This is a genomic window from Streptomyces sp. NPDC060049 (assembly GCF_042736715.1).
Lineage (GTDB): Bacteria > Actinomycetota > Actinomycetes > Streptomycetales > Streptomycetaceae > Streptomyces.
Genome location: NZ_JBHWVV010000001.1, coordinates 490520 through 545869, shown reverse-complemented (window position 1 = coordinate 545869; position 55350 = coordinate 490520). Strand labels below are relative to the sequence as shown.

At 71.4% G+C, this 55350-nt stretch carries 55 protein-coding genes and 2 pseudogenes (2 of these 57 only partly in view); 33 read left to right on the top strand and 24 right to left on the bottom strand.

What is annotated here, in order from left to right:
* Together ACFWBY_RS02550 and ACFWBY_RS02545 are read left to right on the top strand one after the other, a co-directional pair.
* A protein-coding gene (locus tag ACFWBY_RS02550) for a DUF47 domain-containing protein (protein ID WP_214952272.1) crosses the window boundary here: on the top strand, window positions 1-444 show its 3' portion. It extends 177 nt beyond the left edge of the window; 444 of the gene's 621 nt are visible here — the last part of the coding sequence; its start codon lies beyond the left edge, outside the window; the stop codon is at window positions 442-444.
* A 5-nt stretch (window positions 445-449) separates the two neighbouring features.
* Window positions 450-1451: an anion permease gene (locus ACFWBY_RS02545; RefSeq protein WP_385330358.1), complete on the top strand. Its 1002-nt coding sequence runs from the start codon at window positions 450-452 to the stop codon at window positions 1449-1451.
* Window positions 1452-1578: 127 nt separating this feature from the next.
* Here the strand turns inward: ACFWBY_RS02545 and pstB are convergent, their stop codons facing one another.
* From pstB to mshD, 7 genes are all read right to left on the bottom strand, one after another.
* A complete protein-coding gene (gene pstB, locus ACFWBY_RS02540) occupies window positions 1579-2355 on the bottom strand; it encodes a phosphate ABC transporter ATP-binding protein PstB (protein WP_385330361.1) in 777 nt (258 codons plus the stop codon).
* A gap of 29 nt (window positions 2356-2384) precedes the next feature.
* Window positions 2385-3467 (bottom strand): phosphate ABC transporter permease PstA, encoded by a 1083-nt coding sequence (gene pstA, locus ACFWBY_RS02535; protein ID WP_385330364.1) that lies wholly within the window; start codon window positions 3465-3467, stop codon window positions 2385-2387.
* Window positions 3467-4456, bottom strand: coding sequence for a phosphate ABC transporter permease subunit PstC (pstC, locus tag ACFWBY_RS02530; protein WP_385330367.1), 990 nt, complete (start codon window positions 4454-4456; stop codon window positions 3467-3469). Before pstC ends, pstA begins: the two co-directional genes overlap by 1 nt.
* Window positions 4457-4589: 133 nt before the next feature.
* On the bottom strand, window positions 4590-5726 hold the full coding sequence (gene pstS / locus ACFWBY_RS02525) for a phosphate ABC transporter substrate-binding protein PstS (RefSeq protein ID WP_385330370.1): 1137 nt from the start codon (window positions 5724-5726) through the stop codon (window positions 4590-4592).
* A gap of 346 nt (window positions 5727-6072) precedes the next feature.
* Entirely contained in the window at window positions 6073-7017 is a 945-nt protein-coding gene (locus ACFWBY_RS02520) for a CHAD domain-containing protein (protein ID WP_385330855.1), read from the bottom strand.
* 4 nt (window positions 7018-7021) lie between these two features.
* Window positions 7022-9295 (bottom strand): RNA degradosome polyphosphate kinase, encoded by a 2274-nt coding sequence (locus ACFWBY_RS02515; RefSeq protein WP_385330373.1) that lies wholly within the window; start codon window positions 9293-9295, stop codon window positions 7022-7024.
* Window positions 9296-9717: 422 nt separating this feature from the next.
* Window positions 9718-10650 carry a mycothiol synthase gene (gene mshD / locus ACFWBY_RS02510; RefSeq protein ID WP_385330376.1) on the bottom strand — a complete coding sequence of 311 codons (933 nt, stop codon included), beginning with the start codon at window positions 10648-10650 and terminating at the stop codon, window positions 9718-9720.
* 192 nt (window positions 10651-10842) lie between these two features.
* Here mshD and ACFWBY_RS02505 point away from each other — a divergent pair, with 192 nt between their 5' ends.
* Window positions 10843-12666, top strand: coding sequence for a bifunctional metallophosphatase/5'-nucleotidase (locus ACFWBY_RS02505; protein WP_385330379.1), 1824 nt, complete (start codon window positions 10843-10845; stop codon window positions 12664-12666).
* A gap of 52 nt (window positions 12667-12718) precedes the next feature.
* Here the strand turns inward: ACFWBY_RS02505 and ACFWBY_RS02500 are convergent, their stop codons facing one another.
* Window positions 12719-13513, bottom strand: coding sequence for an alpha/beta fold hydrolase (locus ACFWBY_RS02500; RefSeq protein WP_385330382.1), 795 nt, complete (start codon window positions 13511-13513; stop codon window positions 12719-12721).
* 207 nt (window positions 13514-13720) lie between these two features.
* Here ACFWBY_RS02500 and ACFWBY_RS02495 point away from each other — a divergent pair, with 207 nt between their 5' ends.
* Together ACFWBY_RS02495 and ACFWBY_RS02490 are read left to right on the top strand one after the other, a co-directional pair.
* Window positions 13721-14290, top strand: coding sequence for a TetR/AcrR family transcriptional regulator (locus ACFWBY_RS02495; protein ID WP_385330385.1), 570 nt, complete (start codon window positions 13721-13723; stop codon window positions 14288-14290).
* A 75-nt stretch (window positions 14291-14365) separates the two neighbouring features.
* Window positions 14366-15277, top strand: a complete 912-nt coding sequence (locus tag ACFWBY_RS02490; protein ID WP_385330388.1) for a phosphatidylinositol-specific phospholipase C — start codon at window positions 14366-14368, stop codon at window positions 15275-15277.
* Here the strand turns inward: ACFWBY_RS02490 and ACFWBY_RS02485 are convergent.
* The 5 genes from ACFWBY_RS02485 to ACFWBY_RS02465 all read right to left on the bottom strand — a co-directional run bounded on the left by ACFWBY_RS02485 (window position 15257) and on the right by ACFWBY_RS02465 (window position 20803).
* Window positions 15257-16699, bottom strand: a complete 1443-nt coding sequence (locus ACFWBY_RS02485) for a sensor histidine kinase (protein WP_385330391.1) — start codon at window positions 16697-16699, stop codon at window positions 15257-15259. The genes ACFWBY_RS02490 and ACFWBY_RS02485 overlap by 21 nt on opposite strands.
* Window positions 16696-17433: a response regulator transcription factor gene (locus ACFWBY_RS02480; protein WP_385330394.1), complete on the bottom strand. Its 738-nt coding sequence runs from the start codon at window positions 17431-17433 to the stop codon at window positions 16696-16698. The genes ACFWBY_RS02485 and ACFWBY_RS02480 overlap by 4 nt, the downstream gene beginning before the upstream one ends.
* Before the next feature lie 111 nt (window positions 17434-17544).
* Entirely contained in the window at window positions 17545-18771 is a 1227-nt protein-coding gene (locus ACFWBY_RS02475) for a S1C family serine protease (RefSeq protein ID WP_385409615.1), read from the bottom strand.
* Between the two features lie 168 nt (window positions 18772-18939).
* Window positions 18940-19962 carry a LacI family DNA-binding transcriptional regulator gene (locus tag ACFWBY_RS02470; RefSeq protein ID WP_385330399.1) on the bottom strand — a complete coding sequence of 341 codons (1023 nt, stop codon included), beginning with the start codon at window positions 19960-19962 and terminating at the stop codon, window positions 18940-18942.
* A 70-nt stretch (window positions 19963-20032) separates the two neighbouring features.
* Window positions 20033-20803 (bottom strand): response regulator transcription factor, encoded by a 771-nt coding sequence (locus ACFWBY_RS02465; RefSeq protein ID WP_385330402.1) that lies wholly within the window; start codon window positions 20801-20803, stop codon window positions 20033-20035.
* A 467-nt stretch (window positions 20804-21270) separates the two neighbouring features.
* On the opposite strand from ACFWBY_RS02465, the gene ACFWBY_RS02460 reads away from it, so the two are divergent.
* The 13 genes from ACFWBY_RS02460 (at window position 21271) to ACFWBY_RS02400 (ending at window position 31459) form a co-directional block, all read left to right on the top strand.
* Window positions 21271-21525: a MoaD/ThiS family protein gene (locus ACFWBY_RS02460; protein WP_214952240.1), complete on the top strand. Its 255-nt coding sequence runs from the start codon at window positions 21271-21273 to the stop codon at window positions 21523-21525.
* 10 nt (window positions 21526-21535) lie between these two features.
* A complete protein-coding gene (locus tag ACFWBY_RS02455) occupies window positions 21536-23128 on the top strand; it encodes a hypothetical protein (protein ID WP_385330405.1) in 1593 nt (530 codons plus the stop codon).
* A 137-nt stretch (window positions 23129-23265) separates the two neighbouring features.
* On the top strand, window positions 23266-23982 hold the full coding sequence (locus ACFWBY_RS02450; protein WP_385330407.1) for a DUF2993 domain-containing protein: 717 nt from the start codon (window positions 23266-23268) through the stop codon (window positions 23980-23982).
* A gap of 159 nt (window positions 23983-24141) precedes the next feature.
* A complete protein-coding gene (locus ACFWBY_RS02445) occupies window positions 24142-24231 on the top strand; it encodes an Ms5788A family Cys-rich leader peptide (protein WP_350875872.1) in 90 nt (29 codons plus the stop codon).
* Window positions 24232-24433: 202 nt separating this feature from the next.
* Window positions 24434-25279 (top strand): sulfurtransferase, encoded by an 846-nt coding sequence (locus ACFWBY_RS02440; protein WP_385330410.1) that lies wholly within the window; start codon window positions 24434-24436, stop codon window positions 25277-25279.
* Between the two features lie 53 nt (window positions 25280-25332).
* Entirely contained in the window at window positions 25333-25623 is a 291-nt protein-coding gene (locus ACFWBY_RS02435; protein ID WP_385330412.1) for a DUF1416 domain-containing protein, read from the top strand.
* A gap of 153 nt (window positions 25624-25776) precedes the next feature.
* Window positions 25777-26040: a DUF3099 domain-containing protein gene (locus ACFWBY_RS02430; RefSeq protein ID WP_385330415.1), complete on the top strand. Its 264-nt coding sequence runs from the start codon at window positions 25777-25779 to the stop codon at window positions 26038-26040.
* A 114-nt stretch (window positions 26041-26154) separates the two neighbouring features.
* Window positions 26155-27096, top strand: coding sequence for a hypothetical protein (locus tag ACFWBY_RS02425; protein ID WP_385330418.1), 942 nt, complete (start codon window positions 26155-26157; stop codon window positions 27094-27096).
* Complete coding sequence (locus ACFWBY_RS02420; RefSeq protein WP_385330420.1) at window positions 27093-27896, top strand: hypothetical protein; 804 nt, start codon at window positions 27093-27095, stop codon at window positions 27894-27896. Before ACFWBY_RS02425 ends, ACFWBY_RS02420 begins: the two co-directional genes overlap by 4 nt.
* On the top strand, window positions 27893-28933 hold the full coding sequence (locus ACFWBY_RS02415) for a hypothetical protein (protein WP_385330423.1): 1041 nt from the start codon (window positions 27893-27895) through the stop codon (window positions 28931-28933). Before ACFWBY_RS02420 ends, ACFWBY_RS02415 begins: the two co-directional genes overlap by 4 nt.
* A 284-nt stretch (window positions 28934-29217) precedes the next feature.
* Complete coding sequence (locus ACFWBY_RS02410; protein WP_385330426.1) at window positions 29218-29790, top strand: FABP family protein; 573 nt, start codon at window positions 29218-29220, stop codon at window positions 29788-29790.
* Window positions 29791-29961: 171 nt separating this feature from the next.
* Window positions 29962-30429, top strand: a complete 468-nt coding sequence (locus tag ACFWBY_RS02405) for a Fur family transcriptional regulator (protein ID WP_385330429.1) — start codon at window positions 29962-29964, stop codon at window positions 30427-30429.
* Between the two features lie 61 nt (window positions 30430-30490).
* Window positions 30491-31459 (top strand): YgfZ/GcvT domain-containing protein, encoded by a 969-nt coding sequence (locus ACFWBY_RS02400; RefSeq protein ID WP_385330432.1) that lies wholly within the window; start codon window positions 30491-30493, stop codon window positions 31457-31459.
* 26 nt (window positions 31460-31485) lie between these two features.
* Here ACFWBY_RS02400 and dtd read toward each other — a convergent pair whose 3' ends face one another.
* On the bottom strand, window positions 31486-31911 hold the full coding sequence (dtd, locus tag ACFWBY_RS02395; RefSeq protein WP_385330435.1) for a D-aminoacyl-tRNA deacylase: 426 nt from the start codon (window positions 31909-31911) through the stop codon (window positions 31486-31488).
* Window positions 31912-31992: 81 nt separating this feature from the next.
* Between dtd and ACFWBY_RS02390 the strand changes: the two genes are divergently transcribed.
* From ACFWBY_RS02390 to ACFWBY_RS02380, 3 genes are all read left to right on the top strand, one after another.
* Window positions 31993-32640: an AmfC protein gene (locus tag ACFWBY_RS02390; protein WP_385330438.1), complete on the top strand. Its 648-nt coding sequence runs from the start codon at window positions 31993-31995 to the stop codon at window positions 32638-32640.
* Window positions 32641-32727: 87 nt separating this feature from the next.
* Window positions 32728-33972 (top strand): GNAT family N-acetyltransferase, encoded by a 1245-nt coding sequence (locus ACFWBY_RS02385; RefSeq protein WP_385330441.1) that lies wholly within the window; start codon window positions 32728-32730, stop codon window positions 33970-33972.
* A 133-nt stretch (window positions 33973-34105) separates the two neighbouring features.
* Window positions 34106-34867, top strand: coding sequence for a putative protein N(5)-glutamine methyltransferase (locus ACFWBY_RS02380; RefSeq protein ID WP_385330443.1), 762 nt, complete (start codon window positions 34106-34108; stop codon window positions 34865-34867).
* 15 nt (window positions 34868-34882) lie between these two features.
* Here ACFWBY_RS02380 and ACFWBY_RS02375 read toward each other — a convergent pair whose 3' ends face one another.
* Window positions 34883-35254: a hypothetical protein gene (locus ACFWBY_RS02375; RefSeq protein ID WP_385330445.1), complete on the bottom strand. Its 372-nt coding sequence runs from the start codon at window positions 35252-35254 to the stop codon at window positions 34883-34885.
* Window positions 35251-36069, bottom strand: coding sequence for a hypothetical protein (locus ACFWBY_RS02370; RefSeq protein ID WP_385330447.1), 819 nt, complete (start codon window positions 36067-36069; stop codon window positions 35251-35253). Before ACFWBY_RS02370 ends, ACFWBY_RS02375 begins: the two co-directional genes overlap by 4 nt.
* 132 nt (window positions 36070-36201) lie before the next feature.
* On the opposite strand from ACFWBY_RS02370, the gene ACFWBY_RS02365 reads away from it, so the two are divergent.
* From ACFWBY_RS02365 to ACFWBY_RS02355, 3 genes are all read left to right on the top strand, one after another.
* The gene (locus tag ACFWBY_RS02365; protein ID WP_385330450.1) at window positions 36202-36645 is read left to right on the top strand and encodes a helix-turn-helix domain-containing protein; all 444 of its coding nucleotides are present in this window, start codon (window positions 36202-36204) and stop codon (window positions 36643-36645) included.
* Window positions 36646-36670: 25 nt separating this feature from the next.
* The gene (locus ACFWBY_RS02360; protein WP_385330452.1) at window positions 36671-37249 is read left to right on the top strand and encodes a hypothetical protein; all 579 of its coding nucleotides are present in this window, start codon (window positions 36671-36673) and stop codon (window positions 37247-37249) included.
* A gap of 124 nt (window positions 37250-37373) precedes the next feature.
* A complete protein-coding gene (locus tag ACFWBY_RS02355; protein WP_385330454.1) occupies window positions 37374-37718 on the top strand; it encodes a DUF2516 family protein in 345 nt (114 codons plus the stop codon).
* Between the two features lie 90 nt (window positions 37719-37808).
* On the opposite strand, the gene ACFWBY_RS02350 is transcribed toward ACFWBY_RS02355, so the two are convergent.
* The 3 genes from ACFWBY_RS02350 to ACFWBY_RS02340 all read right to left on the bottom strand — a co-directional run bounded on the left by ACFWBY_RS02350 (window position 37809) and on the right by ACFWBY_RS02340 (window position 41566).
* Window positions 37809-39050 carry a PP2C family protein-serine/threonine phosphatase gene (locus ACFWBY_RS02350; protein WP_385330457.1) on the bottom strand — a complete coding sequence of 414 codons (1242 nt, stop codon included), beginning with the start codon at window positions 39048-39050 and terminating at the stop codon, window positions 37809-37811.
* A 503-nt stretch (window positions 39051-39553) separates the two neighbouring features.
* Window positions 39554-40603: an NlpC/P60 family protein gene (locus ACFWBY_RS02345; RefSeq protein ID WP_385330459.1), complete on the bottom strand. Its 1050-nt coding sequence runs from the start codon at window positions 40601-40603 to the stop codon at window positions 39554-39556.
* Window positions 40604-40756: 153 nt separating this feature from the next.
* Complete coding sequence (locus ACFWBY_RS02340) at window positions 40757-41566, bottom strand: class I SAM-dependent methyltransferase (protein WP_385330462.1); 810 nt, start codon at window positions 41564-41566, stop codon at window positions 40757-40759.
* Window positions 41567-41731: 165 nt separating this feature from the next.
* Between ACFWBY_RS02340 and mshA the strand changes: the two genes are divergently transcribed.
* Both mshA and ACFWBY_RS02330 read left to right on the top strand, forming a co-directional pair.
* On the top strand, window positions 41732-43120 hold the full coding sequence (mshA, locus tag ACFWBY_RS02335) for a D-inositol-3-phosphate glycosyltransferase (protein ID WP_385330464.1): 1389 nt from the start codon (window positions 41732-41734) through the stop codon (window positions 43118-43120).
* Window positions 43113-43607 carry a YbjN domain-containing protein gene (locus ACFWBY_RS02330; protein ID WP_385330467.1) on the top strand — a complete coding sequence of 165 codons (495 nt, stop codon included), beginning with the start codon at window positions 43113-43115 and terminating at the stop codon, window positions 43605-43607. The genes mshA and ACFWBY_RS02330 overlap by 8 nt, the downstream gene beginning before the upstream one ends.
* 58 nt (window positions 43608-43665) lie before the next feature.
* Here ACFWBY_RS02330 and ACFWBY_RS02325 read toward each other — a convergent pair whose 3' ends face one another.
* Window positions 43666-44961: an MDR family MFS transporter gene (locus ACFWBY_RS02325; RefSeq protein WP_385330469.1), complete on the bottom strand. Its 1296-nt coding sequence runs from the start codon at window positions 44959-44961 to the stop codon at window positions 43666-43668.
* A 163-nt stretch (window positions 44962-45124) separates the two neighbouring features.
* Between ACFWBY_RS02325 and ACFWBY_RS02320 the strand changes: the two genes are divergently transcribed.
* The 3 genes and pseudogenes from ACFWBY_RS02320 to ACFWBY_RS02310 all read left to right on the top strand — a co-directional run.
* Window positions 45125-45886 carry a phosphoglyceromutase gene (locus tag ACFWBY_RS02320; protein WP_385330471.1) on the top strand — a complete coding sequence of 254 codons (762 nt, stop codon included), beginning with the start codon at window positions 45125-45127 and terminating at the stop codon, window positions 45884-45886.
* 83 nt (window positions 45887-45969) lie between these two features.
* Window positions 45970-46632 (top strand): GntR family transcriptional regulator, encoded by a 663-nt coding sequence (locus ACFWBY_RS02315; RefSeq protein ID WP_385330474.1) that lies wholly within the window; start codon window positions 45970-45972, stop codon window positions 46630-46632.
* Window positions 46633-46670: 38 nt separating this feature from the next.
* Window positions 46671-46784 (top strand): annotated as a pseudogene (locus tag ACFWBY_RS02310) (AAA family ATPase); the annotation flags it as partial.
* Window positions 46785-47175: 391 nt separating this feature from the next.
* On the opposite strand, the gene ACFWBY_RS02305 reads toward ACFWBY_RS02310, so the two are convergent.
* The 3 genes from ACFWBY_RS02305 to phoU all read right to left on the bottom strand — a co-directional run bounded on the left by ACFWBY_RS02305 (window position 47176) and on the right by phoU (window position 50982).
* A complete protein-coding gene (locus ACFWBY_RS02305) occupies window positions 47176-47565 on the bottom strand; it encodes a hypothetical protein (protein ID WP_385330477.1) in 390 nt (129 codons plus the stop codon).
* Between the two features lie 2463 nt (window positions 47566-50028).
* On the bottom strand, window positions 50029-50175 hold the full coding sequence (locus ACFWBY_RS02300) for a hypothetical protein (protein WP_356657664.1): 147 nt from the start codon (window positions 50173-50175) through the stop codon (window positions 50029-50031).
* 129 nt (window positions 50176-50304) lie between these two features.
* Window positions 50305-50982: a phosphate signaling complex protein PhoU gene (gene phoU, locus ACFWBY_RS02295; protein WP_112449136.1), complete on the bottom strand. Its 678-nt coding sequence runs from the start codon at window positions 50980-50982 to the stop codon at window positions 50305-50307.
* Between the two features lie 218 nt (window positions 50983-51200).
* Here phoU and ACFWBY_RS02290 point away from each other — a divergent pair.
* A pseudogene (locus tag ACFWBY_RS02290) lies at window positions 51201-52446 on the top strand (sensor histidine kinase).
* A complete protein-coding gene (locus ACFWBY_RS02285) occupies window positions 52443-53123 on the top strand; it encodes a response regulator transcription factor (RefSeq protein ID WP_030387286.1) in 681 nt (226 codons plus the stop codon). The pseudogene ACFWBY_RS02290 and the gene ACFWBY_RS02285 overlap by 4 nt, the downstream one beginning before the upstream one ends.
* Before the next feature lie 133 nt (window positions 53124-53256).
* Here the strand turns inward: ACFWBY_RS02285 and ACFWBY_RS02280 are convergent, their stop codons facing one another.
* The gene (locus ACFWBY_RS02280) at window positions 53257-53919 is read right to left on the bottom strand and encodes a DUF461 domain-containing protein (RefSeq protein WP_385330481.1); all 663 of its coding nucleotides are present in this window, start codon (window positions 53917-53919) and stop codon (window positions 53257-53259) included.
* A gap of 604 nt (window positions 53920-54523) precedes the next feature.
* Here ACFWBY_RS02280 and ACFWBY_RS02275 point away from each other — a divergent pair.
* Both ACFWBY_RS02275 and ispD read left to right on the top strand, forming a co-directional pair.
* On the top strand, window positions 54524-55006 hold the full coding sequence (locus ACFWBY_RS02275; protein ID WP_003953493.1) for a CarD family transcriptional regulator: 483 nt from the start codon (window positions 54524-54526) through the stop codon (window positions 55004-55006).
* A 324-nt stretch (window positions 55007-55330) separates the two neighbouring features.
* A protein-coding gene (gene ispD, locus ACFWBY_RS02270; RefSeq protein ID WP_385330483.1) for a 2-C-methyl-D-erythritol 4-phosphate cytidylyltransferase crosses the window boundary here: on the top strand, window positions 55331-55350 show its start. It continues 736 nt past the right edge of the window; the window shows 20 of its 756 coding nt (coding positions 1-20); its start codon is at window positions 55331-55333; its stop codon lies off the right edge, out of view.

The window sequence follows — 55350 nt, the reverse complement described above, 5'->3', positions numbered from 1 at the left end:
CACGCGATCTTCCACCAGCTCAACTCTTCCTTCATCACGCCGTTCGACCGCGAGGACATCTACAACCTGGCGTCCTGCCTCGACGACATCATGGACTTCATGGAAGAGGCCGTCGACCTGGTCGTCCTCTACAACGTGGAGGAGCTCCCCAAGGGCGTCGAGCAGCAGATCGAGGTACTGGCGCGCGCGGCCGAACTGACCGCCGAGGCCATGCCGCACCTGCGCACCATGGAGAACCTGACCGAGTACTGGATCGAGGTCAACCGCCTCGAGAACCAGGCCGACCAGATCCACCGCAAGCTGCTCGCCCAGCTCTTCAACGGCAAGTACGACGCCATGGAGGTACTGAAGCTCAAGCAGATCGTCGACGTGCTCGAAGAGGCGGCCGACGCGTTCGAGCACGTCGCGAACACGGTGGAGACCATCGCGGTCAAGGAGTCCTGAACCTCGTGGACACCTTTGCCCTGATCGTGACCATCGGTGTCGCGCTCGGTTTCACGTACACCAACGGTTTCCACGACTCGGCGAACGCGATCGCGACCTCGGTCTCGACCCGTGCGCTGACCCCGCGCGCCGCGCTCGCGATGGCCGCGGTGATGAACCTCGCCGGCGCCTTCCTCGGCAGCGGGGTCGCCAAGACGGTCAGCGAGGGCCTGATCGAGACGCCCCACGGGAACCGGGGCATGTGGATCCTCTTCGCGGCGCTGGTCGGCGCGATCGTGTGGAACCTGGTCACCTGGTACTTCGGCCTGCCCTCGTCCTCCTCGCACGCCCTGTTCGGCGGCATGGTGGGCGCGGCGCTGGCGGGCGGCACCGAGGTGATCTGGTCGGGTGTGATCGACAAGGTCGTCATCCCGATGTTCGTCTCGCCGGTCGTCGGCCTCATCGTCGGTTACCTGGTGATGGTCGCCATCCTGTGGATGTTCCGCCGTGCCAACCCGCACAAGGCCAAGCGCGGATTCCGCATCGCGCAGACGGTCTCCGCGGCCGGCATGGCCCTCGGCCACGGTCTGCAGGACGCGCAGAAGACCATGGGCATCGTGATGATGGCCCTGGTCATCGCCGACGTGCAGAGCGAGGGCGCCGCGATCCCGGTCTGGGTCAAGATCGCGTGTGCCGTGATGCTCTCGCTGGGCACGTACGCGGGCGGCTGGCGCATCATGCGCACCCTCGGCCGCAAGATCATCGAGCTGGACCCCCCGCAGGGCTTCGCGGCGGAGACCACCGGTGCCTCGATCATGTTCGGTTCGGCGTTCCTCTTCCACGCGCCGATCTCCACCACGCACGTGATCACCTCGGCGATCATGGGTGTGGGCGCCACGAAGCGGGTGAACGCGGTCCGCTGGGGCGTCGCCAAGAACATCATCTTGGGCTGGTTCATCACCATGCCGGCCGCCGCCCTCGTGGCCGCGCTGAGCTTCTGGATCGTGAACCTCGCCTTCGTGAAGTAGCCGTACGGCCGCCCGAGCGGCGGCGGACGAAAGCGGGCCGGCTCCCCCCACCCAGGGGGAGCCGGCCCTTTCGCCTTGCGGTGGCACCGCCATGCAGCACCGCAGGACGTGGGTGTCCGCGGTCGGCTCAGCCGAAGCGGCCCGAGATGTAGTCCTCGGTCGCCTGGACGGACGGGTTGGAGAAGATCCGGTCCGTGTCGTCGATCTCGATGAGCTTGCCGGGCTGGCCGACCGCGGAGAGGTTGAAGAAGGCGGTGCGGTCGGAGACGCGGGCCGCCTGCTGCATGTTGTGCGTCACGATGACGATCGTGAAGCGCTCCTTGAGCTCGCCGATCAGGTCCTCGATGGCAAGGGTGGAGATCGGGTCGAGGGCCGAGCAGGGCTCGTCCATCAGGAGGACCTGCGGTTCGACCGCGATGGCACGGGCGATGCACAGGCGCTGCTGCTGGCCGCCGGAGAGTCCGGAACCGGGCTTGTTCAGGCGGTCCTTGACCTCGTTCCACAGGTTGGCGCCCTGCAGGGACTTCTCGACGATCTCGGACAGCTCGGACTTCCGGAAGGATCCGTTGAGCCGCAGGCCCGCCGCCACGTTGTCGAAGATCGACATGGTGGGGAAGGGGTTCGGGCGCTGGAAGACCATGCCGACCGTGCGGCGGACCGCGACCGGGTCCACGCCGGCGCCGTAGAGGTTCTCGTCGTCCAGGAGGACCTTGCCCTCGACGCGGCCACCGGGGGTGACCTCGTGCATGCGGTTCAAAGTGCGCAGGAAGGTGGACTTGCCGCAGCCGGACGGGCCGATGAAGGCGGTCACGGAGCGGGGCTCCACAGTCATCGAGATGTCGTCGATGGCCTTGTGGGTGCCGTAGAAGGCGGACAGTCCGCTGACGTCGATTCGCTTCGCCATGGTGGTCACTTCGCTTTCGTACAGTCGCGTCAGCGACCGGTCTTCGGGGCCTTCCAGCGGGCGATGCCGCGGGCCACCAGATTGAGGATCATGACGAAGGCGATCAGGACGAGCGCTGCGCCCCATGCCCGGTCGTAGGACGCGTCACTGCCGACCTTGTACTGCTCCCAGATGTACAGGGGGAGCGAGGACTGGGCACCTTCGAAGGGGTTGTTGTTGATCAGCTGGGAGCCGAAGACCAGCAGCATGATCGGAGCGGTCTCACCGGCGATGCGGGCCACTGCCAGCATGACACCGGTCGAGATCCCGCCGATGGCGGTCGGGAGCACGACCTTCAGGATCATGCGCCACTTCGGCACGCCGAGGGCCAGGGCGGCCTCGCGCAGCTCGTTCGGGACGAGCTTGAGCATCTCCTCGGTGGAGCGGACCACGACGGGCATCATCAGGATCGACAGCGCCATGGAGCCCGCGAAACCGGAGGGGCCGAAGCCGAGCATCAGGTTCCAGGTCGTCAGGATGAACAGACCCGCGACGATGGAGGGGATGCCGGTCATGACGTCGACGAAGAAGGTCACGGCCTTGGCCAGCGCGCCCCGGCCGTACTCGACCAGGTAGACGGCGGTCAGCAGGCCGATCGGCGCGGAGATCGCGGTGGCCAGGGCGACCTGCTCGATGGTGCCGAGGAGGGCGTGGTAGACGCCGCCGCCCGGCTCGAAGCTGGTCACGCCGTTCATCGAGTGGCCGAGGAAGTCCCCGTCGAGGACCTTCATGCCGCGGCTGATGGTGGTCCACAGCAGCGAGAGCAGTGGGACGACGGCGAGGACGAAGCAGACCCAGACCACGGAGGTCGCGACCCGGTCCTTGGCCTGACGGCGGTTCTCGATCACCGAGCTGGCCGTGTACGTGACGACCACGAAGAGGATGGCCGCGAGCAGACCCCACTGGATCTTGCTGTGGAGGCCGGCGACGGCGCCGATGCCGCAGCCGAGGGCGATCGAGAGGACCGCGATGGCGGCCGGGGCCCAGCGGGGCAGGCTGCCCTGCGTCAGGCTGGTGGGGGCGACGGACTTGCGGGCCCCAGAGGGGCGCGGGTCCTGGAGTGCGTGGCTCATCAGGCGTTCGCCCCCGAGAAGTCCTTGCGACGGGCGATGATCAGCCGGGCGGCGCCGTTGACCAGCAGGGTGAGCAGGAAGAGCACGAGACCGGAGGCGATCAGGGCGTCGCGGCCGAACTCGTTGGCCTCGTCGAACTTCGCGGCGATGTTCTGCGCGAACGTGCCGCCGCCCGGGTCCAGGATGTGGCCGGAGATCAGGAAGCTGGGGGAGAGGACGGTCGCGACGGCCATGGTCTCGCCCAGCGCGCGGCCGAGGCCGAGCATCGAGGCGGAGATCACTCCGGAGCGGCCGAAGGGCAGTACCGATATGCGGATGACTTCCCAGCGGGTCGCGCCGAGGGCCAGGGCGGCCTCCTCGTTCATGCGCGGGACCTGCAGGAAGACCTCGCGGCTGACGCTGGTCACGATCGGGAGGATCATGATCGCGAGCAGGATGCCGACGGTGAAGAGCGAGCGCGCGACACCGACCTGGGTCTTGTCGAAGACGTAGGTCCAGCCCATGTACTCGTCGAGCCACAGGTTCAGGCCGGCCAGCTGCGGGACCAGGAAGAGGGCGCCCCAGATGCCGTAGATGATCGACGGCACGGCGGCCAGCAGGTCGACCACGTAGGCGAGGGGGGAGGCCAGCTTGCGCGGCGCGTAGTGCGAGATGAAGAGGGCGATGCCGACGGCGATCGGAACCGCGATGGCCATCGCGATGATCGAGCTGACGACGGTGCCGAAGAGCAGGACGGCGATGCCGAAGACGGGGGGCTTGGCCGACGCGTTCCAGTCGAACGTGGTGAGGAAGTTGCCCTCGTTGTCGGCCAGGGCGATCGAAGCGCGGTAGGTGAGAAAGACGGCGATCGACGCCATGATCACCAGGAGCAGGATGCCGGATCCCTTGGAGAGGCCGGCGAAGATCTTGTCACCGGCGCGGCCGGTGGACCTTCCGCTCTTGGAGACCGGCGGAGCCGGGTCTATCTGGGTGGGTGTGGTGGTAGCCATGATCTTTCCGGTCTGGATGGGGGGCAGGCCCCCTGGCGGCGGTGCACCGGATCCCCTGGGTGGAGGGGAGGGTCCCCGGGGCCGGTCCGCCCCCCGGACGGGGGGAGCGGACCGGTGGTCCCGGGGGTCAGGATCAGCCGAGCGTCGCGATGACTTCGCGGACCTTGGCGTTGATCTCGGCCGGGATCGGGGCGTAGCCGTTCTCGGCCAGGACCTTCTGGCCCGCGTCGGACGCGGCGTAGTTCAGGAAGGACTTCACGGTCGGGAGCGTCTCGGCCTTGTTGCCCTTGTCGCAGACGACCTCGTAGGTCACCAGGACGATCGGGTAGGCGCCCTCGGCCTTGGTGGCGTAGTCGAGCTTGAGCGCCAGGTCGGAGCCGGTGCCGGAGATCTTGGCGGCGGCGATGGCCTTGGAGGCGTTCTCGCCGGTGGCCTTCACCGCAGTGGCGGCGCCCGTGTTCACGTCCACGGTCTTGATGCTCTGCGAGGAGGCGTAGGAGAGCTCGAAGTAGCCGATCGCGCCGTCGACGGCCTTGACCTGGGAGGCGACACCGGAGGAGCCGGAGGCGGCCTGGCCACCGGGGGCCGGCCACTTCTTCGCGGCCTCGTACGTCCAGGCCTCGGGAGCGGCGGCCTTGAGGTACTTGCCCAGGTTCTCGGTGGTGCCCGAGTCCTCGGAGCGGTGGAACGCCTGGATCGCGGTGGAGGGGAGCGTGACGCCGGGGTTCAGCTTCTTGATCGCCTCGTCGTCCCACTTCTTGATCTTGTCGTTGAAGATGTTGGCGATCGTGGTGGCGTCGAGGGTCAGCTTGTCCACGCCGGCGACGTTGAAGCCGAGGGCGATCGGGCCGCCGACCATCGGCAGGTCGATGCCCTGGCCGCCGGTGCAGATCTTCTTCGACTCCTCGACGGCGTCGGGCTTCAGCGCGGAGTCCGAACCGGCGAAGCCGACGGTGCCCTGGTTGAAGGCGACGATGCCCTCACCGGAGGAGGACGACTTGTAGTTCACCTCGACGCCGGAGCAGGCCGCCATGTAGTTCTTGATCCACAGGTCGACCGCGTTCTTCTGCGCGGAGGAGCCGGAGGCGAGGAGCTTGCCCTTGGCGCCCTCGCACTTGATGTCGCTCGGGGCGGCGGACGGCTTGCCGGAGGCGGTCCCGTCGGTCTTCGTGTTGTCGTCCGAGCCGCACGCCGTGAGGACCAGGGCACCGGACACGACGAGGGCCCCGAGGGCGGAGGCGCGGAGCCGGGTCTTGCGCTGAAGCTTCACTTTCGGGTGTTTCCTTCCAGAAGCCGCCGGCCGCTTTCGGTCATCGGGGCGGCGTGCGAAGAGGACTACGTCGGTTGCCCGGAGGAGCCGCTCGCCTCGGCGGCGACTCGCCCTTGCGTCTATGAAGTTAGGCAGATCAGGTGAAGCGGCCGACCGGGGTAAGTGAACGGATGGTGAACCGTGGCGGGCGGGGTGGTGAGGTGCCGCGGGGCGCGCGGTGGGCGTCATCTTCCGTTATCCCGCCGTTACCGTCGCGTGACAGCCGCCGCCGTCGGTGCGGGGCCGTCGCCGGGGGCCTGCCCCCGGGCCCCCGCACCTCAAACGCCGGAGGGGCGGGAGGGTCGCCTCACACGCCGGCGGGGCGGGGTGCGGCCGGGTGGGAATCGGCCAGTCTCCAGATGTGGTGGAACGTGGCGCGGGAGGCTTCGACCTCGTGGCGCTGGTCCGCGTGCAGGACGCCCAGGGCGTAGGCCGTGGCGGGTGCGATGCGCGGGGTGCGGGCAGCCGTGGACGAGGCGGCGGCGGCCTCGGCGGCGTCCCGGTGGCGGTCCAGGGCCTCGCCCGCGGCGGCCAGCCGGGCGACGTCCTCGCCCAGCGCCTCGCGTGCGTAGCGGTGGACCCGCAGGAGGCGGCGCACCTCGTTCCACGGTCCGTCGTGGTCCGCGTTGTACGGGTGGGAGGGGCGCGGGGACGGGAGCGAGGCCACGGCCGTGGACAGGCGGGATTCGGCCACCGCCGCCAGCGGGCTCAGGACGTCGCCCGCCGGGCCCCGGGCCGCGATCGGCTCCAGCGGGACCTCGGAGGCCAGTACCGCCACCGCGTCGGCGACCGCGTGGAAGCGGGAGGAGCCCAGCGCGTGGAGGGTCGCCGAGTGGGCCCGGGTGCGCGAGAGGGTCAGCTGGCGCTCCAGCAGGGCGCCCGCGCGCGCCGAACCCACGGCCAAGGAGCCGGCGCCGGCGCGCGGGGCCGGGGCCGGGGGTTCGGGGGTTCCGGTGAGCCGGTGCAGGGCGTCCATCAGCCGGGCCAGCCGGGCGGCGTACGCGTGCTCGTCGGCCAGCGTCGAGGAGAGCCAGAGCAGCTCGGTGCGCAGCGAGTCCGCCCAGGAGGAGTCGGCGACCGGGCGGAAGGTGGCCAGCGAGGCGGAGATCCGGCGCGCGGCCCCCCGCAGGGCGCGCGCCGCCTCGCCGCCTCCGGCGGGCCCGGCGGGGGCGCCCTCGTCGTGCAGGCGCAGCGCGCGCAGGAAGGCGGTGGCCTGCGCGCGCAGGTACGTACCGAGTACGTCGCCCGCCATCAGGTCATGGTTTGGCTGCACGCCGGCGCCTCCGGGCGTCTATGAGCATTTCCTGTACGTGCCGCAGCGGCTGGCCCTCGCCGTCCGTGCTGTGCCGGGTCCATTCGCCGTCCGGGCCCAGGTGCCAGGAGGAGGTGGCGTCGGACATCCCGGTTTCCAGCAGTCGGTCCAGTGCGGCGCGGTGGGCGGGGTCGGCGACCCTGACCAGTGCCTCGATACGGCGGTCGAGGTTGCGGTGCATCATGTCGGCGCTGCCGATGTACACCTCGGGTTCGCCGCCGTTGCCGAAGGCGAAGACCCGGGAGTGCTCCAGGAAGCGGCCGAGGATCGAGCGGACCCGGATGTTGTCCGAGAGCCCGGTGACTCCGGGGCGGATCGCGCAGATGCCGCGGACCCAGATGTCGATGGGCACGCCCGCCTGCGAGGCCCGGTAGAGGGAGTCGATGAGCGCCTCGTCGACGATCGAGTTCATCTTCAGGCGCACGTACGCGGGGCGGCCGGCCCTGTGGTGGGCGGCCTCCTTGTCGATCCGGGAGATCAGGCCGTCGCGCAGCGAGCGCGGGGCGACCAGCAGCCGGCGGTAGGTCTCGCGGCGCGAGTAGCCGGACAGCCGGTTGAAGAGGTCGGAGAGGTCCGCGCCGACCTGGGAGTCGGCGGTGAGCAGGCCGAGGTCCTCGTAGAGCCGTGCCGTCTTGGGGTGGTAGTTGCCGGTGCCGACGTGGGAGTAGCGGCGCAGCGTGTCGCCCTCCTGGCGGACGACGAGCGACAGCTTGCAGTGGGTCTTCAGGCCCACGAGGCCGTAGACGACGTGGCAGCCGGACTCCTCCAGCTTGCGCGCCCACTTGATGTTGGCCTGCTCGTCGAAGCGGGCCTTGATCTCGACGAGTACGAGGACCTGCTTGCCGGATTCCGCGGCGTCGATCAGGGCGTCCACGATCGGGGAGTCGCCGGAGGTCCGGTACAGCGTCTGCTTGATCGCCAGGACGTCCGGGTCCGCGGCGGCCTGCTCCAGGAAGGCCTGTACGGAGGTGGAGAAGGAGTCGTAGGGGTGGTGCAGCAGCACGTCCCGTTCGCGCAGCGCGGCGAAGATGTCCGGCGCGGACGCGGACTCGACCTCGGCGAGGTCGCGGTGCGTGCCGGCGACGAACTTCGGGAACTTCAGCTCGGGCCGGTCCAGCGAGGCGATCCCGAAGAGCGCGGTCAGGTCCAGGGGACCGGGCAGCGGGTACACCTCGGAGGGGTTGACCTTCAGCTCCTGTACGAGGAGGTCCAGGACGCCGGGGTCGATGGACTCTTCGACCTCCAAGCGCACCGGCGGGCCGAAGCGGCGCCGCATGAGCTCCTTCTCCAGGGCCTGGAGGAGGTTCTCGGCGTCGTCCTCCTCGACCTCCAGGTCCTCGTTGCGCGTCACGCGGAACATGTGGTGCGCGAGCACCTCCATGCCGGGGAACAGCTCCTCCAGGTGCGCGGCGATGACGTCCTCCAGCGGGACGTAGCGCTGCGGGGAGGCCTCCAGGAAGCGGGAGAGGAGCGGCGGGACCTTGACGCGGGCGAAGTGGCGGTGGCCGCTCACGGGATTGCGCACGACCACGGCCAGGTTCAGGGACAGCCCGGAGATGTACGGGAACGGGTGCGCGGGGTCCACGGCCAGCGGGGTGAGCACGGGGAAGATCTGGTTGCGGAACAGGGTGAAGAGTCGAGCCTGCTCCTTCTCGGTGAGGTCGGGCCACCGGATGAGGTGGACGCCCTCCTCGGCGAGCTGGGGGGAGATGTCCTGCTGGAAGCAGGCGGCGTGGCGGGCCATGAGCTCGCGCGAGCGGGTCCAGATCAGGTCGAGGACCTCGCGGGGCTGGAGGCCTGAGGCCGAACGGGTGGCGACGCCGGTCGCGATGCGGCGCTTGAGGCCGGCGACGCGGACCATGAAGAACTCGTCGAGGTTGCTCGCGAAGATCGCCAGGAAGTTCGCCCGCTCCAGGAGCGGGGTGGCCGGATCCTCGGCGAGCTCGAGCACCCGCTCGTTGAAGGCGAGCCAGCTGCGCTCCCGGTCGAGGAAGCGGCCCGCGGGCAGTTCCCCGGCGTCCCCGTCCTCGTAGGCGTCCAGGTCCGCGTCGATGTCCGGTTCCAGATCGACGTGAGGGCGGTGGGCCGCTATGGAGCCGAGGCGAGCGTGCGCACCGCTGGCGGCGCGCGAGGCGACGGCTTCCGCGGACGCCGCGGACGCGTGGGACGGCTGCTGCGCGGGGACCTCGGTGGGGCCGGCGCCGGGCTTGTGGCTCATGACTCCATTCTTCCGCGCACGGGGCAGGACCGGCGCGTCGGAAGTGTCGGCGGTCAATCGGAGGCGGGGCTGCATGCGATCAGCTTCGCGAGCGGGCGTTAATGCCCGGTGAATGGCGTGTGGCTTCCCGGATGTGGCTGGTGCACGATCCGTCCCGGGCGGGGCGATCCGTCCCGGGCGGGGGCGGATCCGTCGGGCGGGGCGCGGGGGCCGGGCCCGGCGCGGGGGGCGCCGGGCCGGTGCGACGCCGTCGCGGGGGCGCTGTCCCCGGGTCCCCGCGCCTCGGACGCCGGCGGGGCTGGAATCGGCCGGGGTGCTGCGCCCCGGCTCCCGCGCCTCAGACGCCGGCGGGCGGATTCGGCCGGGGTGCTGCCCCGGGCTGCGCTCCCCAGACGCCGGCGGGCTGGATTCGGCCGGGGGCGTCAGCTTTCCGTGCGGTACATCAGGTCGATCTCGTGGGTGGTGAAGCCGAGGCCCTCGTAGACGGCGAGGGCCGCCGGGTTGTCGGCGTCCACGTAGAGCATGGCGGTGGGCAGGCCGCTCTCCGCCAGGTGGCGCAGGCCGATCGCGGTGAGGGCCTTGCCGAGGCCGCCGCCCTGGGCTCCGGGGCGGACGCCGACGACGTAGACCTCGCCGAGTCGCTGTTCGGCGTGCACCTTCGTCCAGTGGAAGCCGACGAGTTCGCCGTCGCGCTCGGCGAGGAAGAAGCCCTTGGCGTCGAACCAGGGCTGCGCGAGGCGGTCGTCGAGGTCCCGCTGGGTGAGCGAGCCCTGCTCGGGGTGGTGGGCGAACGCGGCGGCGTTGGCGGCCAGCCAGGCGGTGTCGTCGGCGCCGGGCACGAAGGTCCGTACGGTGACGCCGGGCGGCAGGACCGGCTCGGGCAGCGGGGCGGAGTCCGCGCCGAGCGGGCGGCGCAGCTGGCGCAGTTCGCGGAACAGGGTCAGGCCGAGGACCTGCGCGAGGTGGCGGGCCGCGGACTTGCCGCCGTGCGCCCACACCCGGATCCGCTTGCCGGAGGCGGCCAGCAGGGCGCTGCCCAGCGCCCGGCCGTGTCCGCGCCCGCGCATCGAGGGGTGTACGACGAGTTCGGCGGCGGGGGCCTCCACCGGGTCGGTGTCCTCCAGTTGACCGTATCCGGCGAGGCGGCCCTTCTCGGTGAGCAGGAAGTGGCGGATCCCCTCGCGCGGGCCGCCGCGCAGCTGGAGGCGGCCCTGCTCGGACACGGCGGTGGTGCCGTCGCTGCGGGCCGCTTCGCCGATCAGGGCGAGGACGGAGTCGGCCTGTTCCTGCGTCAGTTCGTCGAGGGTCTCGATCCGGCGTCCCGGCTCCAGGGCCGCTGCTGCGTCGTCAGTCATGGGTCGAGCCTACGACCACGGCGGGGGCCTGTCCGGGTACGGGCGCGGCGGCATCGCGCGAGCGGCCGCGACGGGCTCCGGTCGCTCGCGTGTAACCAGCTCGATACCCGGTACCCCCTGTCGCGCTACGCGCGTTGACTCTAGGCTTCGGCAGACCTCCCAAGATGTATCGCTGTCCGCAAAGGGGACTAAATGTCAGCGACGCCACAACGGCACCGCCGAGCCCGCCGGTTGACCCTCACCGCCCTCGCCGTCACGACGGCGGCCGGTGCGGTGGTCGCCGCCGCCCTTCCGGCCGGAGCCGCGAGTGGTGGCGGTGGCGGCCGGGACCACGGCCGCACCGTCGACGTACAGATGCTGTCGTTCAACGACCTGCACGGCACGCTGGAGCCCCCGCAGGGCTCCTCGGGCACCGTGAGCGAGCGTCAGGCCGACGGCACCACCAAAGCCATACCCGCGGGCGGGGTCGAGTACCTGGCGACCGGCCTGCGCGAGGCCCGCAAGGGCCACCCGTACTCCGTCACCGCGGCGGCCGGCGACATGATCGGCGCCAGTCCGATGGTGTCCGGCCTGTTCCACGACGAGCCGACCGTCGAGGCGCTCAACGACCTCGGGCTGGACGTCAGCAGCGTCGGCAACCACGAGTTCGACGAGGGCAAGGCCGAGCTGCGCCGCATGCAGTACGGCGGCTGCCACGAGGTCGAGGGCTGCTTCGAGTACGGCAAGACCTTCGAGGGCGCGGACTTCAAGTACCTCGCGGCGAACGTCGTCGAGGACAAGACGAAGCGTCCGATGATGAGCCCCACCTTCGTGTGGAAGAAGGGGGACGTGAAGATCGGCTTCATCGGCGTCACCCTGGAGGGCACTCCCGACGTCGTGACCGCCGAGGGCGTCAAGGGCCTCAGCTTCGGCGACGAGGTCGAGACGATCAACAAGTACGCCGAGCAGCTGAACAAGCAGGGCGTGAAGTCGATCGTGGCCCTGGTCCACGAGGGCGGCCTGCCCGCGAGCGGCGCGTACAACTACGACTGTGACGTGCCCGGCGCCGGCGCCGGCGTCTCCGGTGCCATCGTCGACATCGCGAAGAACGTCTCGCCGAAGGTCGACGCCCTGGTCACCGGCCACACGCACCAGGCGTACGCCTGCAACATCCCCGACCCCGCGGGCAACCCGCGCACGGTCACCTCGGCCGCCTCCTACGGCCGGCTGTTCACGGACACCACCCTCACGTACGACCGCAAGACCAAGGACATCGTCCGTACGCCGGTCCGCTCGCCGAAGCCGGTCCAGAAGGTCGTCAACCGGGACCAGCCCAAGGCCCCGGACCTGACGGCGCTGATCCAGCGCTGGAACGCGCTGGCCGCGCCGATCGCGAGCCGTCCGATGGGCTACATCTCCGGGGACATCCCGGGCCGCGGCTCGGCCGAGTACGAGAAGCCGCTCGGCGACGTGATCGCCGACGCGCAGCTGGAGGCGCTGGCCCCGGCCGCGAAGGGCGGCGCGCAGATCGCCATCATGAACCCGGGCGGCATCCGCGCCGACCTGGCCTTCAAGGCGGCGGGCGCCGAGGGCGACGGTGTGGTGACCTACGGGGAGTCGTACACGGTCCAGCCGTTCACCAACATGATGAACGTCGTCGACCTGACCGGCGCCCAGTTGGTCACCGCGCTCCAGCAGCAGGTCAGCGGTCCGGTCAACGGCCCGAGCCCGAAGATCCTGCAGATCTCCAAGGGCCTGACCTACACCCTGGACACCACCAAGGCGGGCGCCGAGCGCATCGTCGTGGACTCGGTGAAGCTGAACGGTGCGGCGATCGACCCCGCCAAGACCTACCGGGTCGCGATGAACGAGTTCCTCGCGGGCGGCGGTGACGGCTTCACCGTGCTGAAGGAGCACAAGAACAAGCTGGTCGGCGCGTCCGACCTGGACTGCTTCAACGCCTACCTGACCGCGCACTCCTCGGCGGCCGCGCCGCTGGCGCCGCCGGCGGCGGACCGGATCACGGTCGTCAAGTAACACCCTTTTCCCCTGGGGGCGGCGGGCCATCGGCCCGCCGCCCCTTCGGCGTTCACACGAGGGTGGTCAGGAAGGCGCGGACCGCCCGGGCGAAGCCCTCCGGGTCCTGGGAGGGCACGAAGTGCTCGGTGTCGAGGGCGGCGTACGAGGTCCCGGGGCGGCGGGCGACCATCGCCTCGGCCTGCTCCCGGGGGAGGACCTCGCTGCGCAGCCCGTGGATGAGGAGAGCCGGGCAGTCGCTGGCGAGCCAGACGTCCCAGCGCGAGCCTTCGCCCGCGGCGAGGGTGGCCAGGGTGGCCTGCGGGTCGAAGGGGAGGCGCCAGCCGTGCCCGCCGGGCAGCGGGCGCAGGCTCTGGGCGTAGGCGGGGCCCAGCGTGGGGCCGAGGGCGGCGAGCAGCTCCTCGCGGGTGGGCGCGGTGTACGGCAGGCCGTGCAGGAAGTCCCACGGGCCCGGGCTCGCGAGGGCCTGGGGCGGGGATTCCACGGGGGCGTCGACGTTGACCAGGGCGCCGACCAGGTCGGGCCGGGCGGCGGCGAGGTGGTAGGCGTTGATCCCGCCGAGGGAGAAGCCGAGGACGGGCACCGGGCCGCCGGGGGCGAGGTGTTCCAGGAGGGCGGCGGCGTCGCGGACGTAGCCCTCGCGGCCGTACTCGGGGGCGGGGTCGGAGTCGCCGTGGCCGCGCTGGTCGGGGGCGACGACCCGCCACGCGTCGCCGAGGGCGGTGGCCAGGCCGATGAAGTGCGCGCCCTCGGAGAGGCCGCCGTGGAGGGCGAGGAGCGGGCGGCCGGGGCCGCCGAAGTCCAGGTAGGACAGGGTGCGGTCGTCGATCTTCAGCTCGTGGCGCATGGCGGTGCTCTCCCCTGGGTGCGGTCGTGAGTGCGGTCGTCGGTGCGGTCGGTGGGCCGGTCATCAGCCTGCCACCGGTTGGGCAACCGCGCAATACGTTTGTGTAGGGCGCTTGCCCAAAAGGCTGCGCACGGCCCGCCCGCTCCACCACTGCCCGTCCCTCGCCCGCATCCCTCGCCCGCACCGGGGCGCGGATACGATCCGGACATGGGAAATCGCGAGGACCTGCTGGCCGGAGCCCGGCGCTGCCTGGAGGAGAAGGGCTACCTGCGGACCACCGTGCGCGACATCGCGACGGCGTCGAACGTGAGCATGGCCGCGATCGGCTACCACTTCGGCTCGCGTGACGCGCTGCTCAACCAGGCGCTGTTCGCGGCCATGGACGAGTGGGCCGCCGGTTCCGGCCGGCTGGCGGGGCCGGGCGACACGGCGCGGGAGCGCTACGCCGCCACCTGGGACCGCAAGATCCGCGACTTCGCCGACACGCGCTGGCTGTGGACCGCCTCCGTCGAGGCCTTCGTGCACGCGCAGTCCTCGCCGGAGCTGCTCGCGATCCTGGCCGAGGGCCAGCGTCAGAGCCGGCGCATGGTGGCCGCGCACCTGCGGGGGGTGCCCGAGGACGCGGTCGCGGAGGAGGACGTACGGTCCCTCGGGTCGGTGCACCTCGCACTGCTCACCGGCGTGATGGTGCAGTGCCTGACCGACCCGGAGCACGCGCCCGACGGCAGGGAGATCGCCCAAGGACTGCGCGCCCTGGCGGAGTTGCTCGAAAGCTGAAGCCTACCCATGGGTAGTAATGCCGGGCTCCGCGCGCCATAATCCCGCCACCAACGGGTCGGCAAAGGGGCGGGCATGGGCGTGGACACGGGTACGGGTGCGGGGCGCGGCGCGGGGCTGGGGCGGCGGGGATTCCTCGCCGGAGCAGCGGCCGTCGGGGCCGGTGTGGCCTGGGGGGCGGGGGCCGCGACGGCGTCCGCACAGGCGCTGTCGACCCGCGACTGGATGGCCGGGCTCGCCGACTCCACCGCCCTGCAGCGGATGACCATCCCCGGCACCCACGACTCCGGCGCCCGCCAGGGCGGCCTCTACGTCGCCTGCCAGAACACCTCCATCGCCGAGCAGCTCGACTCCGGGATCCGCTTCCTCGACGTCCGCTGCCGGGTGACCGGCGGATCCTTCGCCATCCACCACGGCGCGTTCTTCCAGAACCTCATGTTCGGCGACGTCCTCGCCGCCTGCTGGAACTTCCTCGCCGCACACCCCTCCGAGACCGTCCTGATGCGGCTCAAGCAGGAGTACTCCGAGGAGGGCGACGCCACTTTCCGCGCCGTCTTCGACGACTACCTCGACAACCGGGGCTGGCGTCCGCTGTTCAAGATCGCCGACGCGCTTCCCACCCTCGGGCAGGCCCGCGGGAAGGTGCTCCTGCTCCCCGACAACGGCGGCCTGCCCGGCGGCCTGCGCTACGGCGACGGCAACGTCTTCGACATCCAGGACGATTACATGGCCGAGCCCTTCGCCAAGCGCGGGAAGATCGAGAACCACTTCCGCAAGGCCGTCGCCCAGCCCGGCAGGTTCTTCATGAACTACACCAGCACGTCCGCGGCCCTGCCGCCCCGCTGGAACTCCGACCGGCTCAACCCGCAGGTGCACGCCTTCGTCGACGGCTCGGAGCCGGCCGGCCGCACCGGGCTCGGGATCGTCCCGATGGACTTCCCCAACACCCGCTCCGGCCTCGTCGCCTCACTCATCCGGCACAACTGACGGCTGCGCCGGGGGCGGTGGCGTCGGCGCGCCGGGGATGCGGAGCACCGCCTCCGCGCCCGGGCCGCCGCCGGCCGGCGCCCGCAGTTCGGCCGTGCCGCCCGCGCGCAGCACCGTACGGGCCACGATCGACAGGCCGAGGCCGCTGCCGGGGAGGGCGCGGGCCGAGGGGGAGCGCCAGAACCTCTCGAAGACGTGCGGGAGGTCGTCGGCGGGGATGCCGGGCCCGTGGTCCCGTACGGTCAGCTCGCCCGCCCGCAGCGAGACGGTGACGGCGCCGCCCGGCGGGCTGAACTTCACCGCGTTGTCGAGGACGTTGACCACGGCGCGCTCCAGGGCCGCCGCCTCGCCGCGTACGTACCAGGGCGCCAGGTCCGAGGTGAACTCCAGCTCCGGACCGCGCAGCCGGGCCCGGGACAGCGCGGCGCCCGTGATCTCGTGGAGGGCCACCACGCCGAGGGGGCCGGGCGAGGCCGCGTCCGGGCGGGACAGCTCCTGCAGGTCGCCGATCAGCGAGGCCAGTTCCGTCATCTGGGCCTTGACCGACGCCAGCAGTTCCCTGCGGTCCTCGGGCGGGATGGCCCGGCCGGTCTGCTCGCTGCGCGCGAGCAGTTCGACATTGGTGCGCAGCGAGGTGAGCGGGGTGCGCAGCTCGTGGCCGGCGTCCGCGATCAGCTGGGCCTGGCGCTCCTGCGAGGAGGCGAGCGCGGCCGTCATCGAGTTGAAGGAGCGCGACAGGCGGGCGATCTCGTCGTCGCCCTCGTCGGGGATCCGCACGGTCAGGTCCTCGGTGCGGGCGATGTGCTCGACGGCGCCGGTCAGTTCGTCGACCGGGCGCAGCCCCGTACGGGCCACCCACAGGCCGGCGGCTCCGGCGCCGAGGACACCGACGCCGCAGACGAAGAGGAGGACCCAGGCCAGGGTGGACAGCGGCTCGTCGATGTCGGAGAGGGGCTTGGCCACCGAGATCGCCGCGTTCTGTACGTCCGGCCCGGAGGTCAGCTCCACGGGCTGGGTGTAGATGCGCACGGCGGTGCCGTCCGTGGTCTTCCCGTCGTACAGGATCGCCCCGCGCTGTCTCTTGGCCACCTGGAGGTCGTAGTCGGTGACCGGCAGGGTGTTCTTTCCGTCGACCCAGCAGCGCCCGCCCGTCGGCAGCACGATCTGCACCTGGGCGCTCAGGTTGTTCTCGAAGGGGCCGGGCACCTCCTCCTGGCAGCGGATCCGCTTCAGCGTCTGGTTCGCCTGGGCCCCGGCGTTGGTGGAGCGCAGCGAACTGTTCAGCTGGTCGTTCAGCTGGGTGCGGACCATGAACCAGCTCACACTGGCGACGGCCGTGACGGCCACCGCCACCGCGACCGTGACCAGCAGCGCGAGGCGAGAGCGCAGGGGGAGGGCGCGGAATCCGGCGACCGGGTTCACTCGGGTCCGCTCTCGCCGGCGCGCAGTACGTAACCCACCCCGCGCACGGTGTGCACCACACGGGGTTCGCCCCCGGCCTCGGTCTTGCGGCGCAGGTACATCACGTACACGTCCAGGGAGTTGGAGCTCGGCTCGAAGTCGAAGCCCCACACGGTCTTGAGGATCTGCTCGCGGGTCAGGACCTGGCGCGGGTGCGCGAGGAACATCTCCAGCAGGGTGAACTCCGTCCGGGTCAGCTCCACCGGGCGCCCCGCGCGGGTGACCTCGCGGGTGGCGAGGTCCATGCGCAGGTCGCCGAAGGTCAGGGCGTCGGTGTCCTCGGGGTGGCCGCCCCGGTCGGAGGGGGCGGCGTAGGAGCTGCGGCGCAGCAGCGCGCGGACGCGTGCGAAGAGCTCGTCCAGCTCGAACGGCTTGACCAGGTAGTCGTCGGCGCCGGCGTCGAGTCCGGTGACGCGGTCGCCGACGGTGTCGCGGGCGGTGAGCATGAGGACCGGAGTGGTGCTGCCGGAGGCGCGCAGCCTGCGAGCCGCCGTCAGACCGTCCATCCGGGGCATCTGGATGTCCAGGATGATCAGGTCCGGCGCGTACGAGGCCGCCTTGTCGAGGGCGTCGAGCCCGTCGACGGCGGTCTGCACGCCGTACCCCTCGAAGGCCAGGCTGCGGCGCAGGGCCTCGCGTACGGCCGGTTCGTCGTCGACGACGAGGATGCGCTGCTGGTCGCCTTCGGCGCTCATGTGGGGTCCCCCAGGGTGGTGGTGGTCTTCTACCAGGCTCGCACGGGCGGCCCGGCCTAGTCCGGTGCCCGGGAAGGTGTGCCGACCCGGTGGGCCTTCCCGGGCACAGTGCTAGAAGACGGTTCCGAAGCCGTTGGTGCCGGTGCTGCCCTCGTCGGCGCCGCTGCCGGTGCCGCCCGGGCCGCCCTTGCGGAGGGAGGGCAGGTCGGCCTTGATCGTGTTGACGGGGATGGCGAACCCGAGACCGACGCTGCCCGCGGAGCCGCTGCCGCTGGAGGGGGAGTAGATCGCGGAGGGCATGCCCACGATCTCGCCGCTCAGGTTGACGAGGGCGCCGCCGGAGTTGCCCGGGTTGAGGGAGGCGTCCGTCTGGATGGCCTTGTACGAGGTGGTGTCCGAGCCGGTGTCGCCGTTGAACTGCTTGCCGCCGTAGGAGAAGGGGAAGCCGTCCTGGGGGGACTGCTTCCGCTCCGACTTGGGGACGTTGACCTCGCGGTTCAGCGCGGAGACGATGCCGCTGGTGACCGTGCCGGTGAGGCGGTCGGGGGAGCCGATGGCGACGACCTCGTCGCCGACCTTGACCTTGTCGGAGTCGCCGAGCTTGGCGGGGGTGAGGCCGCCGGCCCCTTCGAGCTTGATGAGGGCGAGGTCCTTGTCCGGGTCCGTGCCGACGGTCCTCGCGGAGTACTTCTTGCCGTCGCTCATCGTCACCTGGATCTTGGTGGCGCCGTCGATGACGTGGTTGTTGGTGACGATCTCGCCGTCGGCGGTGATGACGACGCCGGAGCCGGTGCCCGTGCCGGCGGCGGTGCTGGTGTCGATGCGGACGACGGAGGGGCTGACGTTCTCGGCGACACCGGCGACGGTGCCCGTGTTCGACTGCGAGATGTTGCGGCCGTAGAAGCCGGTGCCGGTGACGGTTCCGCCGTCCAGCAGCTGCTGGACGGCGGCGGCGGTCGCGCCGCCGACGACCGCGGCGGCGAGGGCGACGGCGGTGAGCAGGGCGACCGGGCGCTTGGCCCGGGCGTGGCCCCGGGGGGCGGCCTCGGCGGGCGCGGCCTCGGCGGGCGCGGCCTCGCCCCAGGTGGCCCAGCCGGTGCCGCCGGCCCCGCCGCCGGCGCTCCGCGGGAGGGTCTCGCCGGGGATGACCGGGGGCACGTGCGCCTCGTGCCGGCCCGGGGCCGGGGGGTACGGGGGCGGCGGGGGGAATGCCGCGTCCCGCTCGAGCCGGTCACGACCGCGCTGCCAGTCCTCGCCGAAGGGGGCGGGCTGGGGGCGGCTCTGGGGGTACTCGCCGTACTCGCCGTACTCGCCTTCGCGGCGCAAGTTCTCCGTCATGAGGTGACTGTGTCCGCACTTCATGAGAGCTTCCTGAGTCCACGGTGAGAAGCCCGACAGAACCGTGTATGCCCTATATAAGACCGGACTGGGTCACGCCCCGGCCCGGGCGGCGCCCGGAGGGGGGCGGGCCCGGTTCCGGGAGCGGCGAGATGCGGAGGGGGCGGTTCAGTGGCAGCCGCAGGAGCGGCGGATGACCAGCGCCGAGGGGAACTGCTTCAGGCGTTCGCGGCGGGAGCCGGCCACCCTCAGGGAGTCGTCCAGGACGAGGTCCACCGCCGCCCGGGCCATCGCCGGGCGGTCCGAGGCGATCGTCGTGAGCGGCGGGTCCGTCAGGGCCGCCTCCTTCACGTCGTCGAAGCCGGCGACGGCCAGTTCCCCGGGCACGTCGATGCGGAGCTCGCGCGCGGCCCGCAGCAGGCCGATCGCCTGGTCGTCCGTGGCGCAGAAGATGGCCGGGGGCCGGTCCGGGCCGGCCAGGACCTCCAGGGCGACCTTGTACGCGTCGTAGCGGTTGTACGGGGCCTGGAAGAGCCGGCCCTCCACCGAGCGGCCGGATTCGAGCATCGCCCGGCGCCAGCCCTCGACGTGGTCGGCCACCGGGTCGCCGACCTCCGGCGTGGTCTCGACGCCGCCGAGGCAGGCCACGTACTCGTGGCCGTGCTCCAGCAGGTGCCGGGTGGCGAGCTGCGCGCCGCCGATGTCGTCCGTGACGACCGCGACGTCGTCGATGGCCTCCGGGCGCTCGTGGAGCAGGACGACCCGCGCGTCCCAGGCCTCGATCTCCGAGGCGGCGCGCTCGCTCATGCCCTGGCTGACCAGGATCAGGCCCGATACGCGCATGCCGAGGAAGGCCCGCAGGTAGTGGACCTCGCGCTCGTCGCGGTAGTCGGAGTTGCCGACGAGCACCATCTTCCCGCGCTCGGCGGCGGCCTGTTCGACCGCGTGCGCCATCTCCGCGAAGAACGGCTGGCGGGCGTCGGGAACGATCATGCCTATGAGGTCGGTGCGCCGTGAGGCCATCGCCTGGGCGACCCGGTCCGGGCGGTAGCCCAGCTCCTTGATCGCGGCGAGGACACGCTCGCGCGTGGCCGGGGCAACCGGCCGGGGTCCGTTGTTGATGACGTAGCTCACGACGGCGGTCGAAGTACCCGCAAGTCGTGCCACGTCATCCCGCGTCACCTTGGCCACGCGCGGCAGTCTACGCGGGGTGACCAGCCTCTGGGCAGGGCGTCCCGAGGTGGTCGTTCCCACAGCCTCCCTAGTCCATCCGGGTGAGCGCCGCGGCGGCCTGCGCGGCGGCCTCCGCCGCCGCCTTCGTGGCCGCTTGCGCGGCCGCCTCCGCCGCCGCCCGCTCGACCTTCTCCGGGGTGACGAAGCGGTAGCCGACGTTGCGGACCGTGCCGATCAGGGACTCGTGCTCGGGGCCGAGTTTCGCGCGCAGCCGCCGTACGTGCACGTCGACGGTCCGGGTGCCGCCGAAGTAGTCGTAGCCCCACACCTCCTGCAGCAGCTGGGCACGCGTGAAGACCCGGCCCGGGTGCTGCGCGAGGTACTTGAGCAGCTCGAACTCCTTGAAGGTGAGGTCCAGGACCCGCCCCTTCAGCTTCGCCGAGTACGTCGCCTCGTCGACCGACAGGTCGCCGTTGCGGATCTCCATCGGGGAGTCGTCCGAGCCGAGCTGCTGGCGCCCGGTGGCCAGGCGCAGCCGCGCCTCGACCTCGGCCGGTCCCGCGGTGTCGAGGAGGACGTCGTCGATGCCCCAGTCGGCCGTGACGGCCGCGAGGCCGCCCTCGGTGACGACGAGGATCAGCGGGCAGCCCGGCCCGGTGGAGCGCAGCAGCTGGCACAGCGAGCGCACCTGCGGCAGGTCGCGGCGGCCGTCCACGAGGATCACGTCGGCGCCGGGGGTGTCCACGAGGGCCGGGCCCTCGGCGGGGGCCACCCGCACGTTGTGGAGCAGCAGGCCGAGGGCGGGCAGCACCTCGGTCGAGGGCTGCAGGGCATTGGTCAGGAGCAGGAGGGAGCTCATGCCCCACCACCTGCCCGGGTCGGGCGGTGGTGTGCGTGCGTGTGCGCCTGCACGGTTCGCTGGTCCGTCACGTCGGTTCCTCCTCGGTCCCGTCGAGGACTTTCGCGGCACTGCTTCGTACGACTTGCCTGGTGTCCGCCCGGTCCCCGCGCCCTGAGGTCCGGATGGATACCACTGTTCTCGGTTCGTTCAACGTGTTGAAAGCACAAAAGGACCCGGGGGCTACGTTGCCCGGATCCTCTCGCCAGCAGAATAGCCCACCCGCCCCGGCCGGGCCGAGGCTTCCGAGAAGCCCGCTCTGTGGTGCGCACCACCCGGTGACCTGCTTATGCGCCGGTTTCACCGGATCGGTGGACCGATCGCGGGCCGACCGGGCGCACCCGGGGCGTGCGCGGGCACGCCGGAACCGGGGGCGCGAGGGTTCATGATGGAGGCCGACGGCAGAGCGCCGACGAGAGGAGCGTGCAGTGGCAACCGGAACCATCCGCTACTGGGCGGCGGCGAAGGCCGCGGCCAAGACGGCGGAGGAGCCGTACTCGGCGCGGACACTGGCCGAGGCGCTCGACGCCGTGCGGGAGCGTCACCCCGGGGAGCTGACCCGGGTCCTGCTGCGCTGCTCCTTCCTCGTGAACGAAGAGCCGGTGGGCAAGCGCCCGCACGATCGCGTCGAGCTGACCGAAGGGGGCACCGTCGAGGTGCTCCCGCCGTTCGCGGGCGGGTGAGCGGAGTCCGATGAGCACGCCCGAGGAACAGCAGCGGCAAGAGCCGTACGAGCAGCAGCAAGCGCGGTACCAGGACCAGCAGCCCCCTCAGCCCCAGGAGCAGACCGGGCAGCCGGACCCCTACGGGACCCAGACGTGGCAGTCCTCGACGTGGGACACCTCCTACCAGCCGGTCATGAGCCCGCTCGACGGCGTACCGGCGCAGTACCCGGACCCGTACGCGGCTCCGGCGGAGGTGTGGCCGCAGGAGCCCGCGGCGCAGGCGTACGGGGCGCAGGCGTACGGGGCCGAGGGGTACGGGGCGCAGGCGTACGGGATCGAGGGGTACGGGCCCGAGGGGTACGACGCCGCCGCTCCCGACCCGGGCGCCGCGCCGGCGCCCGCCTACCCGCAGACGGCCGCGCCGGACCACTGGTTCCGCGAGGAGCCCCCGGCCGCCCGGCAGTACGCCGCCGAGCCCCCGGCACCATCGCAGGATCCGGCAGCCGGGCACGGGTGGGGCGGGGACGCGTACGCGCCGATCTCCTACCCCGGCCCGACGGACCCGGCGGGAGCCGGGCAGGTGCGGGAGCCGGCCGTGCCGGAGCACTGGTTCCGCGAGGAGCCCCCGGCCGCCCGGCCGGACGCCGCCCAGCAGTACGCCGCCCGGTCCCAGCCCCCGGAGTGGGCGGATTCGACCGCCTACCTCCCGCCGCAGGCTGCGCCGGACCCGGTGCGGGCAGCGGATGCGGCGCCGGAGCAGGTACCCGGCACGGAGCCCGGGGCACCCGGTCTGCCCGGGACGCCGGGGGCACCCGGGGAGGAGCCCGCCTACTCCCCGCCCACCCTCGCGGGCAACACCCTGCGCGCCGTGGATCCGGCCCAGGCCCGGGCCGAAGGCCGCTCGCCGATCATCGACCCCGGCCCGCAGGCGGCCATACTGACCGCCGCCCTCGGGCTGGTCATCGCGGCGGCCGCGGCCCTGGGCAAGCTCGCGCTGCTCGCGCCCCTCATCGCACTCCAGGGCCTCACCGCGGCCGGCTGGTTCCGGCTGAACGGCATGTGGCCGGCGCGTCAGGGCATCGCACTGGCCTTCGCCGGAGCCGTCGTGGCCGACGTCGCGGTACTCGCGGTGGAGGACGCGTACGGGCCCGGTGCGATCATCGGCACGCTCGGCGCCTGGGTCCTGCTCACGCTGGTGCTCCAGCTGCGCAGCCAGGCGGATCCGGACGAGCGGATCTACGGGCTGATGGCCTCGGTGGCCTCGGCCGCGCTCGCCATCGTCTGCGCCGGCTACCTGGCGGCCGGTCCTGCCGCCGCGAGCGTGGGCGCGGCCGCCGTGGCGGTGGCCGTGTTCGCCCGCGCGCTCCCGCTGCCCACCGTGCCCTCGGTGGGCGTCTCGCTCGCCGCCGCGGCGGGCGGCGGCGTCGCGGTCGGCGGGCTGACGTCCGTCGGTGCGGGCGGTGCGCTGATCGGCCTGGCGGCGGGGGTCTGCGCGCTGATCGGGCTGCGCGTGGCGGCGTACGACTACCCGTCCAAGTTCGTCCACATGACGGCCGGTGTCGCGCTGCCGCTGGCCGCGGCGGCGCCGGCGGTCTACCTGATCGGACGGGTGGTGGGCTGAGGCCCCGCACCCGACTGCCACGCCCCGTGGGCGCCCGGCGTGCGCCCGGCGCCCACCCCGTCGGCATGCTCACGGCAACCAGACGGGCGGTCATGGTCCACTAGAGAGCTCGTTACCGATCGTCTGGGGGTGGGCGCGTGCGCGTCCTGCGTGTCGTTGTGATCATCGGAGTGGTCCTCGGCGGCCTGTTCGTCGGGCTGGACCGCTGGGCGGTCGGCTACGCCGAGAACCGGCTGGCCGACCGGATCCAGGCCCGTCAGGGCCTGCCGGGTGGCGTGGAGGTGGACATCCACGGATTCCCCTTCCTGACGCAGGCCCTCTCCCACGACCTCGACGAGGTGGACCTGAAGGTGGCCGGGCTGGACGTGGCGACCACGGACGGCCGCAAGACGCGCCTGTCCCAACTCGCCGTGACGTTCCGCGGGGTGGAGCTGAACGGCGACTACAGCGGCGGCACCGCCGCGCGTGCCGAGGGCTCGACGCTCATCACGTACGCCGACCTGAGCGCGGCGGCGCAGCCCGGGGTGACGGTCGCCTACGGCGGGGTTCCGGGCAAGGTGAAGGTCGGCGCGAGCGTGGAGCTCCTCGGCAAGACGATCAGCCGCAGCGTGGTGTCGACGATCACGCTCGTCGACGCCAAGGACGCGAAGGGCTCGAAGATCGTCCGGGTGCGCGCGGACGAGGTTCCGGGTGAGGGGCTCCCCGGGATCGAGGGCGCGATCCGCAAGAAGACCGACTTCGACCGGCGTCTCGACGGCGGTCTGCCGTCCGGGGTCCAGCTGACCGCGCTGACCTCCGACGAGGCCGGTGTGCACCTGACGCTGGGCGGTACGGATCTGGCTCTGGCCGGATAGTGAGACGGGTCGGTCCGACCCGCAGATGGCAGGGGCCGCCGCGAGGCCCCGGGGGGCCGCGGCAGAGCCCCGCAGAAGGTGCTGATCCCAGTATTCGGACGATCCTGTCTCGCTATATGACACGGCGGTGACAGGGCGGCCGATTCGTCCCTACGATCCATGGCTATGAAGCATCAGCAGGCGGACCTCACGAAGCGACGGGCAGTAGACCTGTGTCGCGTCGCCGCCATGCTCTGTCGATCCATGTGACGTGTGAGCGCATCCCGCTCCATAGCCGGACGACGGCCTTCCGATTTCCCGTGTGACCACCTATGCCTCCCGCCTTCCTGAAGCCTCCCCGCAACAGGATCCGCAAGGGGCACCTCCCAGCGGTAGCTGGGGGAGCACCCGGAAGCACGCACCCCGCACCACCAGCACCACCCCGCCGCACACTGCCCCGGAGGAGAACACCATGAGCCGCAGCGACGTCCTCGTAGACGCCGACTGGGTCGAGGCCCACCTGAACGACGCGAACGTCGTCATCGTCGAGGTGGACGAGGACACGTCCGCCTACGACAAGAACCACATCACCAACGCCGTGCGGATCGACTGGAAGAGCGACCTCCAGGACCCGGTCCGCCGCGACTTCGTGGACCAGGAGGGCTTCGAGAAGCTCCTCTCCGCCAAGGGCATCTCCAACGACGACACCGTCGTCCTCTACGGCGGCAACAACAACTGGTTCGCGTCCTACGCCTACTGGTACTTCAAGCTCTACGGCCACCAGGACGTCCGCCTGCTCGACGGCGGCCGCAAGAAGTGGGAGCTCGACTCCCGCGACCTGGTCGACGGCACCGAGGTCCCCAACCGCCCGGCCACCCAGTACAAGGCCAAGGCCCAGAACACCTCGATCCGCGCCTTCCGTGACGACGCGGTCGCCGCGATCGGCACGAAGAACCTGGTCGACGTCCGCTCGCCCGACGAGTTCTCCGGCAAGCTGCTCGCGCCGGCGCACCTCCCGCAGGAGCAGTCGCAGCGTCCGGGCCACATCCCGAGCGCCCGCAACATCCCGTGGTCGAAGAACGCCAACGACGACGGCACCTTCAAGTCCGACGAGGAGCTCACCGCCCTCTACGCGGCCGAGCAGGTCGACCTGGCGAAGGACACCATCGCCTACTGCCGCATCGGTGAGCGCTCCGCGCTCACGTGGTTCGTGCTGCACGAGCTCCTGGGCCAGGAGAACGTCAAGAACTACGACGGCTCGTGGACCGAGTACGGCTCGCTGGTCGGCGTGCCGATCGAGCTCGGCGCCAACAAGTAACACCGGGCACGCGACGCCCCGTAGTCATCCCTCTCTAGGACAGGACAGAGAACATGTGTGGAGCACAGATCGGCGGGCCCGACCTCTCGACGCTGAAGCCCGGTGAGACCGCCATCCAGGGCCAGGTCACCAAGGACGGCGAGCCCGTCAGCGGTTACGTCCGCCTGCTGGACTCGACCGGTGAGTTCACCGCGGAGGTCCCGACCTCGGCGACCGGCCAGTTCCGCTTCTACGCGGCCGAGGGCTCCTGGACGCTGCGGGCGCTCGTGCCCGGCGCCCAGGCCGACCGCGCCGTGGTCGTCGCCGAGACCGGCGGCGTGACGGACGTGGCGATCGCGGTCTGAGCACCGCACTCGTGACCGCATGACCGGCCGAAGGGCCGCATCCCCGGGGGTTGGACGCCTCATTTAGCCAGGGTGCGGCCCTTCGTGCCGTTCCGGACCCGTCCGCAGCTGCAGGACCTGCGCGGAAGCGGGGAGCGGCCCTACCCTGGAGGTATGTACGCCCGGCGCCGCCGCGCCTACTTCCTGCTCATGGGCGGATGCCTGTTCCTCTTCGTCTCCGCCTGGTCCTTCGTGCGCCTGCTGTCCGTCGAGGCCGCGGTCGCGCTGTGCGTGGTCGCCATGGTCATCCCGCCGGTCGCCGCGATCGTCGCGAACCGGCGCGGGCCGGACGACCGCTGGTGGGACGACCCCTCGGGCGACGCGAAGTCCGACGAGTGGTGGGACGAACTGGATGGAAAGCGGCACCCCGAGGATTGAAACCCGCTGATATAAAAACGTAATAAGGGTGCGTACAACATCCCCCCGCAGCAAGGTGTCATCTCTGTACGCGGTCAATCGACCCGCGACACCAGTCCTGTGGGGGGACTTCTCTTGGAACACGCACAGACCCATCCCGAGCAGCGGAAAGAGGAGGAGAACACCCCGGAGCAGGGCACTCCGGACGCGGCTCGGTCCGCTCCCGAGACGGCCTCCGCGGCAGCCTCCGAGACGGCGTCGGAGAGCGCCTCCGAGCCCGCCTCCGAGCCCGCTCCCGAGGCAGCTCCCGACGCGTCCCCCGACGCGGCTCCGGAGGTGGCCCCGGCCGCCGCTCCACGCCGCCGTGGCAGCCGCCGTTCGGTCCTCCTGATCGCCGGCGCGGCCGTCCTCGGAGTCCTGGCGGGCACGATCACCGGCTACGCGGTCCAGTACGACCGCGAACCGACGCCGCTCGCGCCGCTGGCCCAGCAGGACCTGGTGTCCCCGAAGGCGCTCGCGCCCGACGACGCCACCACGAACAAGACGATCAACGCCAACCGCTGGCACAAGACGGACGACGACCTCACGAAGCTGCTGATCGAGGCACCGGGCGGCGCGAAGGTCATCGACGCGGCCGGATACGAGACTCTCGACTCTTTCGCGACGACCTTCGAGAGGCCGGACGTGGTTGCCAGCGACCTTGCCCACGACGACTTCCGGCGGGTCGCGGCCTCGATGTGGGAGGAGAACGACCGGATCGCGGAGGTCCGACTGGTGCAGTTCAACGGCTTCGCCGGCGCCGATGAGTACCAGAAGGACCAGGCGTCCTACATGCCGCAGAAGAAGTACGCGGGCAACAGTGGTGTGGCCATCCCGGGTGTGCCGGCAGAGATTGGGCACGTCTGGGTGCACTCGGAGCTCGACGAGAAGCCGGGGTACTACCCGGTGCGCCAGGCCCGGGCCGTCGTCCGTCGCGGCGACGTGGTGGTGCAGGTCTTCTACAACGACAAACGCGGCAGGGACATCTCCGAGAGCGACGTCATCGACCTGGCCAAGCGACAGCTGGAGCGACTGTGACCGAGCCGCAGAACGACATGACCCCGCCTCCGGTTCCGGATACGACGCCCGAGCCTGCGAGGCCCGGGCGCACGGTCAACCGTAAGAAGGCCGGTCTCATCGCCACGGCCCTGACCGTCGCCGTCCTCGCAGGCGGCGGTGTCTGGGCGTCGTCCGTGATCGGGGAAGCCGACCGGACCGCGCCCACCGCCTACTGGGTCCCTGCGGGCGGGCAGCTTCCGAAGGCCGGGGAGGCGGGGGAGGTGCCCTCGAACACCCTCACGGGCAAGCTGCTCCCGGTCCCGAGCGGTTACTCCCTGGGCCCTGACCTCGATGTCCAAGGCAACAATTTCTTCGTCTCCGGAGAGAAGGCCCTCGAAGGCCTCAAGGAAGCACGGCCGGGCCTGTCCGGCTCGGAGCGCAAGAAGCGCGACGACATGCTGACCGGCTTGAAGCTCAAGGGCCTGGCCGGGCGCGGGTACACCGGACGCCAAGGCGACCTGGTGGTGGAGGTCCGCATCATGCAGGCCGACCCGAAGACGCTGGGGACGTTCTCCGAGGTCTCGAAGAAGCTCCTCGAATTCGCCGGCGACGGGCGGGAGGCGCCCAAGGTGGACGGCTTTCCCGACGCCAAGTGCTCGCTGCTGGGCGTAGGGGAGGAGAAGAAGGAGATGATCGACTCGCTGTACTGCGTGGCGGTCGAGGGCGACGTGATGGTCAACTTCCGCGCGTACGGGCGCATGCCCTTCCCCACCTCCGACGCAGTCGGCTTCTTCAAGGACCAGATGAGCCACCTGAAGACCCCCGGGGAGTCTGTGTGACCGAGCAGAACACCACCGGAGCCGTGCCGGCGCCCCCCGAGGACGCCGTGCCGCAGTCCGCCGTGGCCACGGACACCACGCCCGCGCCCACTCCGGAGCCCTCCGTGCCCGCCCAGGCGACGGCACCCGAGGACGGGATCCAGGACGCACCGCCCGAGCAGGGGACGGCCCCGGCCGACCTCTACGCGGCCCCCGCCGACCCCTTCGCGGCCCCCGCGGCCCCGGAGGTCCCGGCCGCGCCCAAGGACCGCCGCAAGCTGTTCGCCGCTCTGCGCTGGACCGCCGCGGTACTCGTCTTCGCCGCCGTCGGCACGGGTGTCGCGTACGGGGTCAGCCAGCCCGAGCGCACCGACATCCCGGGCCTGTCCACCAAGGCCGACGGCCGTTGGACCTACCCGGCGCTGGCCAAGCCGACGCTGCCGCCGGGCGCCGCCCTGCCGTTCGCCGAGGACAACCCGGACGGCATCCACTACGCGGGCCTCACCGAGCTGCTCCTGCCGGCCCCCACCGGCTCGACCCCCGACTCCGCGCTGAAGCTGGAGAAGGACGGGGTGGTGACGGTCGACACCTTCCTGGAGGAGTACGACGCCACGCCCCGCGAGAAGCTGAAGGAGGCGTTCGGCAATGAGGGGCTGCGTCAGATCGTCGCCCGCGGCTGGACCACCCCGGACGGCACCCGTACCCGTGTTTACCTGCTGCGCTTCCACGCCTCCGGCTTCGTGGACAAGTTCGAGGGCTGCAACTCCGGCGCCAGCCTGAACGGTGTGGCGACCCTCCACGTCGACGAGGAGTGGAGGAAGGCCAAGTCGTCGCAGCGCACCGAGATGGGGGGCGACACCGGCAGTGACAGCGGCTTCCATATCTCGAGTGACGTCGGCCTCTACAAGGAGGGCAAGCCCACGGGCGACGAGCAGACCGCGCTCGCCTGCCTCCAGGCCGGCGACGTCCAGGCCGTCATCCTCCAGACCCGCAAGGGCGAGGTGGCCACCGTGCCCTTCCACCAGACGGTGATCCTCCAGCACCAGCTCCTCGGCTGAGCGCAGAGCCCCCGGTGGCCGTCGTACGGGCTACCTCACAGAGTGCGCCGGTCCCCAGGCCAGTAGGCTTGGGGACCGGCCCCGTAACGCCACTCTCACTCCGAGGAGCACCCCGTGCTTGAGGCAGTCTTCACTTCCCTGCTGGTCCTGGTCGTCGTCGGTGTCATGGCCTTCACCGCACTGGCCGTGAAGAAGCTGTACCAGGGCCAGCGCTGATCTCCTGATCGGCCGCCGCCCGCCCCGGATACCGCAACCCCTCCCACAGATCGCCTGAGCAGCCATTCATGATCCAGATCCCGTCCGACCTGAACCCGAGCCTCGTCCCCCTCGCCTTCCTCCTGGGCAATTGGGAAGGCGCAGGCGTCTTCGACTTCCCCGGTGAGGAGAAGTGCAACTTCGGCCAGGAAGTCGTCTTCAGCCACGACGGCCGGGACTTCCTGGAGTACCACTCGCACTCCTGGGTCCTCGACGCCGAGGGCAACAAGGTGCGGCCGCTGGAGTCCGAGTCCGGCTACTGGCGCATCGACAGCGAACGCCGGGTCGAGATGGTCATGGTCCGCGACCACGGCGTCGTGGAGATCTGGTACGGCGACCTCGCCCCCCAGAAGCCGCAGATCGACCTGGTCACCGACGCGGTGGCCCGTACCGCCACCTCCCGCCCGCACAGCGGCGGCAAGCGGCTCTACGGCTACGTCAAGGGCGACCTGATGTGGGTCGGCGAGAAGACCACCCCCGATGTCGAGCTGCGCCCGTACATGTCGGCCCAGCTCAAGAAGGTCGTCACGCCCGAGGAGGTCGCCGAGATGGCGCGCAACCTCCCGGACATGCCGGACGACGGCATCGCCTTCTTCCGCTGACCGGCTGACCGGCTGGCAGGCTGGCAGGTTGGCAGGTTGATCAGCCGACTCGCCGACCGACGCGCGCGAAAACGTGGACGGGCCCCCGGCCGGCACTGCCGCCGGGGGCCGTCGCGTCCCGCGGCCGCACGCACAGTTGGGGCGGCCCGGGCCGAGGCCTACACTGGCCGGGTGGTGACCACCGACAGCACGGACAGCGCCGAGACCGCGACCGGCGACTGGAAGAGCGACCTGCGCCGGCGCGGATACCGCCTGACCCCGCAGCGCCAGCTCGTGCTGGAAGCCGTCGACGCCCTGGAGCACGCGACCCCGGACGAGATCCTCGTCGAGGTGCGCAAGACGGCCTCCGGCGTGAACATCTCCACGGTCTACCGCACGCTGGAGCTCCTGGAGGAGCTGAAGCTGGTCTCGCACGCCCACCTCGGGCACGGCGCCCCCACCTACCACCTCGCCGACCGGCACCACCACATCCACCTGGTCTGCCGGGACTGCACCGGGGTCATCGAGGCGGACGTGGACGTCGCCGCCGACTTCACGGCCAAGCTCCGTGACACCTTCGGCTTCGAGACCGACATGAAGCACTTCGCGATCTTCGGGCTCTGCGAGAAGTGCGCCGCCGGGCACCGGGAGACGCTCTAGTAGCCGGGCGTTGCGGGCCGCCCTTGGGGCGTGCCCGGATCGGGGTCGTAGGCTGGGTGGCATGACCAGCAGCCCCTTGCTCCATCTCCCCGGCGCCGTCCAGGCCGAAGGCCGCGACGAGGGCGTCGCCGCCCACTACGGCGAGCTGTACGGAGAACAGCGCACCCTCGCCGACGGCCGCGGCTTCGTCGACCTCTCCCACCGCGGGGTCGTCACCGTTACCGGCTCGGACCGGCTGAGCTGGCTCCACCTGCTGATCACTCAGCACGTCACCGAGCTGCCGGCGGGACAGGCCACCGAGGCGCTGATCCTCTCCGCGAACGGGCACATCGAGCACGCGCTCTACCTCGTCGACGACGGAGAGACGACGTGGGCGCACGTCGAGCCCGGCACCCAGGAGGCGCTGATCGCCTACCTGGAGTCGATGAAGTTCTTCTACCGCGTCGAAGTTGCCGACGCCACCGCGGACTTCGCCGTCGTACACCTGCCGGCCGGCTCCATCGCCGAGGTCGCCAAAGAGCACGCCGTACGGGAGACCGCGCACGGCCGCGACATCTTCCTGCCCCGCGCCGAACTGGAGGCCTTCGCCGCCTCGCACGGCCCGGCCGCAGGCCTGCTCGCGTACGAGGCCCTGCGCGTGGAGGCGCACCGGCCGCGGCTCGGCCTGGAGACCGACCACCGCACCATCCCGCACGAGCTGGGCTGGATCGGCACCGCCGTCCACCTGCAGAAGGGCTGCTACCGCGGCCAGGAGACGGTGGCCCGCGTCCACAACCTGGGGAAGCCGCCGCGCCGGCTGGTCTTCCTGCACCTGGACGGCTCCGAGGTGCTGCTCCCGGCCCACGGCACGCCCGTCCGGTTGGCCGCGGACGGTGAGGAGGGCCGCCAGCTGGGCTTCGTGACCACGTCGGTCCGCCACCACGAGCTCGGGCCGATCGCGCTCGCGCTGGTCAAGCGGAACGTTCCGGTGGACGCGCCGCTGCTGGTCGGGAAGACGGCCGCCGCGCAGGAGGTGGTCGTCGCGCCGTAGCGCCCTGGCCCCCGCCCCCCGACGGGCTAGATGTCGATGACGATGGTGAACGGGCCGTGGTTGGTCAGCGAGACGCGCATGTCCGCACCGAACCGGCCCGTCTCCACCGTCGCGCCCAGGGATCGCAGTTGGGCCACGACCTCGTCCACGAGCGGTTCGGCGACCGGTCCGGGCGCGGCCGCGTTCCAGGTGGGTCGCCGGCCCTTGCGGGCGTCTCCGTAGAGGGTGAACTGGGAGATCACCAGCAGCGGCGCGTTCACGTCGCTACAGGACTTCTCGGCCTCCAGGATCCGCACCGACCACAGCTTGCGCGCCAGGAGCGCCGCCTTCTCCGGTGTGTCGTCGTGGGTCACCCCCACCAGGACGCACAGTCCCTCGCCGACGATCTCCCCGACTGTCTCGCCGGCCACCACGACGCTCGCGCCGTCCACCCTCTGCACCACTGCTCGCATACCACCTGTGTACCAGGCGTGCACCCGTCCGGGGCCGATCGGGTGGAGTGGGACTGCACCGGCACCACGGAGAGTGGCACGATGCACGCAGGCGGTGCCCCCAGCACCGGTCGAGGGGACGGACACGAACGCATGAACATCTCTGATACCTCCGCACCTGCACCCGCTTCTGCATCCGCTGCATCCGCCGGGCCCGCCGAGCTCCCGGCGCCGCGCCCGCCCGTGCAGCGGACCGGCGCCGCGGACCCTCCGCCCGTGGTGACCGCCGCGCTCGGCCTGCCGGAGCTGCGCGCGCTGCGCCGCGACGCGCAGCGCGACGAGGCCGACCTCAGCTACGTGCGCCGGCTGCTCCACGGCCGCATCGACATCCTGCGCGCCGAGCTCGCCCGCCGTACGGACCCCGAGACGCCGGTGGTGGACCGGCTCTCGGAGATCCTCGCGGACGCCCCGTCCACCCGCAGCGCCTCCGCCCGGCACGTCACGCTCGGCACCCCGCACAGCGAGGAGTACCGGCTGCTGGCGGCCGAGATGCTGTCGGACGTGGAGCTGTCGGACCTGAGCGCGCGCACGGACGAGGAACTGCACGAGGGAATGGGCCGGTTGGTGCGCTACGAGCAGCAGGTCTCGCGGCGTCGCACGCAGCTGCAGCGCACGGCGGACGACTGCAGTGCGGAGATCACCCGGCGCTACCGCGAGGGCGAGGCCCAGGTGGACGACCTGCTGGCCTGAGCGGACGACCCGCCGGCCGCGCCGGCGACCGCGCGGCCGGGGAAAATCGGGCGACGGGGCAGACCGGGCCGATTAGCGTGGGCCGTTATGAGTGCTGACGTCCGGCCCATCGCCGAATCCGACCTCCCCGCGTGGCTGCGTGCCCAGAACACCGGTTTCCTGTCGACGGAGCCCGGAACGGCCGCAGATGTCGCCCAGCTGGCCGAGCACGTCGACCTGACCCGGACGCTGGGCGGGTTCGACACCGACACCGGCAGGTGCGTGGCGACCTTCCGCTCCTTCCCGCAGGAACTGACCGTGCCGGGCGGAGCCTTCGTACCGTCGAGCGCCGTCACCAACGTGACGGTGCTGCCCACGCACCGCCGCCAGGGTCTGCTGACCCGGATGATGACCGTCGAGCTGGCCGCGGCCAAGGCGCGCGGCGACGTGCTGTCGACGCTGATCGCCGCCGAGTACCCGATCTACGGGCGGTACGGGTTCGGGTCCGCGACCTCGACCTCGGCCTGGGAGATCGACGTGGCGCGCACCGGGCTGGACACCCGCCTGCCGGTGCCCGCGGGGGGCGGCCGGATCGACCTGGTGGACGGGGCCGAAGTGCGGGAGGTGGGCCCGGCGCTGCACGAGCGGCTGCGGGCGGCCACGCCCGGCGTCGTGAACCGCGACGCGCGCTGGTGGCAGGTGGCCACGGGCGTGCGGGAGATGTCGCACCGCCCCTACAAGGCCGCGTTCCACGCCGTGTACCGGACGGAGGACGGCGAGGTGGCCGGCCTGGTCTCCTACTCCACGGACGATCACTGGACCGACGCGAAGGTCCCGTTGAACACGCTGCGGGTGACGCAGCTCCTGGCCGTCACCCCGGACGCGGAGCGGGAGCTGTGGCGGTTCCTGTGCTCCGTGGACTGGGTGCTGAAGGTCCGCACCGGCCTGCGCGCCCCCGACGACCTCGTCACCCGGCTGCTGCCCGACGCGCGCGCGGCCCGGATGGTGACCTCGGCGGACTGGCTGTGGGTCCGGCTCCTGGACGTCGAACGGGCCCTGAGCGCGCGGACGTACGCCGTGCCCGGCATCCTCGTCCTGGAGGTCGCGGACAAGGCCGGGCTGGCGGACGGGCGCTACCGGCTGGACGCGGGCACGGGGGCCTGTGTACGCACGGACGAGCCGGCCGACCTGCGGCTGGACGTCTCCGCCCTGGGGGCCCTGTACCTCGGCGACGAGTCGGCGGTGCGGCTGGGGGCGCTCGGCGAGATCGCCGAGGACCGTGCCGGGGCGCTCGCGCTCGCGGACGCGGTGTTCCGCACGGCCCGTCGGCCCTGGTGCCCGGACGTCTTCTGAGCCCGGCAGACCGGCAGACCGGCAGACCGGTCTGCCGCCCGTCCCGTCCCGTCCGTCCGTCCGTCCGTAGGACCGTACGACCGTAGGACCGTAGGACCGTCATGTCGAAGTGAGATCCCGAGGACTGAGGTACTTGGCAACACTGGTGGAAACCCTGCGCGCGGCCGGCTGCGTCTTCGCGGAGGAGGAGGCGGAGCTGCTGAGCGCCGCCGCCGGGGACGAGGGGCAGCTGGCCGCTCTGGTGGCCCGCCGGGTGGCGGGCGAACCGCTCGAACACGTCGTCGGCTGGGCGGAGTTCTGCGGACTGCGCATGGAGGTGGGCGAGGGGGCCTTCGTACCGCGCCGCCGCAGCGAGTTCCTCGCGCAGGAGGCGGTGGCGCTCGCCCGGCCCGGCGCGGTCGTCGTGGACCTGTGCTGCGGAGTGGGCGCGTTGGGCGCGGCCGTGGCCGCGCAGGTGCCGGGCGCCGAACTGCACGCGGCGGACATCGACCCCGTCGCGCTCGCGTACGCCCGCCGCAATGTGGCCCCTTACGGCGGGCGGGTCTGGGAGGGCGACCTCTACGCCTCCCTCCCCGCGACGCTGCGGGGGCGGGTGGACGTGCTGGTCGTCAACGCCCCGTACGTCCCGACCGCCGAGATCGGACTGCTGCCGGCCGAGGCCCGCGAACACGAACCGGCCGTCTCCCTGGACGGCGGCGCGGACGGCCTGGACATCCACCGCCGGGTGGCGGCGGGGGCCCCGCCCTGGCTGGCCCCGGGCGGCCGGCTCCTGATCGAGACGAGCTCCCGCCAGTCGCCGGTCACGGCGTCGGCGCTGACGGCGGCGGGCCTGTCCGTGCGGGCGGTGACCTCGGAGGAGTACTACGCGACGGTGGTCATCGCGACGGCTGGGTAGCCCGGGCGGACGCCGTCAGACGAGGAACTGGAGGCTCCCGAGGGAGACCAGGACGCCGACGATGGCGAACGCCCACATGACCAGGGTCCCGAGCAGCGCGCCGGTCGCCGCCCAGAGCCCGGTGCGGCGGCCCGAGAGCGTCGCGCCCATCCAGCCGGTCAGCGCCCCGGCCGTGGGCACGCCGCCGATCAGCAGGCCCATGCGCTGGAGCTCCTGCTTCGCGCGGTGGTTGCCCTGCCAGTCGGTGCCGCTCTTGTTCTGCAGCGCGTTCTGCGCGCTGATGTACCACCAGAGCACGGCGGGCACCAGGAGTACGACCGCCAGGGCGAAGAGCCCGACGGGCCGGTACCGTCCGCGCGCGGGGGCCTGGGCGGAGGGGGCCGTCATGCGGGGACGACCTCGACGCCGGCCGCGAGCATCCTCGCGATGATCTGCTGGGCCAGTTCCTCGTGGCATATGGGCAGGTGCATGGGTGTGTCGCCTTTCGTAGTGATCAGGTGGCCGCTGCCCGTGTCCTCGAGCTGCCAGGCGTCCCGGCCGGTGGTCCACATGTCCGCGTACGAGGCGAGGTCGGGCCCGGCGGCGCCGCGGTCCTTCGGGGGCGGTGCGTCCCGCAAGCGGACCGAGGGCAGATATCCGCCCGGCGGGACGCTCCGGAGCCGGGGCCGGTGGCCGTGACGCTGCTCCCACCCCTGCACGTCCAAGGCCGCCGGACCCACCATCCCCTCGACACCCTCCAGACCTCCCAGACCCTCCAGACCCGCCAGGGCCCGTGCCACCTCGTCCGCGGGGTACCCGAACAGGTCGATGTCGCCGAGTGCGACGGGCACCGCCGCCGGAAAGTGCCAGCGCGTCCGGCCGGGCGTCCTCCGTCGGCCCGGCTGCCCGATGAACCGTTTCAGCACCACATTCGCCAAGGTCGGCCCGCCGCCTGGCTCCACCGGCTGGTCCGAGGCGCACGCGTGGGCGGTCACCTCGACATCGCCCCACCGGGCGGCGCAGGCCCACGCGCCATCCGCGACCGCATCCGCGACCCCATCCGTGGGCCCCTCCGCGTCGGCAAGCCCGTCCACGCCCTGGTCCCACCGGACTTCCCCGAGCCCGCCCAAGACCTCGCGCACGGCTTCGCCGCCCATGCCGAAGCGCAGCACCCCCGCGCCCCCCGGCAGGAGCACCCCGATTCCCGGCAGCAGCTCGAACACCCCCCGATCCTCGCGACTGACGCCCCCTCACCGCAACCTCGACAGCTCCCCGACGGCGGTGCGGACGTCCTCGGTGGGAGTTATTGCAAGCGGCTGCTTGCAATAGTTAGCAGGGTGCGGCAGGATCGGGGCATGGCATCGCTCAACGTCGGGAACCTCGGCGAATACCTCCGCGAGCAGCGGCGGCAGGCGCAGCTATCGCTGCGGCAGCTGGCCGACGCGGCGGGGGTGTCGAACCCGTACCTCAGTCAGATCGAGCGCGGGCTGCGCAAGCCGAGCGCGGACATCCTCCAGCAGCTCGCCAAGGCGCTGCGGATCTCCGCCGAGACGCTGTACGTGCAGGCCGGAATCCTGGACGAGCGGGACCGGGACGAGGTGGAGACGAGGGCCGTGATCCTCGCCGATCCGTCGATCAGTGAGCGGCAGAAGCAAGTGCTGCTCCAGATCTACGACTCCTTCCGCAAGGAGAACGCCGCCGAGACCGAGGCAGCCGCCGAGGCGGCCGCCGACGCCGAGGAGAAGAGCGCCGGCTCCACCGCCGACTCTTCCGATGCCGACACGACCCACACGAACTGAGACTGTGATCCGGGAGGACCAGCACATGGCCATCGCCGATGACCTGAAGAAGACCCTCACCGACCCGACCCCGCTCTACTTCGTCGCCGGCACCGCGGACCTCGCCGCGCAGCAGGCCAAGAAGGTGCCCGGGCTCATCGAGCAGCTGCGCGCCGAGGCCCCCGCGCGCATCGAGGCCGTGAAGAACACCGACCCGAAGGTCGTGCAGGAGAAGGCCAAGGAGGCGCAGGAAGCCGTCGCCGCCAAGGTCGTCGAGGTGCTCGGCGCAATCGACCCGAAGAAGCTGGGGGAGACCGCGCAGGACCTGGCGCTGCGCGGGGTCGGCGTGGCCGCCGAGTACGCGGTCAAGGCCAAGGAGGCCTACGACAAGGTCGCCGAGCACGGCGAGCAGGCCGTGCGCGCGTGGCGCGGCGACGTGTCCGAGGAGATCGTCGACATCGCCGTGGTCGTGGAGCCGGAGCCGGCGACGGCGGAGCCCGAGGTGCCGGCGCAGTCGCAGGCGGCCGGTCGGGGCGCGGCTGAGGAGAAGCCCCCGGTGAAGAAGGCGTCCACGCGCAAGGCCGCGGCCAAGAAGGACGTCGCGGAGCCGGTCGAGGAGAGCTGAGAACGCGTGCGGCGGACCGGGCACCCGAGGGGTGTCCGGTCCGTTGTGTTTGCGGAAGGGGCTCTGCCGGTAGCGTGGAGGCAGGCGGCATCCGGCGTGCGAGGCGTGAGAAGGCGGTCAGGCGATGTTGATGAACGGGTTCGACAACGGGGTTCTGCCGTTGCTGGGGTTCGCCATGCTCGGGCTCGCCGTCGTGGCTTTCGTGCTCGCGCTGATGGCGCGCGAGGACGCGTACCGCGCGGCCGACAAGCAGACCAAGACCTTCTGGCTGGTCATCCTCGGAGTCACCGTCCTCGTGGACTTCTTCCTGGGGATGCTCTTCTTGGAGATCGCCGGCCTGGTCGCCAGCATCGTGTTCTTCGTCGACGTGCGGCCCGCCCTCAAGCAGGTCTCGGGCGGCGGACGCGGCCGGCGCAGCGGTGGCAGCAGCAGTGACGGGCCGTACGGGCCGTACAACGGCGGACGCTAGGCCGTCTCTTTCGGATCCTGTCGCCCCGTGCCCCGGCCGGAGCCCCGTGCTCCGGCCTCGGTCCTGCTTTGCGGGCTCCGGGGGGTCGGCTCAGCCCTCGGCGCGGGAGAGCAGGACGACGGCGACGTCGTCCGTGAGCTCGCCGCCGTTGAGTCGCCGGGCCTCCGTCACGGAGGCTTCCAGCAGGCCTTCGCCGCTCAGCCCGTCGTCGAGGTGGCGGTTGATCATCTCGACCATGCCGTCCTGCCCGAGGCGTTCGCGGCCGGGGCCGATCCGGCCCTCGATCAGCCCGTCGGTGTAGAGCATCAGGCTCCACGTGCCGCCCAGCTCGACCTGGCGGCGGGGCCAGCGGGCCCGGGGCAGCAAGCCGAGCGCCGGGCCGCTGTTCTCGTACGGGAGCAGTCGCGCGGGGCGGCCCGGCCTGGAGATCAGCGGCGCCGGATGGCCCGCCAGGCACAGGCCCGCGCGGCGGCCGTCCGGGGCGATGTCCACCGTGCACAGGGTCGCGAAGATCTCCTCGCAGGGGCGCTCGACCTCGAGGACCTCCTGGAGGGTGGCGAGCAGGTCGTCGCCGCACAGGCCGGCCAGGGTCAGCGCGCGCCAGGCGATGCGCAGCTCCACGCCGAGGGCGGCCTCGTCCGGGCCGTGGCCGCAGACGTCGCCGATCATGGCGTGGACGGTCCCGTCGGGGGTGCGGACGGTGTCGTAGAAGTCCCCGCCGAGGAGCGCCCGGCTGCGGCCGGGGCGGTAGCGGGCCGCGAAGCGGAGGTCGGAGCCTTCCAGGAGCGGGTGCGGGAGCAGGCCTCGCTCCAGGCGGGCGTTCTCCTGGGCGCGCAGTTTCGATTCTGCGAGCTTGTACTGGGCGATGTCGGCCCGTTTGCGCTCCACCGCGTAGCGGATGGCCCGGCTGAGCAGGCGCCCGTCGAGCTCGTCGCGGAACAGGAAGTCCTGGGCCCCCACCCGTACGGCCTCCGCGGCGCGCTCCGCGTCCTCCTCGGCGGTGAGGACGAGGACGGCGTGGCGGGGGGCGATGCGCAGGACCTGGCGCAGGGCGCCGAGCGGGTCCGCGCCGTCGGCCGGCCCGGCGGGGCCGTGCGGGAGTGCGAGGTCGAGCAGCACGCAGTGCACGTCCGGGGTGAGCAGGCGGGCGGCCTCGGTGAGGTTGCGGGCGCTGCGCAGCCGGATGCGGTGGCCGTCGGTGTCGAGGATCTCGGGGACGGTGAGGCCGCCGGCGGGGTCGTCCTCGATCACCAGCAGGTTGAGCGCCGACTGGGTGCCCGGACCGCTCTCGGTGGCCGGGATGTCCCTCTGCCGCGGTACGGGTACGGGCATCGTCTCCGGTTCCTTCCCGCCCCCTGGGGGGTCGCTCGTCCGGGCGACCCTAGCGGGCGGGAAGGGCGGAGCGGAATGCCTGGCCTGCGAGGCTTCCGTCATATGCCGTTATCCCGGGGGAAAGCCCGCCCCGCCGAATGACCAACGTCACGGCGCGGGGGGTGTGGCGTCCCTCCCACCGGAACGTCCCGGGTAGGGCGCGGCCGACCGCACCGGGCACCGCCCGTCCGAACCGGGCGCGACCACCAGGGACGGCCGCGGGACGGTCGGCTCCCACCCGTTCCACCCCGGCCCGGCCAGGGACGGCCGCAGGACGGTCGGCTCCCACCCGTTCCACCCCGGCTCGGCCCGGCCGCGGGACGGTCGGCTCCCACCCGTTCCACCCCGGCCCGGCCCGGCCGCTTCATCCGGGTCTGGTCGCTCCGTCCGAGTCCGGACCGGTCCCGCCGACTCGCTCGCCCGGGTCGCGCCCGCCCCGCCGGCGCGCCCCCGGGCAGTACTCCCTACGCGTCCGGCCGGACGACCGCCTTGATCGGCATCGAGCCCGCGCCCGCCATCGTGACGTGGCGCCCGGGGCGGGGGGCGTGGATTATCGCGCCGTCGCCCACATAGAGCCCGACATGGCTCGCGTCGTCGAAGTAGATGATCAGGTCGCCCGGCCGCATGTCCTTGATCGCGACCTTCGGCAGCCGCAGCTGTTCCTGCGAGGTCCGCGGGATCGCCTTGCCCGCCGAGCGCCAGGCCTGCGAGGTCAGGCCGGAGCAGTCGTACGAGCCGGGTCCCACCGCTCCCCACACATACGGCTTGCCGATCTGCGCGGCGGCGAACAGCACGGCCCGCTTGCCCGCGTCGGTGGCCGCCGCGCCCGTGGCGTCCTTCATCGCTCCCGTCGACAGCCAGGCCGTCTGCGCCTTGTACTGCGCTTCCTGCTCCAGCTGGAGCAGCTTGGCCTTCTGCTCGGCCTCCAGCTTGCTCTCGAGCTCCTCGGCCGCCTTGATCTTCTCCTCGACCTGCTTCTTCGAGGTCTCCTGCTTGATCCGGTTGGTCTCCAGCGTCTGCCAGTGCGCGTTCGCGTCCTTCGCGTACTGCTGCAACTCGCCCTGGGTCCGGTTCAGTTCGGAGAGCAGGTCCGAGGTCGCCTTCTCGCCCTGGCGCAGCCGGTCGGAGCCGTCCAGGAACTGGGCCGGGTTGTTGCTCAGGGCCAGCTGGGCGCCCGGCGGCAGCCCGCCCGAGCGGTACTGGGCGCGGGCGGCCGCGCCCGCGCGGCTCTTCAGGCCGGTGATCCGCTCCTGGCCGGCGACGACCTGCTTGGCGATCTCGACGATCTTGGCGGACTGCGTCTTGGTCTCGCCCTCCGCGAGGTTGTAGGCGTCCGTGGCGGCGCCCGCCTCGCGGTAGAGGTCCTCTATTTCCTTGCGGACCTGATCCAGGGACTTGCCCTGCTGGGGTTCGGGTGCCGCGAACGCCGTACCGGCCAGCAGGCCCGGCGCGCTGAGCAGCGCCGTCGCGCAGAGCAGTGTGAGGGCGATCGTTCCCCGTCGCCGTTTCCTCATGGTCCCCCCAGACACTAAATTGATTAATCGTCAGTAACTTGTCATTGCCTTCGGGATGGTGCCACGACTCGATGAAATCCAACACCCTTGTGGATATCCACCCGATGCGTCCCGCTCGCCCCCGTCGTCCCGTTCACCCCGAAGGACTCAACTTCACCCCGAAGGCCTCAACGCTTCCCATCGCACCGTCAGTTCCCCCTGCCGCCACCGAACCGGCCCGTCCGCCAGCGGCCAGTCCGCGGCCAGCGCCCGCGCCGTGCGGATCCAGCGCTGCCGCGCCCCGTACGAGGCGTACGGCGCCGCCGCCGCCCACGCCCGGTCGAAGTCGCGCAGGAACGCGTGCACCGGCTCGCCCGGCACGTTGCGGTGGATCAGGGCCTTCGGCAGCCTCTCCGCCAGGTCCGAGGGGCGCTCCAGGGAGCCCAGCCGGGTAGCGAAGGTCACCGTGCGCGCCCCCTCCGGCCCCAACGCGACCCACACGTGCCGCCGCCCGATCTCGTCGCAGGTCCCCTCCACCAGGAGCCCCTCCGGGGCCAGCCGGGAACGCAGCCGCTCCCACACGGCCTCCACCTGGTCCTCGTCGTACTGGCGCAGCACGTTCGCCGCGCGGATCAGCGCCGGGCGGACCCCGCCCTCCAGCGGCACCTCGAACCCGCCGTGCCGAAAGCTCAGCCCCTCCCGCTCGTAGGGCTTCGCCCCCGCGACCCGCGCGGGTTCGATCTCGATGCCGACCACCCGCACCCGCGGAGCCGCCCGGCGCAGCCGCGCCAGCAGCTCGACCGCGGTCCAGGGGGAGGCCCCGTAGCCGAGGTCCACCGCCACCGGATCGTCCGCGCGCCGCAGCGCCGCCCCGTGCGTCGCCGCGATCCAGCGGTCCATCCGGCGCAGGCGGTTCGGGTTGGTGGTCCCGCGCGTCACCGTGCCGACGGGCCGACGAGGGGGCGGGGTGGAGCGGGAAGCCATGTGCAGAGAGTAAGCGGAGCGCTCCCGCCCGATAAAAATCCGGCAAAACAGCTCGGGAATCCTCACGCCGCCGGAATGCGGGGGACGGCCATCCGGGTTGCACTCCTAGAAGGGCGCCGACCGCGCTCCCCGCGTCATGCCGTCCGAGCGAGAGGAACTGCTCCCTTGAGTCAGTACGTGTCCCGCATCGGCGGCAGCATCGGCGGACGGATCGCCGCGGCCCGCTCCGCCACCCGCCACGAGCCGCCGCGCCTGCGGCTTCCCCCCGGCGTCGGCGGCCACCGCAAGCCCCGCCGCGTCGCCATGCTCAGCGTGCACACCTCTCCGCTGCACCAGCCCGGCACCGGCGACGCCGGCGGGATGAACGTGTACATCGTCGAGCTGGCCAAGCGCCTCGCCGCGATCAACATCGAGGTCGAGATCTTCACCCGGGCCACCACCGGAGGCCTGCCGCCCGTCGTCGAGCTCGCGCCGGGCGTCCTCGTACGGCACGTGGACGCGGGCCCCTACGAAGGCCTCGCCAAGGAGGAGCTGCCGGCCCAGCTGTGCGCCTTCACCCACGGCGTGATGCAGGCCTGGGCCGGCCACCGGCCGGGCTACTACGACCTCGTCCACTCCCATTACTGGCTCTCCGGCCACGTCGGCTGGCTCGCCGCAGAGCGCTGGGGCGTCCCGCTCGTACACGCCATGCACACCATGGCCAAGGTCAAGAACGCGGCGCTCGCCGAGGGCGACACCCCCGAGCCCGCCGCCCGCGTCATCGGCGAGACGCAGATCGTCACCGCCGCCGACCGCCTCATCGCGAACACCGCCGAGGAGGCCGACGAACTGGTCCGCCACTACGACGCCGACCCCGGGAAGGTCGCGGTCGTCCATCCCGGCGTGAACCTCGACCGCTTCACCGTCGCCGACGGCCGGGCCGCCGCCCGGGCCCGCCTCGGACTGCCGCAGGACGCCGTCATCCCGCTCTTCGCGGGCCGCATCCAGCCGCTCAAGGCTCCCGACATCCTCCTGCGGGCCGTCGCCGAGCTGGTGGACCGGGATCCGGCGCTGCGCCGCCGGCTCTTCGTGCCCGTCGTCGGCGGGCCGAGCGGCAGCGGGCTGGCCAAGCCGGAAGGCCTGCAGAAGCTCGCGGCGAAGCTCGGCATCGCGGACCTCGTCCACTTCCACCCGCCGGTGGCCCAGGACGCGCTCGCGGACTGGTTCCGGGCGGCGTCCGTCCTGGTCATGCCCTCGTACAACGAGTCCTTCGGGCTCGTCGCCATAGAGGCCCAGGCCACCGGAACACCCGTACTGGCGGCGGCCGTCGGCGGGCTGCCGGTCGCCGTCAACGACGGTGTGACGGGCATCCTCGTACCGGGGCACGACCCGGTGGACTACGCCCGCGAGCTACGCCGCTTCGTGGACGAGCCCGGGCTCCCGGACGTGATGGGCGCAGCGGCCGCGCGGCACGCGCAGTTCTTCGGCTGGGACACGGCCGCGAGCGGCACGGCCGACGTGTACACCGCGGCGATGCACGAGCACCGCCGTCACGTACGCTCCCACCATGGCTGACGCTGACACCGCCGGGATCATCGAAGCGACGCTGACCGGCGCGGAACTGAGCTGGGAGAGCCCGTCACCGGGCACGTACGTCGTCCAGCTCCCCGGCACCCGCAAGCTGAGCACCACCTGCTCGCTCAAGGTCGGCAAGCACTCCCTGTCGGTCAACGCCTTCGTCATCCGCCATCCGGACGAGAACGAGGCCGGCGTCCACCGCTGGCTGCTGGAGCGCAACCTCAAGCTGTACGGCATGGGCTACGCCGTGGACGCGCTCGGCGACGTCTACCTGACGGCCCGCCTCCCCCTGTCCGTGATCACCCCGGAGGACCTGGACCGACTCCTCGGCACGGTCCTGGAGGCGGCGGACGGAGCCTTCAACACCCTGCTGGAGCTGGGTTTCGCGAGCGCGATCCGGCGGGAGTACGAGTGGCGCGTCTCGCGCGGCGAGTCCACCCGCAACCTCGACGCCTTCAAGAACCTGACGCAGCCGTCGGCCTGAGGCCCGGCCGGAGCCCTGCTCCGGACCCCGGCCCTGGTTCCGGTCCCGGCCCCGCGCCTCAGACGCCGGCGGGGCTGGAGGCGTCGGCGGCCAGGGCCGGCTTCGCCGTGACGGCGGCCCCGGTGGAGCCCCCGGCCTCTCCCGGCCCACCCTCGGGGAGCCCCCGCATCAGCAGCCAGTAGCCCAGCGCGGCCACCGTCCCCAGGACCGCCGTGGAGGCCCACAGCCACCCCGCGCCGAGGTGCTCGATCGCGTAGCCCGCCATCAGCGGGGCCACCAGCGAGGCCACCGCCCAGGACATCGTGTACATGCCCTGGTAGCGGCCCCGCCCGTGCAGCGGGGAGAGCCGGGCCACCAGGCCCATCTGGGTCGGCGAGTTGACGATCTCGGCCAGCGTCCACACGCAGACCGTCAGCGACAGGCTCCACACCGAGCCGCCGAAGGCCGTCAGCCCGAATCCGTACCCGGCGAGCAGCGCCGAGACGACCAGCAGCTTCTGCGGGTCGCGGTGCTCGATGAGCCGCGTGACCGGGATCTGCAGCAGCACGATCAACAGCCCGTTCACGCTGATCACCAAGCCGAAGTCGGCCGTCGAGAAGCCGGCCGCGCCCATCGCGAGCGGCAGTCCGAACGACCCCTGCATGAAGATCAGCGAGATCAGGAACGACAGCCCGACCACACTCATGAAGCGGCCGTCCCGCAGCACCGTCCCCAGCCCGATCTCCGGCTCGGCGGCGGCCTTCTCCGCCTCCGTCCTCACGGGCCGCGACTCCGGCAGCTTGATGAACACGAGCACCGCGCAGAGCAGGGTCAGGGCCGCCTCGCCGAGGAACCCGGCCAGGTAGCTGTACTCGGCGATGAAGCCCGCCACCATCGAGCTGACGGCGAAGCCGAGGTTGATGGCCCAGTAGTTCAGCGCGAAGGCCCGTACCCGGTCCTCGGGGCGCACGATGTCCGCCATCATCGCCTGCACCGCCGGGCGCGAGGCGTTGGAGGTCATGCCGACCAGCGTCGCCACCACCGCGATCGCCGCCGGCTGCTCCATGAAGCCGAGCAGCGCCACCGAGAACGCCGTCGAGGCCTGCGCCGCCACCAGCGTGGGCCGTCGGCCCAGCCGGTCCGTCAGCACGCCCGCGACCAGCGAGGAGACCACACCGCCGAGCCCGTGCAGGGCCACCACGAGTCCCACGAAGGAGGCCGAATAGCCGCGTTCCAGCGTCAGGTACAAGGTCATGAAGGTGGCGACGAAGGCCCCGAGCCGGTTGACCAGCGTGCTCGTCCACAGCCACCAGAACTCCCGCGGCAGCCCCGCCACGCTCTCGCGAGCGGCCCGTCTCAAACTGGCAGCGGACATACGGAATCCCCCCGGCGATGTAAGTGTCCCTCTTGAAGTTCGGACCCTACGGATAGCGGGCCCGCAGAGCCACTGGATTGACGGCAGCCGTCAATCGGAGGCCCCTCCCCGCACCGTCCACACCGCGCGCGGGCCGCCGGGCGCGTCCATTAGGCTCGTACGCATGGCCGACGCACCGTACAAGCTGATCCTCCTCCGCCACGGCGAGAGCGAATGGAACGCGAAGAACCTGTTCACCGGCTGGGTGGACGTCAATCTCAACGAGAAGGGCGAGAAGGAGGCGGTCCGCGGCGGTGAGCTGCTCAAGGACGCCGGCCTGCTCCCCGACGTCGTGCACACCTCGCTCCAGAAGCGCGCGATCCGCACCGCGCAGATGGCGCTCGAGGCCGCCGACCGTCACTGGATCCCGGTCCACCGCTCCTGGCGCCTGAACGAGCGCCACTACGGCGCCCTCCAGGGCAAGGACAAGGCCCAGACCCTCGCCGAGTTCGGCGAGGAGCAGTTCATGCTGTGGCGCCGCTCGTACGACACCCCGCCGCCGGCCCTCGAGGACGGTACGGAGTTCTCGCAGTCCGAGGACCCGCGCTACGCGTCGATCCCGCCGGAGCTGCGGCCGCGCACCGAGTGCCTCAAGGACGTCGTCGTCCGCATGCTCCCGTACTGGTACGACTCGATCGTCCCGGACCTGCTGGACGGCCACACCGTCCTGGTCGCCGCCCACGGCAACTCCCTGCGCGCGCTGGTCAAGCACCTCGACGGGGTCTCCGACGCCGACATCGCGGGCCTGAACATCCCGACCGGCATCCCGCTCGCCTACGAGCTGGACGCCGACTTCAAGCCCCTCAACCCGGGCGGCACCTACCTCGACCCGGCCGCCGCGGCGGCCGCCATCGAGGCCGTCAAGAACCAGGGCAAGAAGAAGTAGGAATAGTGATCATGCCCCCGACCTGCGCACACGGTGCAGATCGGGGGCATTCGTTTGCCCTGGGCCCACTGTGGGCCCTCAGCGTGGGGGACCGTCCGAACCTCGCGCAGGAGTGGAGCGTCAGCACGGCGACCGCCGAGAAGGCGCTGAGGAAGCTGCGCAGCGACGGGCTCGTCAGGGACATCCACGGAATCGGAACCGAGGTCTTGGACCGTCCCGCGCCGATGTCCTCAGGCTCTCAGCGCCAGGACCGAGGACGCCACAGCGGGTCGAGCTGGGGGGCCGGAGAACGGTCCGACTCCCACCAAGCATCGGTGGTGTCGGCGCCGGCGGACGTCGCCCAGGCGCTGGACATCAAGCCCGGCTCGGAGGTGATCCGGCGGCGCCGTGTCTATCGCGACCGGCAGGGCATCGTCGCCCACTCGACGTCGTGGATCCCTGCTCAGTTCGGGAAGGCGATTCCGCAGCTTGCGATGAGCGAGCGGCTGACCGGCGGAACGTCGCTCCAGCTCATCGCGCTGATTACCGGCAAGCCGATCACTCATCGGATCGACACCGTGGCGGCGCGACTACTGACGTCGGAGGACGCGGAACTCTTGGAGCTGGACAGCGCTAAGCCCTCGCGTGAGCCGGTAGTCGTGATGATGGCGAAGTTCGTCAACAGCGCGGGCGATGTCGTGGAGTACGGCGTCGACCTCGGAAGCCCGGGTCGGACGTGGCAGACGGAATCGGAAGTCACCCAGTGACGGCCGCTGGCGGGGCCGTCCGGCCGCTCTGCGTGCTGATGGCTGGGCTGCCCGGCTCAGGGAAGACCACCCTGTCCCGCGTACTGACGGACCGCGGTTTCGTCAGGCTCTGCCCTGATGAGGAGATGTTCCGGCGGCATGGTGGAAGAGGCTGCGCAGGGCGACCTCGCCAACTTCCGGGCCCTGGGGCCGGAGAGCCCTGGCTTCCTGCCCGGCTAGCGAGCGCTGGTGACCCCCGAAGCCCCGGTTTCCGGTCGGATGCCGGGGTTTCGCGTACCCCCTGCTAGTCGCTAGATCCCAGGTCAGTGGCCCTTCAAGTTGCTAGGACTGGGGCTAGACCTAGCGACCCCTGTTGCTAGACCTAGCATCTGTTTCCGGGGCTCTGCGAGCTGGAGAAGCAGCTAGAAGGAGCGGCCTGCGGCCGCCGGCCCTTGGCAGCTCGCTGCGCTCGCGCTCGCCGCTCAGTGGGGCATTGCCGTGTGGGCGACTGGCGGGACGTCATGGGTGTGACGCCCCAGCGTCACTAGGTTCACGTCGAGAGCGTCAGCACTTCTCCTTCCGCGCCTGCTGGATCAGCGGCTCGGCCTCGTCCAGCGTGAAGGTGACCTGCCAGGTCTCGGCCGCCCGGTGCAGGGTGTCGGCGAACTCCTGGTAGCCATGGTCCTGTTGAGCCGCGTCGGCGGCTCGGTTGGTCGCCGTGTTCAGGTACTGCTGGGCGGTCTGGTAGTAGGGGTCAGTCAGATTTGACGGCCGGGGGCGGGCGAGGTGGTCGGTCAGCTGCTGTAGGGAGGCGCAGGCGGACTTGGCAAACTCGCGCGCCGCCACCGTGGCCTTGGAGGGCGTCGAGCTGCAGGCCGCCAGGGAGAGCGTGGACGCCAACAGCAGGGGCAGGGGCAGTGACAGGCGAAGTATCAGCTGACGTCGACTAGTCATGGGTCAATCCTAGTTAGCATGACGGCCTGACCGCCCGGAAATCCGGTGGGCCCGCAGTCACCGTCCCGCCCGGCCCACATCTGGGCCTTGTCTGCTCTGGCCTGCAACGCGGCCATCAACGACGGCACCGCTTCCGCTCACTCTCGCCTCAACGCCCGCGCACCTCGGCGGGCTCGTCACCCGCGACGGTAGAAGCCAGCCACACGATCACATACCAAAACCCCGTGAAGCACCCCAGCGAGGCACCCGCACCGAGCATGCACCCACCCCAATCGGTCCAACTTTCTCGTCGCTAAACAGCGTTCGGTCCAACTTCGGTGGCAATCCGTCCAACTTCGCTGTCACAGGTCACACGTGACGGCCTGGCTGGCCTCGGTGCCCTGGACCTGCGTGCCTCTGGCGTCACGGCTGCCGTGACGCCCGTGACGCTGAGCCTCTTTCCGAGGCGCCGTGGGGCGGTTACCGGTTACCGGTTACAGGCCGCGTGGACGCCGGTTCGCGCTGTTCAGGTCGGGGAGGGGCGGTGCCGTCAGCCGGTAACCGGTAACCGGTAACTGCGTCCGATGTTGTGACCGTTTTGATCTCCCTAGCGTCGCCCGCTGGCAGCCGTATGGAAGAGGCCACCCGGCCGCGTCTGGGTGGCTTCTTCGTCTCGCGGTCGCGCCCAGTGGGGGCATAGCGTCCGCAGGGCCTTCCCCTGGGGACAGCTTTGACCTGCGGTGATGCTCTTAGCCGGGGGTGGGTGCTGCGGACGCTGCGGAAGCTGTCGGACGCTAGCCAATTCTCTTAGCGTCCGCACAATTCGTGCAGGTCAGAGGGTGGTCAGAGTGCCCGGCGGACGCTGCGGACACTGTCTTCTCTCAACTCTCTAGGACGGCAGGTGCTCCACCGGCTAAGAGCTGCTTCGTGAGGGGGAGGTTCGGGGTCCTGCCGCGTGCACTGTTGCCGCCTCTCTCCTGTGGCGACGGCGGCTCTTCAGGTGGCTGCGGCCGTCTTCCCTGAAGAGCCACCTTTGCCCGTGACCGGACTGACCTTCCAAGCGGGCTGGCTGTCTCCACCCCCGCCCTCTTGGAAGGCCTCGCTCCCACGTGGCTGTCCTACTGGGTAGTGGGGTGCCCGCCCCACTACCCAGTAGGACAGCCCACTAGCACCACCCGGGGCCTTCACCAGTCCGTTTCTACTGGGGACCCCACTACCCACTACCCAGTAGGTGCCCAAGTTCGGCGGCGGCGTTCCCGCAGGAACAGACAAGAGGAGCACTCCCGCCCGGCGGCGTGCTCCTCTTGCTTGTTCCGTGACCCGGGATCTCCCTGGGGTAGGACCATGGCCTGCTGCCTTGTCGCTTGTCGCTTGTCGCTTGTCGCTTGTCCCTCAAGCCCTCGTGGCCGTCCGGTGCCGTGCAGTTCAGGCGTGACCTAGGGAAACAGGGACGACAAGCGACAAGCGACAAGACAAGCGACAAGCCGCCACGTGGGAACTGGGAAGGCGGGTTGGTGCCGGCCGGGGCCCCATCCCTGGGCCCTCTCTGGGCCCTGCGAGGGTGACCGAGGGCGACGGACAACGACCAACGATGACAGCTCGGCAGCAGGTCGGCAGGGTGCGCGGGCCTCTGACCAGGGCAGGAAGACGGGCCCGCCAGACCCAGGGCAAGAAGTAAACCGAACCACCGAAAGAGCCCCCTACCTGCTGGTTCTCAGCAGGTAGGGGGCTCTTTGCCGCGAGGGGGCTGTCAAGTCCCGAAATGTAGGGGCATGACGCGATCGCCTGCCGGGCCTTACCTGGGACGACAGGGCCGCGCGACGGCCTTTCACCCCTCATCGGCAAAGGAGAATCCCATGCCGCACATCTTCCGGACGCAGCGTCTCGTGATCGCTACCGCCTCGGTCGCCCTGGCCGCAGCGGGCGCACTGCTGCCCTCCAGCGCATTCGCCGCCCCGGCGACACCGCACACCGGCAAGCCGGCCGCGCCGGCGTCTCAGCGCCCCTGCGAAACGACGTCCACGCCGTGCCCGACCGGGCCGGTCGACGAAAGACCCAACACACCCCCCGAGCCTCTCCCCTCGCCCGCGCCCGCGCCTCAGCCTCCCTGCGACAACACGAGATCCACGCCGTGCGAGACCGGGCCCGTCAACGACAAGCCCAACACGCCCCCGGATGGCTTCGGTGAAGGCTCGGAGGAGCCGAGCGGATTCGGCACGACGTCCGCGGACTTTCCCGGGTGAGTGCGTGGTCGGGCCGGTGGCATGGCGAGCAGCCAAGCCACCGCCTGCGCCGGACCCGGCCGCTATCCGGCTTGCCAAGACGTAACGCCCCCTGCACGCATTGGCCCCCTGGCCGCGGTCTTCCCGCGGGCAGGGGGCTTTGTCGCTCGAGCGGGGGCGTGCTCCGCCCGCGCTGCGAAGGGCCGCGGCCGGCATGGGGCCGGGCGGGCCCTTCGGGTGGAACGGGTCGGGCGGGGGGCGGTCAGCCGCCGCACTGGCAGGGGGCGCCTGACTGGCAGCCGCAGCCGCAGCCCGAGCCGCAGCCGCAGGCCGCGAGCAGCGGGAGGCGCAGCCCTTCCGGGGGCTGCGCTTCCTGCTCCGGGGTGATGGGGACGGGGGAATCGGGCATGGATCCTCCTCGTAGGCGTTGTGCCTTCGCCCTCATTGATGCCCAGCCGGACCGCCGCGTCAACGGCGCATTGGGGGCTCGTTGTTGACGCCTACCGGCCGGGCGCGCGATGCGCCCGGGCCGGGAGCGTCAGACGCCCTCGACCTGTGTCGGCGGCTGGAGCTCGTCCGCGTGCTCGCCCGTCACCAGGTAGACGACGCGCTTGGCGACCGACACCGCGTGGTCCGCGAAGCGCTCGTAGTAGCGGCCCAGCAGCGTCACGTCGACGGCGGTCTCGATGCCGTGCTTCCAGCGGTCGTCCATCAGGTGCTGGAACAGCGTGCGGTGCAGCTGGTCCATCTCGTCGTCGTCCTGCTCCAGCTGGAGCGCCAGGTCTACGTCCTTCGTGATGATGACCTCGGCGGCCTTCGCCATCAGGCGCTGCGCCAGCTGCCCCATCTCCAGGATGGTGGCGTGCAGGTCGCGCGGGACGGCCGTGTCCGGGAAGCGCAGCCGGGCGAGCTTGGCCACGTGCTGGGCCAGGTCGCCGGAGCGCTCCAGGTCCGCGCTCATGCGCAGCGAGGTGACGACGATGCGCAGGTCGGTCGCGACCGGCTGCTGGCGGGCGAGCAGCGCGATGGCGCGTGCCTCCAGGTCGTGCTGGAGGTCGTCGACCTTCTGGTCCGCTGCGATGACGCTCTCGGCGAGCTTCAGGTCGGCGTCGAGCATGGAGGTCGTGGCCCGCCCGATGGCGGAACCGACCAGCCGGGCCATTTCGACCAGGCCTTCTCCGATCGAGTCCAGTTCCTCGTGGTACGCGTCACGCATGGGTGTCCCTCTCTGCCTACTGCCTACTGCTCGCTGATGCCCGGGGCCGGGCCGGGGCGGCCTCCTGCCCCACGTTGACACGGTGACCCCCGAACGCGACCGACTCCGGCACCACAAGTGAATCAACCCCGTCGCCAGGGTGAACTCTGGGCGACGACTGTTCGAGGTGCCACCCGAACGGCTGTGGAAGTGTCGTCCGGCCTGCTTAACCTGGAGTCATGGACGTGAACGCGGCGGTCGCCGCAGCTGCAGCGATCGCCGGTCTTTGTACCGGTGTGATCGCGATGCTGGCGTTCCGCTGGAGCGAGCGCGACCAAGCCCGCCCCACCCGGAGCTCCATGCGCCCCGATATCAACGCGGTGCTCCCGCCGGGAGTGGACACCGTCCTCTCCGTACTGCGCTCCTCCGCCGTCGTCCTCGACGAGGGGGACGCGGTCGTCAAGGCCAGCTCGGCGGCATATGCCCTCGGTCTGGTCCGCGGCGGCAAGCTGGCCGTGGAGCCCATGCTCCACATGGCCCGCGACACCCGCCGCGACGGGGAGATACGACAGGTGGAGCTGGACCTGCCCCGGCGCGGCACCGGCCGCGGCGAGGCCCTAGCCGTCTCGGCGCGCGTGGCCCCGCTCGGCTCGCGCCTGGTGCTCCTCCTGGTCGAGGACCTCACCGAGGCGCGCCGCATCGAGGCCGTCCGCCGCGACTTCGTCGCCAACGTCTCGCACGAGCTCAAGACCCCGGTCGGAGCGATCTCCCTGCTGTCCGAGGCCGTCATGGACGCCTCGGACGACCCCGAGGCCGTCCACCGCTTCGCCGGCCGCATGCAGATCGAGGCCACCCGCCTGATCAACCTCGTACAGGAACTCATAGACCTCTCCCGGGTGCAGAACGACGACCCGCTGGAGGACGCCGAGCCCGTACGGGTGGACACGCTCGTGGCCGAGGCCATAGACCGCTGCCGCCACACCGCGTCCGCGAAGCAGATCACCATGGCCGCCGGCGGCACCGCCGACCTGCGGGTATGGGGGAACCGGGGACAGCTCGCGGCCGCCCTCGGGAACCTCGTCGAGAACGCCGTCAACTACAGTCCGGCCCGCACCCGCGTCGGCATCGCCGCGCGCCGGGTCACCGCGCCGGGTGGAGACTTGATCGAGATAGCCGTGACCGACCAGGGCATCGGCATCCCGGAAAAGGACCGCGAGCGCATCTTCGAACGCTTCTACCGCGTCGACCCGGCCCGCTCCCGCGCCACGGGAGGAACCGGTCTGGGCCTCGCGATCGTGAAGCACGTAGCGGCTTCGCACGGCGGGGAGGTGTCGGTATGGAGCTCGGAGGGCCAGGGCTCCACGTTCACCCTGCGACTCCCCGAAGCGGCCGCGCCGGTCCCCGCGCCGGCACCCCGCGCTCACCCGACCCCTGCCTGACCCGTCAACCGCACCAGCCATTCCTGCCCCGGAGGTCCTTCCGTGACCCGAGTGCTCGTCGTCGAGGATGAGGAATCCTTCAGCGACGCCCTGTCCTACATGCTCCGCAAGGAGGGCTTCGAGGTCGCGATCGCCGCGACGGGGCCCGACGGGCTCGACGAGTTCGAGCGCAACGGCGCCGACCTCGTCCTCCTCGACCTGATGCTGCCCGGCCTGCCCGGCACGGAGGTGTGCCGACAGCTGCGCGGTCGCTCCAACGTCCCCGTGATCATGGTCACCGCCAAGGACAGCGAGATCGACAAGGTCGTCGGACTGGAGATAGGAGCCGACGACTACGTCACGAAGCCGTTCTCCTCGCGGGAGCTCGTCGCCCGCATCCGCGCGGTCCTGCGCCGCCGCGGCGAGCCGGAGGAGGTCACCCCGGCGGCCCTGGAGGCGGGCCCCGTCCGCATGGACGTCGACCGCCACGTGGTCACCGTCGCCGGCGGCAAGGTGGACCTCCCGCTCAAGGAGTTCGACCTGCTGGAGATGCTGTTGCGCAACGCGGGCCGCGTGCTGACCCGCATGCAGCTCATCGACCGGGTCTGGGGCGCCGACTACGTCGGCGACACCAAGACCCTCGACGTCCACGTGAAGCGCCTGCGCGCCAAGATCGAGCCGGACCCGGGCGCGCCGCGCTACCTGGTCACGGTCCGCGGCCTCGGCTACAAGTTCGAGCCGTAAGCCGCAGCGCGAACCGACGGGCCGTAGCCCTGAGGGAAGCCGGGCTCCCGAGGAGCACTCATAAGGGGTACGGGAACGGCCCCCGTCCGCATCGAGCGGACGGGGGCCGTTGCCGTGTGTACGGTGCCGCGCCTCAGTGGCCCGCGCCGGGGGACGGGGACCCGGACGCCGTGCCCGCGGGGCTGCCCGACGCCGGGGCGGACGGCGTGCCCGCCGGCGAGCCGGACGGGCTGCCCGAGGGGCTGCCGGACGGACCGCCCGACGGCGCGCCGCCCGCGGCCGGGGCCACGGTCGGGCCGTAGTCCGCGTACATGCCGGTCGCCGGGACGACGAAGGCTTCGAGCGCCACGTCACCGGAGGTGCTCAGCTGGAAGACGACCGTCTGGACGTTGCCGTCCGCGAGGGACTCGTGTCCGCCGGAGACGAGGGCGGAGGCGTTGCCCTTGCCGCCCACGACGACGGAGCCGCCGGCCGGGACGACCACCTTGGACCCGGCGCCCGCGGGCTTCAGGGTGACGGTGGACTTGCCACCGCCCAGGGTGATGGCGTCGATCGTCTGGTCCTTGACGCCGGCGTTGAACACCGTCGCGGTGACGGCGGCCGGGCCCTTCTTGTCCTTCTCCTGCGTGACCACCAGGGCGTTCTGGATCTTGATGTCGCCCTTGGTGACGGAGGCGTTGTCCGGCTTGACCTGGAGAGTCTCGGCATCCTGACCCGCACCGCAGGCGGCCAGCGAGGCGATCGAGAACACGACGGCGGTAGCGGCGAGGGCGCCGCGTCGAAGGCTGCGGCTCACGGCGGCGGCTTCTCCTTGGACGTACGAATCGGAAGGGTGGACTCCCCCGGTGACCGCAGGGAGATGCCCCTCGGGACGGCCGGGGTAAGGCCGCTCTAAGGGGGTGCAGCGCGCTTAGGTTACCGAGCCGCCGCCCCGCCCCCGCACCCGACCCTCCGCAGCGTGGGGGCGGCCCTGTCCGGTTCGCGTCCCGGCGCCGCCGCTGCCGGGTGATCTTTCATTCGCGGAAAAGGGCCGCGGGACACCCGGTGATCAATTCCGGATTCCCCGCGATCGCCGCCCGGTGATCGAATTCCGGATTGGGCCGGAACGCGCCCGGCCGGGGCGGCCGCCAGTCGAACGGAGTAGTTCGGTTTCTCGCCATCGAAACCGGCAAAACAGGACGTACGCCACACGGGCAGGGGTCTTGGGCAGGTGTAACGTAGCCGTTTCGCCCGGTCCGCACAGCACCTCCGACCTGCGAATACCCCCTCGCGGAAGCCTCTCGCAGCACGTTCCTGTCTGTGTTGTCAAGCCCCGAGATGTGCCCTGACCTGCGAAAACGCCATTCATAACGGTCGATTCTCGTGTTACCCTGGATAGCCACGGAAGGGGTACCTGTCACATGACGTTCAAGGTTGGCGACACCGTGGTCTATCCCCATCACGGGGCCGCGCTGATCGAGGCCATTGAGACTCGTCAGATCAAAGGCGTGGACAAGACCTACTTGGTGCTCAAGGTCGCCCAGGGCGACCTGACGGTTCGGGTGCCTGCGGACAATGCGGAGTTCGTCGGTGTTCGCGACGTAGTCGGCCAGGACGGGCTGGACCGGGTCTTCGAGGTGCTTCGCGCACCGTATGCAGAAGAGCCGACGAACTGGTCCCGGCGCTACAAGGCAAATCTGGAGAAGCTCGCTTCTGGCGATGTCATCAAGGTCGCCGAAGTCGTGCGCGACCTGTGGCGACGTGAGCGGGAGCGCGGGCTCTCGGCGGGCGAGAAGCGCATGCTCGCGAAGGCGCGTCAGATCCTGGTGAGCGAGCTCGCGCTCGCTGAGAACACCAACGAGGACAAGGCGGAAGCCCTCCTCGACGAGGTGCTCGCGTCCTGACGCGATCGCCCGTACGCCCTGGTCACGCACAGTTGCCCGGTCGTACATAGTTGTGCCGCGGTGCCCGATGACAAGGAAACTTGTTGCCGGGCGCTGCGGCATGTCTGTATCCATGCCCAGTACGGACCAATGTCTGTACGCACCAATGTCTGAAATGCCTGTCCTGACGGCTGTGTCCGAACAAGTCGACATCGTTCACTGGCGTGCCGGGTCCGGGCAGCCGACTCGACCGGTCGTCACGGAAGGGGCGAGGGGCGTCGCACCCGGCACCCTTCAGGCCATACCCATGTCGGCCGAAGTCACAAACCTGGCTCGGAGCTACTGATGTCTGACGAATCGCGCCC

Coding starts and splice junctions, on each gene's coding strand:
- pstB (WP_385330361.1), bottom strand. CDS start 2,355: ATGGCGAAGCGAATCGACGTCAGCGGACTGTCCGCCTTCTACGGCACC.
- pstA (WP_385330364.1), bottom strand. CDS start 3,467: ATGAGCCACGCACTCCAGGACCCGCGCCCCTCTGGGGCCCGCAAGTCC.
- pstC (WP_385330367.1), bottom strand. CDS start 4,456: ATGGCTACCACCACACCCACCCAGATAGACCCGGCTCCGCCGGTCTCC.
- ACFWBY_RS02520 (WP_385330855.1), bottom strand. CDS start 7,017: ATGGCGGGCGACGTACTCGGTACGTACCTGCGCGCGCAGGCCACCGCC.
- ACFWBY_RS02515 (WP_385330373.1), bottom strand. CDS start 9,295: ATGAGCCACAAGCCCGGCGCCGGCCCCACCGAGGTCCCCGCGCAGCAG.
- mshD (WP_385330376.1), bottom strand. CDS start 10,650: ATGACTGACGACGCAGCAGCGGCCCTGGAGCCGGGACGCCGGATCGAG.
- ACFWBY_RS02505 (WP_385330379.1), top strand. CDS start 10,843: ATGTCAGCGACGCCACAACGGCACCGCCGAGCCCGCCGGTTGACCCTC.
- ACFWBY_RS02500 (WP_385330382.1), bottom strand. CDS start 13,513: ATGCGCCACGAGCTGAAGATCGACGACCGCACCCTGTCCTACCTGGAC.
- ACFWBY_RS02495 (WP_385330385.1), top strand. CDS start 13,721: ATGGGAAATCGCGAGGACCTGCTGGCCGGAGCCCGGCGCTGCCTGGAG.
- ACFWBY_RS02490 (WP_385330388.1), top strand. CDS start 14,366: ATGGGCGTGGACACGGGTACGGGTGCGGGGCGCGGCGCGGGGCTGGGG.
- ACFWBY_RS02480 (WP_385330394.1), bottom strand. CDS start 17,433: ATGAGCGCCGAAGGCGACCAGCAGCGCATCCTCGTCGTCGACGACGAA.
- ACFWBY_RS02475 (WP_385409615.1), bottom strand. CDS start 18,771: ATGACGGAGAACTTGCGCCGCGAAGGCGAGTACGGCGAGTACGGCGAG.
- ACFWBY_RS02465 (WP_385330402.1), bottom strand. CDS start 20,803: ATGAGCTCCCTCCTGCTCCTGACCAATGCCCTGCAGCCCTCGACCGAG.
- ACFWBY_RS02455 (WP_385330405.1), top strand. CDS start 21,536: ATGAGCACGCCCGAGGAACAGCAGCGGCAAGAGCCGTACGAGCAGCAG.
- ACFWBY_RS02445 (WP_350875872.1), top strand. CDS start 24,142: ATGGCTATGAAGCATCAGCAGGCGGACCTCACGAAGCGACGGGCAGTA.
- ACFWBY_RS02440 (WP_385330410.1), top strand. CDS start 24,434: ATGAGCCGCAGCGACGTCCTCGTAGACGCCGACTGGGTCGAGGCCCAC.
- ACFWBY_RS02435 (WP_385330412.1), top strand. CDS start 25,333: ATGTGTGGAGCACAGATCGGCGGGCCCGACCTCTCGACGCTGAAGCCC.
- ACFWBY_RS02430 (WP_385330415.1), top strand. CDS start 25,777: ATGTACGCCCGGCGCCGCCGCGCCTACTTCCTGCTCATGGGCGGATGC.
- ACFWBY_RS02410 (WP_385330426.1), top strand. CDS start 29,218: ATGATCCAGATCCCGTCCGACCTGAACCCGAGCCTCGTCCCCCTCGCC.
- ACFWBY_RS02400 (WP_385330432.1), top strand. CDS start 30,491: ATGACCAGCAGCCCCTTGCTCCATCTCCCCGGCGCCGTCCAGGCCGAA.
- dtd (WP_385330435.1), bottom strand. CDS start 31,911: ATGCGAGCAGTGGTGCAGAGGGTGGACGGCGCGAGCGTCGTGGTGGCC.
- ACFWBY_RS02390 (WP_385330438.1), top strand. CDS start 31,993: ATGCACGCAGGCGGTGCCCCCAGCACCGGTCGAGGGGACGGACACGAA.
- ACFWBY_RS02385 (WP_385330441.1), top strand. CDS start 32,728: ATGAGTGCTGACGTCCGGCCCATCGCCGAATCCGACCTCCCCGCGTGG.
- ACFWBY_RS02375 (WP_385330445.1), bottom strand. CDS start 35,254: ATGACGGCCCCCTCCGCCCAGGCCCCCGCGCGCGGACGGTACCGGCCC.
- ACFWBY_RS02365 (WP_385330450.1), top strand. CDS start 36,202: ATGGCATCGCTCAACGTCGGGAACCTCGGCGAATACCTCCGCGAGCAG.
- ACFWBY_RS02360 (WP_385330452.1), top strand. CDS start 36,671: ATGGCCATCGCCGATGACCTGAAGAAGACCCTCACCGACCCGACCCCG.
- ACFWBY_RS02355 (WP_385330454.1), top strand. CDS start 37,374: ATGTTGATGAACGGGTTCGACAACGGGGTTCTGCCGTTGCTGGGGTTC.
- ACFWBY_RS02350 (WP_385330457.1), bottom strand. CDS start 39,050: ATGCCCGTACCCGTACCGCGGCAGAGGGACATCCCGGCCACCGAGAGC.
- ACFWBY_RS02345 (WP_385330459.1), bottom strand. CDS start 40,603: ATGAGGAAACGGCGACGGGGAACGATCGCCCTCACACTGCTCTGCGCG.
- ACFWBY_RS02340 (WP_385330462.1), bottom strand. CDS start 41,566: ATGGCTTCCCGCTCCACCCCGCCCCCTCGTCGGCCCGTCGGCACGGTG.
- ACFWBY_RS02330 (WP_385330467.1), top strand. CDS start 43,113: ATGGCTGACGCTGACACCGCCGGGATCATCGAAGCGACGCTGACCGGC.
- ACFWBY_RS02325 (WP_385330469.1), bottom strand. CDS start 44,961: ATGTCCGCTGCCAGTTTGAGACGGGCCGCTCGCGAGAGCGTGGCGGGG.
- ACFWBY_RS02320 (WP_385330471.1), top strand. CDS start 45,125: ATGGCCGACGCACCGTACAAGCTGATCCTCCTCCGCCACGGCGAGAGC.
- ACFWBY_RS02305 (WP_385330477.1), bottom strand. CDS start 47,565: ATGACTAGTCGACGTCAGCTGATACTTCGCCTGTCACTGCCCCTGCCC.
- ACFWBY_RS02300 (WP_356657664.1), bottom strand. CDS start 50,175: ATGCCCGATTCCCCCGTCCCCATCACCCCGGAGCAGGAAGCGCAGCCC.
- phoU (WP_112449136.1), bottom strand. CDS start 50,982: ATGCGTGACGCGTACCACGAGGAACTGGACTCGATCGGAGAAGGCCTG.
- ACFWBY_RS02275 (WP_003953493.1), top strand. CDS start 54,524: ATGACGTTCAAGGTTGGCGACACCGTGGTCTATCCCCATCACGGGGCC.